Below are 57671 nucleotides of genomic sequence, written 5' to 3'. Positions count from 1 at the left end.
AAAAAGCAGCACAGAAATGATAATAATTGAAGTTACCGGCTTTATATTAGGTAAAAACTGAAGGTATATGCGGGAAGTAATATTCAATGCCGCTAAAATACCAATGAGCGCTATTTCCTTGGCTGGTGGAAACTTAATTGTAGTTGACATAACGCCACTCCAAGTGATCTTTAGCTTTAAGCTTATAAACAGCAGAACTTACATTTGGCAGTTTGCCATTTACACGATAAGTCCACCCTGAAGCAGGACCATGCTGTTTTTCTCTTAATCCATTGATTGTTGTGACATAAACAAACTTACCAAAACCAGTCTTTTTTATTGAAAGATTTGACTTCTGAAGTAATGTATAGGCTGTATCTCCTTTTACAAACTTTACTTTCTTGTTTATAAATGTTTTTCTTACGCCTACTGCTTTAAAATAAACGAAGTCATTAATTTTTAAACGACATTTATATGTCTTCTTTTTAAGCTTTAAAGAAATAGTTGTTTTACCAGCTTTCTTTCCAGTAACCCTGAACGATGTCTTAGATAGACGTCTAACGCTCGCATACCCTTTTGCATAGGCAATAGAGACTTTCTTTTTAGTATTCTTTAACGATAATGTAAATGATGATCCAATAAAAATTGTTTTTGATTGACTAGAAATACCCGCACTTTTTGCATGAACAGGTGTTATTAATGTGAGTACTATTCCAATGACAACAATTAATTTTTTCATGCTTTAAGCTTCACGCTCTTTTCTTTTGACCATTTACCATAGATGGTCTTTTTCTTTACTGTTTTATATGCTCTAACTTTTACCTGATATTTAGAACCAAGATCAAGTTTTTTTACTTTTTGAGATAAAGCTTTTGTTTTCTTATATCTCCATTTCTTAGAAGATGCTTTCTTATAAGCAATCTGGTATTTTACATTCCCTTTAGCTTTCTTTAGTTTTACTTTAAATAGTGTTCTATATACTTTAATAGATTTCACTTTCACTTTGCTTGGATGAATTGTGTAGTTTACCTTTACAGTTCCACTGTAGTCTCCTAATCCTTTGATGGTAGCTTTATAGATCCCGATAGCTTTACTCTTTTTAAGTGTTAATTTGTAATCTTTATTGTTAATTAAAGTCTTTCCATTGTAAGTCACTTTTACAGTTGGCTTTTTCACCTTGCCATTATAAACAAAACTTTTCTTAGATAAAGTCACATTGCTTTTTGAAAGTTTACGAGCAGCTTTTGTTGCAAAATATTCTTTTCTTGCATCATTAATGACAGAACCAAATTTATATGTACCTAAGGCTCTAGCCCCACTTACTGTTGTATAAGGATCAGTTTCTCCATTAGAATAGTTGGATTTAAATGATCCATCTTTTAACTGATAGTTTAACAAGTAAGAAACAGACTTATTGTTTGTTGATAAGACTTCATTTTTATTATGAATAAACAACGCTTCTAATACAGCTGCAGATGTATCTGGGCTTCCACCCCATCCTGTATGATCAAAAGAACCATCTTCTTTTAATCCTGATTTTAAATATGTTACAGCTTTAATCAACTGTGTACGATAAGCTGAAGCATCAGCTAATGATAATGCTTCATAAGCCCATCCTGTTGTAGAATCATCTTCCACAATTCCATTATAGACATAATAGAAAGCACCATTTTGTCTCTGTTTTGAAGCTAAATCATTTGAAACAATTTTCACCTTAGGTGAATTAACTGCTTCTAATGCCATTAATACATATATTTCATAATTAGGAGCAATTTCTTTTCCATCAAAGTAACCGTTGCTTGAAATTAATCCTTCTAATTTCTTCACGTAATTTTTTCCATAATAATTAGCAGGATCTTCCCCTAATAATGTTAAGGCGATAATACCCTTTGTTAAATTACCACTCTTTTTGTCTTCATCATAGGTAGTATCCAAAGACTTTAAGCTTTCTTCATAATCCTTATCTAAAGTAAAAGGTGCATTTTCTGCTTCTAATCCAATTGATTCTACCGCAATGATTTCATCACTGCTTGATAAGACTTTCTGCTTCTTATAGAACGATTGCACTTTAGCAACCGCGTTTAAGATCGTATTAACATTTTCTGCTGCCGCTACTTGTCTAAAAGATAACGACAAAGTCAAGATAAGTGCTAATGCACATATAATTCCCTTTTTCATTTATTTCTCCCCCTCATTTTTTATAAAAACAGAATCCGCATAATGAACTGTTTCCATCGCATCCTTGCAATAGGCATCAGCACCAATCTGATCAGCGTAGTCCTGAGTCATAACCGCACCACCTACGCATACGAGCGTATCTGGTTTCTTTTCTCTAAGCTGTCTTATTGTCTCTTCCATATTAACGACTGTCGTCGTCATAAGCGCACTTAAGCCTACTAGTCTGACATCATTCTTGATTGCTGTATCTACAATAACTTCTGGTGCGACATCTTTTCCTAAATCAATGATGTCATAGCCGTAGTTTTCTAGCATGACTTTAACGATGTTCTTTCCGATATCATGAACATCCCCTTTAACTGTCGCAAGAATAATTTTTCCTTTTGATTCTGTCTCCACACCTTTCATTGATTCTTTAATGACCGCAAATGCTGCTTTAGCAGCTTCTGCACTCATCAGTAATTGAGGCAAGAAGATTGAACCATTTTCAAATCCTTTGCCTACTTCATCAAGAGCAGGAATTAATTCTTCATTGATTAAAGTTAATCCATCTCTTTCCTTTAATCCCTCTTTAGTTGCTGCTGCCGCATTTTTTTCAAGTCCTCTTTTAACACTGTCAAATAGACTCATTTCGCTGACAGCTTTCTTCACTGTTTCAGTCTTTACATCCGCATAAGCTGAAATGTATTCATTAAAGTTTTCATCCTGATTAGTCAAAGCATTATAAGCACGGTAGCTGTTCATCATATCTTGAGCATTAGGATTGATGATTGCACATGATAAACCATCATGCATTGCCATTGTCAAGAAATGACTATTGATAATCTTTCTTTGGGGCAATCCAAATGAAATATTGGATACACCTAGAATAGAATGACCCTGGAGCTCATCTCTAATACGACGTAATGTTTCTAATGTAACTAATGCAGAAGATGAATCTGATGAAACGGTCATCGCTAATCCATCGATGACGATATCATCTTTAGAGATGCCATATTTTTCTGCTTCTTTATAGATCTTCTTGGCAATCTCAATACGTTTTTCAGATATTTCCGGTATTCCTGATTCATCAAGTGGTAAAGCAACCACAACTGCACCATATTTAGCAACTATTGGGAAAACATGATCCATGATTTCCTGCTTCCCGTTAACTGAGTTAAGCATTGCTTTCCCATTATATAATCTTAAGCTTCTTTCCATTGCTTCAAAGTCACCAGTATCAATCTGTAATGGCAAGGCTGTTACTGATTGAAGCTGACTCATCACTTCTACCAATGTATCTGCTTCATTGATTTCAGGTAAGCCAACATTGACATCTAGAATGTGAGCTCCTGCATCTTCCTGCTGAAGACCTTGAGATAAAATATAATTGATATCATGATTCTTTAAGGCTTCCTTGAATTTCTTTTTCCCCGTTGGGTTAATACGTTCACCAATGATTACTGGTTTCTTGCCAATCTCTACTGATTGAGAAAAAGAAGTCACAACACTATGATGCTTTTTCACCGGAGGATGGAAAGGCTTAGTCTTGCACATGTCTACAAGTCCCTTGATATATTCAGGCGTTGTACCACAACAACCACCTAATACTGCTACTTCAAGATCCGCAATTTCTGACATGTAGCCAACAAACTCTTCACTTGTCATATCATAATAATTATGTCCATCCTTGCTTTTTGGAAGTCCTGCATTGGGATTGACAATAATTGGTAATGATGAGCTGTTGATCATTCTTTTAATAAAAGGAATCATCTGCTTAGGTCCAAGTGAGCAGTTCACTCCAATCGCATCTACTTTTAATCCTTCTAATAAAGCAACAACCGATTCTGGTGTTCCTCCTGTCAACAGTTTTCCTTTTTCATCAAATGTTACAGTGACACAAACTGGCAGATCACATGATTCCTTAGCAGCTAAAACAGCAGCTTTGGCTTCATAGGCATCGGTCATTGTTTCAATGAGGATGAGATCTACTCCTATTTCAAGAGCATAGCCAATGACTTCTTTGTAAAGGTTAACTGCCTTTTCAAAAGGAAGATCTCCCAATGGTTCTAATAGTTTTCCCGTTGGACCAAGATCCAATGCGATGTAGCCATCTTCTTCACGATGTGCTTCTTTTCTTGCCTTTTTTGCAAGACGAACTGCACTTTGTACAATTTCTTTTAAATTATCAGGAAAACGTAGAGCGTTAGCACCAAAAGTATTCGCGTTAACGACATCACTGCCTGCTTCAAAATATTCTCTATTGATTCTTAGAATCTTTTCAGGATGCTGAAGATTCCAATACTCAGGTTTTTCTCCAGCTTTTAATCCCCATTCTTGTAAGATGGAACCAAAACCGCCATCCCAGAATAGCCACTCTTTTCCTAATCGTTCTTTAAAACTCATGATTACTCCTTCCTTGATGGACAATCCAGCTTATCACATGCTTTACAGCCAGACACTGATTTTTGTGGATAATCAGTTATCCCAATAAAAGCTGTAACGCTCTTTGATGGCACCATCAATAGTGATTCTGTTAAATGAATGCCTATTTCACTCATCTTTAATAGACGTTCAAAATCTTTTTGTAACTCAAGTGATGTATCTCCATATCCAGGTGAGAAACGAGGCTTTAGATACAAGTGTTCTTCTTTTGCTTGTTCTTTTAATTTATCATTCAAATCATCGCATACACATTCAACCATCTCTGCTCCTGTTGCCTGATAAATAGCCGCTTTGGCCATATTGGTGATTTCTACACGTCTGATCATTTGATCTACACCAATACCAACAGTAGCAGCGAAGAGATAGACTTCATTGCAGCCTTCTAAGTTTTTAGATAGAGCTTTACTATTGATGGACATTCCTTCGATAAGAATCGTATCATCTACTCTTTTAACAGGAAATCTCTTATAAACAAACTGGGGATTAATGACTTTCTTGAGCTCATCTATACATTGATCAATAAGTTCATCCGTATGCTCATTGATCTCCATATCTTTTCTATAGCCGAGATATCTTAAAATCTCCGACTTGCGTATTGGTTTCATTATTTTAAGATCTCCGATACATTGTTCATGATACCTTCAGCGACATCTGGGTTATTCATAGTATAAACGTGAATATGTTTTACCCCATTGGCAATAAGATCAATAATCTGTTCTGAGGCATAAATGATCCCTGCCTGTTTCATTGCTTTTTCATTATCTCCAAAAGTATCTACCATTGAGAAGAAACGTGAAGGCACTGAACTTCCTGATAACTGAATAGCACGTTTTACTTGTTCTTTTCTTGTAATAGGCATAATACCAGCTACAATTGGCACTTCAATTCCTGCTTCTCTTGCACGATAAAGGAAATTATAGAAGATGCTATTGTCAAAGAACATCTGAGTAGTCAAGAAATCACAGCCTGCTTCTACTTTCTTTTTTAAATAGTAGATATCTTCATCCTTGTTCTTTGCTTCAGGATGACCTTCTGGATAACAGGCTCCCCCAATACAGAATTCAGGATTATATTCCTTGATTTCCTTAATCAATTCAGAAGCATGTTCATAATCATGAGGGACTTCTGTTTCAGGAAGATCCCCTCTTAATGCCATGATATTCTTAATGCCATTGGCTTCAAAAGATTCAAGCATTTCATGAACTTTCTCTTTTGTAGAAGAAACACAAGTCAAGTGGGCCAATACATCCACTCCTTCTTTTTCCTGTATTTCCTTGGCAATATTTACTGTATACTGGCTTGTTCCCCCTCCCGCTCCATAAGTGACTGACATAAACTCTGGGTGTAATCTTGCGATTTCTTTTGCCTTATTGGCAACTGCTTCAAAGTTTTTTGAGTATTTATTAGGAAAAACTTCAAATGATAAAGTAACTTTTCCCTGATTTAAGCAATCTATTATTTTCATACCTCTTACCTTCCTAACGAATCTTATTATAAAGCATGATTATCAAAATGATGTTATATTAATTATAACACATTAACCATAGTTATAGACTATAACTGAAAAAGCCACATAGCTGTGGCTTTTCTTTATTATTTTACTTGTATATCTAGATTTAATAAATGCAGAGGATTAAAGAGGCATATCCATTTATGTGATACAAGTTTTTACCTGTATATAATGACATACATATTATAAATACAAGTACACCAGCAATAAGATTAGAGACTATTTCTTCCATATAGAATTCATAGATCTTATTTATTAGAATCTCCATTCTTAGCTTCTTTTAAAATCTTATTTGTATGTCTTGATTTAAAGAAGACATAGACAAGAAGTATTGGAGATATATATCCATTTAATGTGGTCCATGGTTTCTTTTCTGTATACAATGCCATACATATAATAATTAAAAATGTAAACGAAATAATATTGAAGATTATTTCTGACATAAAAAATTCATAGATTTTTTTCATAAATATCCTCTTTTTCTTTCTTTTAACTATTAATATTATACCCCATATACTCAATAAGTTTAAAAAATTGAAGCTTTTAAAAAAATTTACTTATTAAATACAAAACAAACAAGAAAAAAATCCTATAGAAGTCATTCTGGTGGTTAATCTATGAGTTGTTTATACGTTTTATTACTTCTCTTAATTTTTTCTTAAACATATATATTACATTTTATATAGTCATGAATTTAAAAAGAAGTTCATTAAGAACTTCTATTTATGATATGTTTCATTTTTCATGATTTTAAATGCTCTATAGATTTGTTCACAAAGTAATAATCTTGCTAACTGATGAGGGAAAGTCATTTCTGACATACTGATCTTAAAATCAGCTCTTTCATAGATTTCTTCACTATGTCCAAGTGAACCACCTAATACAAATACAATTGTTGAACATCCACTGATCATTTTCTGTTCAATATGTTTAGAAAAAGCAACAGAGTCCATTTGTTGGCTTGCAACATCCAATAGGATCATATAGTCATTCTGTTTTACTTTATCTAAGATCTTTCTTCCTTCTTTAGCCTTCACCATAATTTCTTGAGCAAGTGATGCATTTTTAGGAATAGGTTCATCATCTACTTCAATCATTTCTACTTTCGTATAGGCTCCTAATCTTTTGACATATTCCTTAATGCCTTCTTTAAGATACTTTTCTTTCAATTTCCCTACACTGATAATCTTAATGTTCATATTTACCTCCTGAGACAACATCAACTTGGCTTGCAACCTTGATATTGTTCCTATCAAATGACATATGCTTTTCATCAAAGACCTCATAATATGTCTTTAATGCCAACTCTTTGGTATTGGCTTCCTGTGAAAGATGGGCAAGCACAATCTCTTTTGTATCTTCCCCGATGACTTCACACATAAGTCTAGCACTATATTCATTACACAAATGTCCTTCATCGCCAAGAATTCTATTCTTGAGATATAGTGGTCTTCTTGTATTCATCAGCATTTCGATATCATGATTTGCTTCGATAATATAGTAATTAAGATTACCAATCAGTTCTCTATTTTTCACTGATACAAAGCCTGTATCTGTCATATAAAGAAGAGATTCATCACCTCTTATTACAAATCCCACAGTATTGGTTGCATCATGGGATAACGGGAGAACTTCTACACTTAACTGATTGAAATGATAAGTCTGAAATGGTTCTAGAATATGTTCTTCATCCATCTTCTCAATATTTCCTCTTGCACTGTAGATCATTTTATCTTCAAAGATGTGGATATTCTTTGAGTGATCATAGTGATCATGTGTCAAGAATACATAAGTAATATCTGATTCATTAAATCCTACTTCATTTAATCTGTATAATAACTGCTTTCTTGAAATGCCACAGTCAATAAGTATTCCTGTACCATTTTCATATACAAAAGTGGCATTTCCTTTTGAGCCACTTGCTAAAACGTGAAATTCCATACATTACTCCTTTTTGCCATTATACCACACAAAAATCTTTTATTAAGTGTGAAAAAAGTGAAAGCGCTTTTTTAATTTGTGATAAAATAAGAGAAAGAAGGAGGAGATTTTATGGCTAAGATTATTACTATCGCAAGACAATATGGATCTGGAGGTCGTATTATCGCACAAAAAGTAGCAGATAAGTTAGGTCTCGTCTACTATGATAATCAGATTATAGATTTAGCTGCGGAAGAACTTGGCTTTGATATCCGTACTATTCGCAAGGCTGCCCAGGAAAAGAGTTCTGGTTTCCTTTATACAATGGCTGGTGGTACATTCCAGATGCCCCTAAATGATCAGGTCTTTGCCACTCAATCGAAGATTATTAGACATCTGGCAACTAATGATTCATGCATTATTGTCAATGGCTGTGCCGATTATATTCTTGAAGACTTTGATCATGTATTAAAAGTATTTATCCATGCCCCTATTACTTCTCGTGCTAAACGTGTAGAAGAGGAATATGGTGAAAAACATGAGAATTATATCAAGTATGTAAAGTCTAGAGATAAGAAGAGAGAAAACTATTATAATTACTACACGACTAATAAATGGGGTCAGCTGACTAATTTTGATTTAACAATCAACAGTGATTTTGGATTGGATGAAGTTGCTGATGTTATTGTAGAAATGTATAGAAAACTATAAAAAAAGAGGAGCTCATTGAGCTCCTTTTCCTATAGATTATTTTAAACCATACTTCTTGTTGAACTTTTCTACACGTCCATCAGCACTAGCAAATCTCTGTTTACCAGTATAGAATGGATGACAGTTTGAACAAGTGTCAACACGAATTTCATCTAATACTGAACCAGTTTCGAATTCAGCACCACATGATGTACAGATTACTTTAACCTTTTTATAATCTGGATGAATACCTTTTCTCATTTTATAATCTCCTTCCGCCTTGAAATATATGCTACTTCAAAGTAAGTTGCTAACACATAATACCATTATCAAATGGGAATTACAATAGTTTTTTAAAAATTTTCTTCATCAATTTTTTTCGATATTTAGGTCATTATTCACTTGTATTTCAAAGGCTAATCTTCGACCATATATCTAGAGACATGAGCACCTAAAGCAATCAGTTTACGATCGATATTGTCATATCCTCTATCAATATGATAGACATTAGTAATTTCAGTTACGCCTTCAGCCATAAGACCTGCTACAACTAGAGCAGCACCGCATCTTAAGTCAGTTGCTTCTACTCTTGCGCCATGAAGTGGTGTTGGACCATTGACATAGCAGCAAGCATCTCCTGTTTCAATATTAGCGCCCATCTTATTAAGCTGTGCACAGTGACCAAAACGTTCCTTGTAGATTGTTTCAATGACATGTGATTGACCATGAGCCTGAGTCATCAATGTTGTAAGTGGCTGCTGAAGGTCAGTTGCATATCCTGGATAGATCTGTGTAGTGACTTCAACTGGGTTGAAATCTGTAAATCCACCATAGACAAGAATACTGTCGCCTACAATTTCCATTCTTACACCCATTTCTCTTAACTTTAATAATAAAGCATCAAGATGCTGAGTGATAACATTTTGAACAAGGACACGTTCCCCGATTGCTGCTGCAATAATAAGGAATGTACCAGCTTCAATACGGTCAGGAATAATCTCATGCATTGTTCCATGCATTTCTGATACACCTTCTACAATAATAGTATCCGTACCTACACCTCTGATATGTGCTCCCATCTTAGTAAGAAGGTTAGCCACATCAATGATTTCAGGTTCACGGGCCGCATTATTGATTATTGTCTTTCCATCAGCTCTAACAGCCGCTAGAAGAATATTGATAGTTGCTCCTACTGAAGCAAAATCAAGATAGATTTCTGCGCCCTTTAAATGATCAGCCTTTAAATGATAAGTGCCTTCTTCTTCATTATAAGTAATTGTTGCACCAAGTGCTTCAAACCCCTTAAGATGAAGATCAATAGGACGTGGTCCTAAATAGCACCCACCTGGCATGCGTATTGTAACTTCTCCATATTTACCAAGTAAAGCACCCATAAAATAATATGATGCTCTTAATTTATCTACAGCCTCACTAGTAAGTGGGGTATTATTCATATGACTAGGATCTACCTTTAAAGTATCTCCTTCTTTCTTAACTTCACAGTCAAGCTCTTTTAAAAGAACTGCCAAAGCATCTACATCTGAAATGTTTGGTACTCCATATATCTCAACAGGTGAATCCGCTAATACAATAGCAGGAATAAGTGCAACTGTCGCATTCTTAGCGCCAGAAATTCTCACAGTTCCTCTTAAAGGATGTCCACCTTCAATTGCAATGACTTCTTGTGCCATATTTATATCCTCTCTTATTTCTCATCTTTTTACACACCATGATTATACATAATCTTATCTTAAATGTGAAGTATCAGACTTTGAAAGTGAAGTCACAGCTAAAAAATAGAAAAATTACCTTTCAGTTGTTTACTTCACAACAAATTGTGTTATACTAATACCGCAATGTGATGGTCCGTTGGTGAAGTGGTCAACACACTTGGTTCTCATCCAAGCATTCAGGGGTTCGAACCCCCTACGGACTACCATATTTTTTTTTGCCAATCTAAAGGCAATAAAAAAAGTAAGCTTCGCTTACTTCGTATTAAATATGGCTGGGGTAGCTGGATTCGAACCAGCGGAATGACGGATTCAGAGTCCGTTGCCTTACCACTTGGCTATACCCCAATCGCATGTACGATTATATCATAATAATGGGAGATGTAAAGAGGAAAATGAAAAAAATTAGAACGAGATTTGCGCCTAGTCCCACTGGCTACATGCATATCGGAAACCTAAGAACAGCTTTATACTGTTATCTGATTGCCAAACATAACAACGGTGATTTCATCCTACGTATTGAAGATACTGATCAGAATCGTGAAGTCGAAGGAGCAACTGATATCATCTATAATGTATTGGAAGAAACTGGTCTTCATTATGATGAAGGTCCTGATAAACCAGGTGAAGTAGGACCATACATTCAGTCAAAGAGATTACCAATCTATGAAAAATATGCAAAACAGCTTATCGAAAGCGGTCATGCACATTATTGTTTCTGTACTAAGGAAGACAGAGAAGAAAATGAAATTGATCCATGTCGTTACCTTGATCCAGAACAGATTCAGGAACATTTGGATAATGGTGATCCTTATACAATCAGACAGACAATCCCTGAAACTGGAACTGCTGATTTCGATGATGAAATCTACGGTCATATTGAAGTGCCATGCAACACTTTAGATGATTCAGTCTTAATCAAGACTGACAAGTTCCCAACTTACAACTTTGCCAACGTTGTCGATGATCATCTTATGAACATCAATGTGGTAGTAAGAGGAAATGAATATTTAGCGTCTACTCCTAAATACAATCTATTATATGATGCATTTAATTGGGAAAGACCAACTTATATCCATCTTCCACCGGTTATGAAAGATGAAAAACATAAGTTATCTAAGAGAAACGGTGATGCATCATTCCAGGATTTAAGAGCTCAGGGATATTTAACTGAAGCTATCCTTAACTACATTGCATTACTTGGATGGTCTCCTAAGGATGAAGAAGTTCTTTCATTAGAACAGTTAAAAGAAGAATTTGATATCAAGCATATTTCTAAAGCACCAGCAATCTTTGATATCAACAAGTTAAAATGGATGAATGGTGTCTACATCAGAAATATGTCAGTAGAAGAATTCCATGAACTTGCTAAACCATACTATAAAGATATCAAGCTTGATGTTGATCTATTAGAAATCACAAAAGCTTTACAGCCACGTGTTGAACGTTTAGCTGATATTCCTGAAATGGTTGATTTCATCAATGGAGAATTACCATTCGATGCTGATATCTACACACATAAGAAGATGAAAACTAATCCAGAAAACTCATTAGAAGCGCTTGAATTATCTTTACCTGCTATGGAAGCTTGGGAAGATTACACTGATGATGATGGATTAATGCATATGATGATGGACTTAGCTAAAGAACATGAATTAAAGAACGGTCGTATCATGTGGCCAATCCGTGTCGCTTTATCTAACAAGTCATTCACTCCTGGTGGAGCTGTAGAAATTGCTCATATTATCGGTAAAGAGGAATCTTTAAAGAGAATGAGACAGGCTATTGCTGATTTAAAAGAATATCTTGGTAAATAATAAAAGCTGATCTAGCAAAGTGAGTAATCACTTTGTCAGATCAGCTTCTTCTTTTATTTATCAAATAATGGTGTAGAAAGATAACGATCTCCTGTATCAGGGAACAAGACAACGATGTTCTTTCCTTCATATTCTTCTCTTTTAGCAAGTTCAATTGCAGCTTTTAATGCAGCACCAGAAGAGATTCCTACAAGGACACCTTCTTTTTGTCCAACAAGTTTACCGTATGTGAAGGCATCATCGTTCTCAACAGTGATTACTTCATCATAGATATCCTGATTTAATACATCAGGTACAAATCCTGCACCGATTCCCTGAATCTTATGAGGACCACCTTTTCCAGTTGTCAATACTGGAGAAGTAGCTGGTTCAACACCAATAATCTTGATATCCTTATTCTTTTCTTTTAAATAAGTACCTGTACCAGTTAAAGTTCCTCCTGTACCTACTCCTGCAACAAATACGTCAACTGCTCCATCAGTATCTTCCCAGATTTCAGGTCCAGTTGTTTCATAATGAGCTTTTGGGTTAGATGGATTGCTGAACTGTGATGGAATAAAGCTATTTGGATTTTCTTTTGCTAATTCATTTGCTTTCTGAATAGCACCAGTCATTCCAGTTGCTCCTGGTGACAATACTAATTCAGCACCGTATGCTTTCATTAAAGCACGACGTTCTACTGACATTGTTTCAGGCATTACAATAACGACATGATATCCTCTTGCTGCTGCAACTGAAGCTAATCCAATACCTGTATTTCCTGAAGTTGGTTCAATGATAACTGTATCTTTATTGATTTTTCCTTCTTTTTCAGCATCATCCAGCATCTTTTTAGCAATACGATCCTTTACGCTTCCAGCGGGATTAAAGTATTCAAGCTTTGCTAAAAGTTTTGCTTTAAGATTTAATGATTTTTCAATTCTTGTTAATTCTAATAATGGTGTATGTCCAATCAACTGATCAGCACTAGTGTAAATATGGGCCATAATAATCTCCTTTTAATTAAATAATATATTGATCTGCACTTTCTCCAGTATTTGCCAAATCTGCTATTGTTATGCTTGAAAGGCACTCCTCTACAACTTTATAAAGTCCTTCCCACATTGGCAATGTCTGACAAGACACCGCTCTATTGCACTGATTGCTTTCATCCTGCAAGCAAGAGATTGGTGCGAGTGAACCTTCTGTAATCTTAAGAACGTCGGCAACGGTATAACAGGATGCATCCTGTGTTAAACGATATCCTCCACCTTTACCACGTAATCCTTCGATAAAGTGTTCTCTGGTTAACGACTTAACGATGCTTTCCAGATACTTTTCTGAAATATTCTGTCTATTGGCAATCTCTTTTAAAGGAATATACTTTGCTTGATCATGTTCTGCTAGATCAATCATTACACGTAAAGCATATCTTCCTTTTGTAGATACCATCATATGTGCCACCTCCTTTATAAACCTATAATAAACCAAGGTTTATAGGAATTCAAATATTATGATAAAATTTTTAAAAAAAGAGCAAGCCCTTAAGCCTGCTCTTTAGTATACACGATAAATTATTATGCTTTACCGATTGAACCGAAGCATTCAAGTCTGTCTTTAACACCAGCTCTGATAGCTTCGAAACCTGGGTTAAGTAATTTACGAGGATCGTAACCTTTACCCTGCTGATCTTTACCTTCTTCGATGTATTTTCTAGTAGCTGCAGCAAATACTAACTGTAATTCAGTATTTACGTTAACTTTAGATACACCTAAAGAAATTGCTTTCTTAACCTGTTCATCAGGGATACCAGAACCACCATGTAATACCATAGGCATCTTAGGTCCGATAGCTTCTTTGATGTTACCTAATACATCAAACTGTAAACCTTCCCAATTTGAAGGATATTTACCATGGATGTTACCGATACCACATGCTAAGAAGTCTACACCTAATGCAGCAACTGAAGCACATTCTTTTGGATCTGCACATTCACCAGTTGAAACGACACCGTCTTCTTCTCCACCGATGCCACCAACTTCTGCTTCAAGAGAAACACCTTTTGAATGACATAATTCAACCATTTCTTTTGTTTTAGCGATGTTTTCATCGATATCATAATGAGAACCATCGAACATGATTGAAGAGAAACCAGCTTCTAATGCAGCTTTTGCTCCTTCATATGATCCATGATCCAAGTGTAAAGCTACTGGTACAGTGATGTTTAAAGCTTCAACCATTGCATTTACCATAGCAGCAACTGTTTTGAAACCAGTCATGTACTTAGCTGCACCTTCAGATACACCTAAGATTACAGGAGCTTTTAACTCTTCACATTCTAATAAGATTGCTTTAGTCCATTCTAAGTTATTGATGTTGAACTGAGCAATTGCATAATGACCTTCTAAGGCCTTATCGATCATTTCTTTTGCGGATACTAATCCCATTTTCTAATCTCTCCTTTTTCTTTTTCTAGAATCATCATACACTTTTTTATTTAAATTTGAAAGTGATATCACTAAATTTTATTATTTGGAAACGCTAACAGTTATACGATTCAATGCTTTTTCTAATATTGCTCTAGGACAAGCCAAATTAAATCGTTCAAAGCCTTCTCCTTCTTCACCAAAAATATAGCCTTCATCAAGCCAGAGCTTAGCTTCTTTTAACATAAAACGTTCTAGTTCCTTGCCGCTCATATGCCAATTTCTAAAGTCCACCCATACTAGATATAAACCTTCAGGTCTGATCATCTTTACTTCAGGTAGATTCTTCTTTAAAAATGATTCCATATAGTTGATATTACCTTCTACATAAGAAAGCATCTCATCAACCCAATTATCACCTTTTTCATAGGCTGTCATCGTAGCAATCAAGCCTAAGACATTAGGCGTAAACATTCCTGTTGCAAGCTGTTCTTTCTTGAATAGCTCTCTTAACTGCTTGTTGGCAATAAAAATCGTACTTGTCTGAAGTCCTGCAAGATTAAAAGTCTTAGAGGCAGCAGTGGCCACAATGCTGATATCTTTAAAACGTGGATCTGCTTCATAGAAAGGAATATGCTTTCTTTCTCCATAGACAAAGTCCATATGTATTTCATCACTAACAACAATGACATGATGTTTAAGACAGATTTCTCCAATCTTTAACAGCTCTTCCTTTGTCCAGACTTTCCCTACTGGATTATGAGGATTACAGAATATCAGCATCTTTACATTTTCTTCTATAATCTTCTTTTCAAATAAATCAAAATCTAATTCATAGTGATCTTCTTTAAAATCAAGAGAAAGGCTTACTGCCTTTCTTTTATTGTTTACAATAGCATTCTTAAATGGATAATAGACCGGTGTTAAGATCATGATATGATCATCAATATCTGAATAGGCTCTTACTGCCAAGTTGATTGCATTAACAACTCCGCTTGTTAAAACCATCCACTCTTTTTCTACATGAAAATCATGTCTTCTTTTCATCCAGTTACCAACTGCTTCATAGTAAGATTCAGGAACCATACTATATCCGTAGATTCCTTCTTCAATCTTTTCATGAAGTACTTTTGTGATATCTGGCAACACCTTAAAGTCCATATCAGCGACCCACATCTTGATCATATCTTCATCTTTATTGTGACCGCCATCCCATTTCATGCTGTCGGTATGTCTTCGTGAAATGACTGTATCAAAATCGTACATATTATCTTAGTACCTCTTTATTTTCAAATTGTGCTGACGTGAAATGATATAACCCTATTCCTAATGACTGTGATAGATTCAATGAATCAATTAATTCAGTATGAGGAATAAATACACTTTGTCCATAGTTTAAGAAGCTGTCATCAAGTCCACTGCTTTCATTGCCAAAGATCAATGAATAATTTCCAGTTGGCTTAACTTTATGAATATTCTTTGCACCCTTTAACATAAATGGATAGATTTCATGATGACCATATTCATTATGATAATCCTCAAAAGACTCATAATACTTCACTCTTAAAGAGAAAATAGCTCCCATTGAGGCTCTTACAACCTTAGGATCATAAATATCAACCGCCGGTCTGACGATTGCTAAATCCTTAATACCAAAACCTAGCATTGTTCTCATGATTGTCCCCATATTTCCCATATCCATTGGATTGACAAGGACCACATGATTGCCTTCTTCTAGATTCTTTTCATAGACATGAAATACCCCAATAGCATAGCAGTTCCCTTTAGGAGAAAGCTTCTTGATTGTTGCATCATGTACATCAATAGCAATATGATGCTTTTCACATAATTCCTTAATTAAAGGATATCCTTTATTCTTTTCAATAGAAGAATGTACAACCACTCTTTTAACGAGATCAGGCTGATTCTTCAATAGTTCTATAGTTGGAAATACTCCCAATGTATAAGATGCATCTGCACCTTTTTTATAAATCTTCATCTTGTTTCCCTCTTAATTTTTCTAGTAGTTCACTTGCACCATCATGTCCCCATTCTTCAGCCTGACGAAGAAAACGTACGCCCTTCGTAATATTTCTTTCCACAAAATCACCTTCCATGAAAAGCATTCCTAAAGAATAGGCTGCCTCTTTATCAAATAAGTAGTAGGCATAAGATAAATATCTGATACCATCATCTACTTTCTCTTCAGCTAAACAAAGTTCTCCTAGCATATAAAGACACTTTGCATCATACATCAAGGACCCTTTCTTAAAACTTGCAAAAGCTTCCTTGAAATTTCCTTTTTGATAATCCTGCATTCCTACTTCATAAAGTGCACGTGGATCTTCACTTTCATGAAGATCAATATCTTTTGTCATATGTGCATAAACATACTGACAATCAGAAAGACCAAGCTTAGCGCCTTCTTTATAGAAAGCAAGAGCCTGTTCTCTATTTGTTTCTACACCAAGTCCATTGGCGTTCATATATCCTAAATAATAGTAGGCCTTATCATCACCATACTCACTTGCCTTAAGGAATAGATTATAAGCCTTCTCATAATCCTGCTGTGTTCCTAGCCCATCATAATAAGCTAGTGCTATCACATGAAGATCTCTTGCTCGACATTCTTCCAAGGCTTTTTTAGTTGCTTCTTCAATATTGACAACCTGAATAAACCACTCGTTTTCTTTGATGACACGATCCATGATAGAAATCATGAATAATGCTTCTTCTTCCTTAAGATCTTCAGTGATCTTTAACATCTCAATATGTTCTTCATAAGGAATATGTCTATTTAGCAATAGTACCTCAAATAGTCCTATCTCAATTGCTTTATTTATTAGATAGCATTCTTCACAATAATGAACAGAATATTCATTAATCACTTCTTCAAAACGCTCTTTTTCCCAAAGAATCAACTGTGTATGCTGCTCAATAATGTTAAGAATAATATCTTTTATTTTTGTATTATATATTTTCATTATTTAGCCCTTTCAATTCTTTTAAAATATTTTTACGATGCAGAAGTATCTCTTCTCGATCTTCTTCTGCCCCCTTATCAATACATGCAATAAGTTCATCACATTTTACCAATAACAGCTTCAGCAATGACTTCTTGACAAACACATCCTTCTCTTCAAGATATTGACCATAGATCACCTGAAAAGAACGATACTGCTGAGTGAAAAGCAATTCATAATCGATACGATAATCTCTAATAATCTTCATTTTCCACCCTCCGTCTCGTTCACTATTATACTTCATTTGAAAACAAATTAAAACATGATATAATGCGGATGAAAAGAGGTGTATTATGAACCAGTTAGCATGTCCAAAATGCCATAAGCCACTTATGCTTGATGGCAAGACTTATAAATGTGAAGATCATCATAGCTATGATATCTCCAAAAGAGGATATATCAATTTATTGTTAAATCCTGATAAATCAAAAAACAACCCCGGTGATTCAAAAGAATCACTTATTGCTAGAAAGGCCTACCTCAACACTGGACACTATGATCCAATTCTTAATGAAGTTGTCAATTACATCAAGGCACATCAGAAAGAACATATGGAAATACTTGATCTAGGATGTGGAGAAGGCTACTACACATATCGTATGAAACAGCTTCTCGGTAATGACCATACTTACTATGGATTAGATATTTCTAAAGAAGCTATCAATATGGCAACACGTTATGATAAGGATATTCATTGGATTGTCGGTAATTCTAAGAACATTCCTATCAATGATCATTCATTGGATGTCATCACCGCCTTATTTACTGTTGTAAACAAGGATGAAATTGTTAGAACATTAAAAGAAGATGGCTACATGATCCATGTAACAGCCAACCGTGGTCATCTTATTGAAATCAAACATTTGATTTATGATGAAGTTAAAGTCAAATCAGATAAGTTTATCCGTCTTCCTTTTGAAGTACTAGAAAGCTACGACTTCAAGAAAACAATTTCTATTCCTAAAAGAGAAGATGCATTAAACCTATTAAAGATGACACCGCACTACTACCATATTAAGAAAGAGAAAAGATCCGTATTGGATACACTCCAAGGACTGGATGTAACCATTGATTTACGTATCACTGTCTATAGACCATGAAATTTAGAAAAATAAAGAACAATCTTCGTATTGTCATTGATGAAAACTATAATGGAAAACTATTAAGCGATTTCTTTAAGGACTTTTGTTTTTCAAAGAAAGCTGTTCATCTTCTTCATCAGGATAAAGCCTATACATTAAATAAAGAATATGTCAGAGATGCCACATTGCATACTGGAGATGTTCTTTTAATCAGAGCCTATGAAGATGATGATGGCATGTATCCTCCAGTTAAAGGAGATCTAGATGTCCTTTATGAAGATGATCTCGTTCTTGTAGTAGATAAACCAGCAGGACTTCCTGTTTATCCATCATCTAAAGAGGATACACATTCTCTTTCTCATTATGTCAGCCGCTACTATAAGGAACATAAATTAAATGTTCCAGTACGCTACATTCATCGTCTAGATGATGATACAAGTGGGCTTGTCATCTATGTCAAAAGCGCATTATTTCAGCCATACTTTGATCATCAGCTCGCTGAAAAGAAGATTGAAAGACAGTATATGGCCTTTGTTAAAGGGAGATTTCCTAATAAGAAGACTTATACCATCACTCAAAAAATTGCGCGTAACCGTCATAGCAACAAGATGCGTGTCTCTTCTTCAGGTGTAAAAGCAGTTACTCAATATAAATGCATTCATAACTACGATGATTATGCATTAGTACAATGTCATCTTTTAACTGGAAGACGTCATCAGATTCGTGTTCACTTAGCTAACATTGGACATCCTCTTATTGGAGATCCACTTTACAGCAAGGAACTCAACGAACTTGATCACCTTGTTCCACGTCAGGCACTGCATGCCTTCAAGATCAGTTTCACTCATCCACTTACTCGTGAACAAGTAGAAATTGAATCACGTATTCCTAATGATTTAAGAGTATTATTTAAAAAATAAGAGGATTGATTAACTCAATCCTCTTATTTTTAATAAAATACACCTTAAAATCAAAAGAAAAATTAATCTTTTTTACGACTTTATACAATCTTTTTTTAAGACCCTGTGTTATTATATATTAAGATATTATGAAACATCTTATGAAGGAGTTTTTTGATGAACCAGAAAAGAAGAAAAATGACGCGTAGAGAACGTGAACGTATTATGCGCAAGCGTGCTCGTGCAAAACGTAGACATAGAAGGATGAGAAAGCTCGCATTCTATGCCAAACGACTTAACTATAAACATCTTACAATCTTTTTAGCAGCAATATTTGTATTCCTGTTTAGTATTAATAGCTTTATTGTAAAACCAATTGTTTCAGTACTTCAGGATAAACCTAGTGTAACAACTACAGTTAAGAAGAAGACTGTTAAAAAGAAAACCCCAGCTGCACCATCGTTTGAAGTTAACTTTAAGGCTGTGGGTGACAATGTCGTTCATGAGAGTGCCTATAAATATGCCAATAAGATGGCCGGTTCTCCAAATGAATATGACTTTTCTAGCATCTATTCCCCTATTCAGTCTGATTTAAAGAATGCGGATCTATCATTTATTAATCAGGAAACAATCATGGGTGGCGGTACTCCGTCAGGATATCCAAAATTCAATACCCCTGATACGATGATGAACTCTTTATCTAGCTTAGGAGTAGATGTAGTCAATGCCAATACCAACCATACATTAGATCAAGGTGCATCTGGTGTTGCTCATATGATTTCCTTATTTAAGGCACAAAAGAAAATGATGTTATTAGGTATTGCAACTAATAAGAGCGACTATGACACAATCAACTATATTGAAAAGAACGGATTGAAATTTGCCTTCCTTTCTTACACATTTGGTACAAACAGATCAAGTACTAACCGTTATAATGTTAAATTGTTCGATACCGCATTAATCAAAAAAGAAATTGCGACAGCTAAAGCTAATGCGGACTTCGTCATTGTAAGTGCCCATTGGGGTATTGAATATACTTCAACAACCAATGTACTTCAAGATACTTATGCAAAAATATTTAATCAGGCAGGAGCTGATGTGGTAATAGGAACACATCCTCATGTCATTCAGAAGATGCAGTGGCTTACAAGTGCTGCTGGTCATAAGACATTAGTTGCTTATTCACTAGGTAACTTTATGTCAGCCCAGACAACTGAAGCTCGTCTTCTTGGTGGAATGCTGTCTTGCAAGTTTACTAAGAAGAATAATGTAAAGAGCATCAGCAATGTTGAATGGATACCACTCTTTACTCATATTGAAGCAAGCGGTATTTCTTCTGGGGTAATCAATGATATTTCAAATATGAAAATCTACAAAGTAAAAGATTACAATGATGAACTTGCGAAAAAGCATATCTTGAATAAATCTTCTACTAAAGTTACAAAAGCTTCTCTAACAGCATCAACTAAGCGTGTTATTAAACAATTCACAATTGATGTTTAAATGACTTCGATATATAATTATATATAGCGGAAAGGAGTCAACCAATGAGAACTTTTTATCCAGTTTTAGCAACATTAATGGTTATTGTAACGGCATATTTTACATACATGATTATCAATGTTCTCGTAACAATGATTAAAGCAAAAAGGAAAGATCATTCACTTAAAATATGTCTTACAACTGCTGGTAAAGCATTCTATATCATTATTACAATCTTATATATTCTTCTCGTAATCGGCGGCGCAGCTTTCGGTATTCATAGTGCCTTAAATGGCTCAAACTTGTATCTTAATGGTATTAGTACCGTAGCTCTAGCATCACTTCTATACGCCTTCCAGATTGCCAATATTGTATTAGTTGGAAAGAAGAATATATTGATTGGACGTCTTCTTGTAGATTATCGTAAGATGAAGAAAGTTGACTTAAACAATCGTAGAGAAATGACATTTGTCTACGCACAAAAGTCATTTAGTTTCTCAACAAGATGGGTAGATATTGCTTTACTTAGACGCTCCATTTCAAGAAGAAGCTAAACAAAAAAACTGTGACATTTCGTCACAGTTTTTTTATTTAATTGGCTTATGACAATGAGGACAGTGCGAGATCTTGCCGGCATGTTTTAATGGAAGATATTGCTGGCAATGAGGACAACGCCAATAGAATAATGATAATATAATATAAGTTACAACCATTAATGCTATTGCACAAATGATAATATATGCACTGAACTTATTGCCAGTTACAAAGAAGAATATCGCAATGATAGCTAGCGCCAGCCAAGTCTGTGGAAGAATATCCATCAAAGTCTGTACTGTCTTTATATTTTTCATAAAGCACTCCGTTTATAAAAGAGTCAACAAATGTTGACTCTTTATTATTCACCAATAATTTCCATCATTGCCTTCTGGAACTTCTCAGTCTTTAGAGAGGCATCATTTGCATCTGTTCCCTTAATAGAGAAGTAGAATTTACATTTTGGTTCAGTACCAGATGGTCTAGCAGCAATCCAGCTTCCATCTTCTAGATAATATTTTAATACATTAGACTTTGGAAGATCAATTGTAGTTCCATCACTGCGTGTGCTGTTAGCATAATCTTCAGCTAAAGTAACTTTTACTCCAGCAATATCAGTTGGGGCATCTTTACGAAGATTATCCATAATTTCAGCAATTCTCTTGGCACCTTCAACACCAGCTTTAGCAAGTGCGATCTGTGATTCTTTAAATGTACCATGTTTAGCATATAAATCATTTAATACATCAATAAGATCCTTGCCCTGCTTCTTATAGTAGTTTCCACATTCTGCAGCCAATAATACAGCCTGTACAGCATCTTTATCTCTAACAAAATCTTTAACTACACAACCATATGATTCTTCATAACCAAAGATAAACTGTTTTTCACCAGTCTTTTCATATTTTCTGATCTTATCACCGATAAACTTAAATCCAGTTAATGTCTTTTCAACATCTACACCATAGCTTCTAGCAACAAGTTCACCTAAATCAGAAGTAACGATTGTATTGTACATAACTGCATTATCAGGAAGTTTTCCTTTTTCTTTTAACTGAGAAAGAATATATTCAAGATAAACAGCTGCACTCTGGTTACCAGACATAAGTACATATTCACCATTATGTTTAGCAACAACACCAAGTCTATCGCCATCTGGATCAGTAATTGCGATTACATCAGCATCTACCTTTTTAGCAAGTTTAATTGATTCATCATAAGATGATTCAACTTCAGGGTTAGGTGATTTTGTATTAGAATAATCAGGATCAGGAGCACACTGTGATAATACAGGTACAATATCATATCCTAAATCTTTTAATACAGTTCTAACTGGCCAGTTATCAGCACCATGCTGAGGAGAATAAACAATCTTGAAATCAGACTTATCTAAGCCAGGATTAATTTCACAACCCTTAACTGCTTCATAATAAGCTTCATCAATTTCTTCTCCAACCCAGTTAATATAATCATAAGCTTCATCACTGCTAGGTACCTTGACAGCTAATTCATCTTCAACTTCTTCAACGTACTTAGTTACCTGATCAGCCCATTCAGGAATCAACTGACATCCAGTATCATCATATACTTTATATCCATTATATTCTGCAGGGTTATGAGAAGCAGTAATCATGATACCACCAGCACATCCTAAATGTCTTACCGCAAACGATAATTCAGGAGTTGGTCTCAATGATTCCATAATATAAGTTTTAATACCAAATCCAGCTAAAACCTTAGCAGATTCATTAGCAAAGATATAAGACATATGTCTATTATCATAAGAAATTGCTACACCTCTTTCAGCACCATTTGGCTGTTCAAGGATCCATTTTGCATAACCTACATTTGCTTTTCTGATCATGTAGATATTCATTCTGTTAGTACCAGCACCTAATAGACCACGCATTCCGGCAGTACCGAATTCAATATTCTTATAGAATGCATCTTCTTTAGTTGCTTCATCCATACCTTTAAGTTCTGTTCTTAAAGATTCATCAAGTCCATCAAAGCTTAACCATTTTTCATAATTTTCTCTATAATCCATTTGTGTCACCTCTAGAGATATTATAACAAACTTCCTTTACCAAATAAATAGAAATCGGTTTCATTGTGTTTTCATAACGTTATTATATAGAAAAATACTATGAAAACATCATACTATTTCTTTTTCAAAATAATTTTTATTTATTAAATTTTAAAAAAATAGTGATGAATATTCACCACTATTTCTTGTATCCATTAGGATTATTCTTTTGCCAATTCCAAGAGTCTCTACACATATCTTCAAGATTTCTCTTGGCAGTCCATCCAAGAATTTCAGCAGCCTTATCAGCATTAGAGTAACATACTGCTAAATCCCCTGCACGACGTGGACCAATTTCATATTTTAAAGTTAAATCATTTGCTTTTTCAAATGCATGAACAATATCCAATACTGAATATGGTGTACCTGTACCTAAGTTAATAATATCTGTACCTTTTCTTGTTAACGCATATTCAACAGCCTTTACATGACCTTCAGCTAAATCCATAACATGAATATAATCTCTTAGACATGTACCATCTGGTGTATCATAATCATCACCGAAGATAGTTAAATGATCTCTCTTTCCAACAGCTGTCTGTGAAACATAAGGCATAAGGTTATTAGGAATACCCTGAGGATCTTCACCAATTCTGCCTGATGGATGTGCACCAATTGGGTTGAAATATCTCAAGATAACAACAGATAATTCATCATCAGCTTTAGCTGCATCTTCTAAAATCTGTTCCATCATCCATTTTGTCCATCCATATGGGTTAGTACATGTTCCCTTTTTCATAGTTTCATTAAGTGGTGAGGCATTTTCAGCACCGTATACAGTGGCGCTTGATGAGAAGACAATGTTCTTAACATTGTTTTCTTTCATAGTTTCAAGTAATGTCAATGTAGTATCAACATTATTTCTGTAATAAGCAACAGGTTTTTCTACAGATTCACCTACTGCCTTTAATCCTGCAAAATGAATGACACAATCGATATCATTTTCTTTAAAAATGCGATCTAATGCATCATGATCTTTTACATCAGCTTCATAATGCTTAATAGTGGAATGAGTAAGCTCTTCAACTCTTCTTACTGCTTCTTCACAACTGTTATCATAATTATCCACAATCACAACATTATGACCTGCTTCAATTAAAGTAACAGCTGTATGAGAACCGATATACCCGGCTCCTCCGGCTAATAATACGTTCATAGTTTTAATACCATCCTTTTTCCTATTGATTCAATTATAGTCTTAATTTTCTTATAGATTTCATTATAGAATCATATATTTATAATATCAAGTGTTGAAAAAACTAAAATTAGGAGCTACTTCAATACTGGTCCCACTTTTGCATTTGTATATTTTACGATATCATTCGCATTAACAATCATCTGATAGCCCCTCTTACCGGCGCTAAGCGCGATTTCTCGATCTCGTAAAATAGACTCATCAAAATATGTTGGATACTGTTTTTTCATACCAACAGGAGAACATCCACCACGAATATATCCAGTCACATTAAGAAGATCCTTCATATGAATCATTTCTACTTTCTTATGTCCTGAAAGTTTAGCAAGCTTCTTTAAATCAATATTTTCCAATACTGGAATGCAACAAACAAGATAAGAACGATCATCATCTGACTGCAATACCAACGTCTTATAGATATCTTCTCCATTTAAGCTTACTTGATCAATAATATGTTCACCTGAGAGATGTTCTTCATCATAATCATATTCTTCTACACGATAAGAAACATGATCACGATCAAGAAGTCTCAAGGCATTTGTTTTTACTGCTTTTTTCTTTGCCATAAATATCACCCGCTGATATTATACACGACTTCTATAAAAAATGTTATAATAAGCGCAAGGATGTGAACAATATGGATATAGAAGCGAATAAAAAACGTTTTATTGCACTTTATAAAAAATACATTACGCGCAATGGCGCAGATCGTTTTCTTTCTTACCTAGAAAATCACAGTGACTTTTTCACTGCACCTGCAAGCACTCGTTTTCACGGTAGCTATGAAGGTGGACTATGTGAACACAGTCTTCAGGTCTACGACTGTCTAAAAGACTATCTTGCAAGACCACGTGTCAATAACATCTATGAAGTTAAAGCAAGCGATGAAACAATTGCGATTGTAGCTCTTCTTCATGATGTCTGTAAAATTGACTTCTACAAGACAGAACAAAGAAACAAGAAAGTCGATGGTCAATGGGTACAAGTCCCTTACTACACAGTTGATGATCAGCTTCCTTATGGTCATGGAGAAAAGAGTGTCTATATGATCAGTGGCTATATGCGCTTATCAAGAGAAGAAGCCTTTGCGATCCGTTATCATATGGGCTTTTCAGGATCTGATCCCGTCAACAATGTAGGAAAAGCTTTTGAAATGTTTCCAATAGCTTTCGCCTTAAGCACTGCCGATATGGAAGCTACATACTTCTTAGAAGAAATAAAAAAGAACGAGGTTACACATGAAGATTACTGATACAATGCTAGAATCTATGATAGATGGAGTTGAAGAACAGATTCAGACAAGAAATCCAATCGAAACACAAGAAACTTATCAGCTCCTTTTAAACAATGGCTATTCTTCAAAAGATGCCAAAAAGAAAATCGCAGTTGCGATTGCGGTTGAATCTTTCGCAATTATCAAGACAGGAAAACCATTTAATCGCGAAAGATATATTCAGAATCTAAAAAGAATACAGAACGGAAAAGAACCAATCGAGTAGATTGGTTCTTTTATTCATACTGTGCCATCATCTTCTTAATCTCTTCTCTCATCTCTTCTACATATTCCTGAGGCTCAAGCACCTTCACCCATGATCCTTGAGACAGCAAGAACATATTAACCCCCTTGCCGTAGACATCCGCTTCAATAATATAAGATTTTCCCTTCTTCTCTACAATACAAGCAGTAGGAATCTTATCTAAGATAGCCTGAACACTATCTCCACAAAAAGAAAATTTAATATGTCTAGAAACACCAGGATACATATACTGAATTTTGCTTTTTAGTTCTCCTTCATCAAAGGATGCATTAAAACTTTTTCGATGTTCTACCATGTCGACAATACGATCTACACGATAATGGTGAGGCACATCATCATGATGAATATCATAGGCAATCAAATAGAAATAATATTCAGAAAAAACAATGGATAATGGACGAATACGTCTTTCGACTTCTTCTCCATTCTGTTTAAAGTAGCTGATCGTCATTTCATGTTTGTTTTCAATAATGTGAACAAGCTGCCAGATATTATCAATCACACTTTTTGAATGATGAACAACTTGCTTATAATGATACATTTCATTGGATATAAGATCATTCATTTTTCCTCTATCTTCATAGGATGTCATACCCTTCAGTTTACGAATAATCTCTTCTAGCTCATTCTTACTGAACGCTCTTGTCCCAATGAGCACTTTTACAATGGACATCAGTTCTTTTGATAAAAGAAAATGATCAAAAACCAATGAATAAGCTTTCTTTCGACGATTATATACAAGTTCTGCATTTCCTACCTGTTCCCTGTTTTCAGCCAAGAAATTTCGAATAAAGCTTATATCTCTTTTTATTGATTTTGTAGACATATTATACTTTAAAGAAAGCTGTTTTGCGGTAAACTCTTCCCCTTTAAATGCTCTATAGAATATATCTAATATACGATTATACTTATTCTCTCTTTTCATGCCTCCGCCCCTCTTTCTGTTTTTATTATATCATCATTAATGGGACATCATTATGTCCCACTTCTTCTATATGATAAGAATATAAGGAGTGTATACTATGATCGATAAAATCTATGGACAGGAGCTTAAAATTAAAAACATTCATTTTAAATTATTGACTGCATCGCTATTCTTATCAGATATCATTTTAGTTATTGGCTGCTTATTGCCACTGTTTATGACAAGCCAAACACCTTATATCCATACAAGACACGGCCAGTATTTCTTATTGATGACACTACTATCCAATCTGCTTTATCTATTCAAGAAGAGAGGCTTTGCGGTAATAGCGGTTCAACTGAATCATTTTTTCATATTGAGCTGATAGGCAATTGGATCAATCTGTTAAATATTGGCGGATGGCTGATTCCTAACATAAAAAGAACCGATTCAATCGGTTCTTATAAAATGACGATACTAGGATGAGGTGGAGCAATGAAAAATATTGCGAATGGAGCAAGAAATAGAAATAGAAAAATAGCAGCGATAATAAAACAAATATGAATGAGTTTTTTACTTGTCATTTCTTACGTCCTCCTATTTATTATATATATTTTAATGCCAATATTTTTTATAATCAATAAAAAGAGTCGATTGAATCGACTCTTTTAATCTTCTGCATAGTAATGTGCGCGTTCTCCGCCAATGTATTTCGCTCTCGTACGGGCTGCAAGAAGAATGGCTTTGCCAATATGATCTACGCCAAGTCTTACTGGTACTGCTACATCTTTGAGATGCATGCCAATAAGTGTTCCCCCAATGTCCAATCCAGCATGCGCCTTGATATGTTCTACAGCAACAGGATCACTCATACCTTCATAACAGTTGACTGCCCAGCTGCCACCAGCATGAGGCTGTGGAATCACATTCACTTCCTCATAGCCAAACTTTTCAGCTGCTTCACGTTCAATAATCAAAGCACGATTCAAATGTTCACAGCACTGCGCTGCAAGATAGATGCCCTTCTTTTCAAGAACTGGGGCAACACTCGAATAGAGCGCCTGTGCGGCGTCCATAGAGCTGTCCTTGCCGATGTGTCCTCCGACACACTCGCTGCTAGAGCAGCCGATTACGATAATCTGACCGGCTTTTACATGTCCTACTTCAATAAGTTCTTCAATTGCGATTTTTGCTTGTTCACTTATTTCTTCGTATATTCTTTCCATACCCTCACCTTCCTTCACCTTCACATTAACACACACATCCTGTTTTTACAAGGTGCACACTGACCATTATTATTTGATGTAAACTGGCTATTTTCTTATATCCAGTATCATGGTAATCTATTGCACAAGAAGGAGGGATTTTATGAAAAACACACACACAAGAATAAGATGGATGTTTATTGTTGCTTTATTTATGGCATTCACCTTAGTACTAAGCACCTTTAGTATTCCTGTCCCAGGAGGTCATTTCTATCTTAATGATATCGTCATTGTCATTGCAGCTGTACTGCTTGATCCACTTGGTGCCTTCCTTGCCTGCGGCGTAGGAAGTTTCCTAGGCGATGTATTCTTCTATCCTGCTCCAATGTTTGTCACTCTAGTCACTCATGGTCTTCAGGCTATCGTCATTTCGTTAGCGGTAAGAAAGATTGAAGGCAAAAAAGGATTGGCTATTGGCCTTCTTATTGGACAGATCATTATGATTACTGGCTATACTTTAGGAAGAAGCTATGTATATGCAACACCAGAATATGCAATGTTAAAACTTCCATTCGATTTTGCTCAGGCCATCATGGGCGCTGTTGTTGGTCTTATTGTCTTACGTAAAGCGCAATTACAAAAGAAATACGACAAACTTATGGCTTAATTTAAAAGAGCCGTAATGAAGGGTAAGTTCAAATGAACAACTCTTCGTTACGACTCTTTTTTCATTATAATATTAATTAAGCTTCTGCAACTTTCTGTTCGATTACAACTTTCTTGATTGAATCGATTGCATCTTTTTCGTCATCGCCTTCAGCCTGGATTTCAACTGTAGCTTTAGTTGGAACACCTAAAGACATAACACCCATGATTGATTTTAAGTTAACTTCTTTTCCGTTATATAATAACTTAACGTTAGAAGCAAATTTGCTTGCCTGGTTAACTAAGATAGTAGCTGGTCTAGCATGTAATCCAACTGGATCGATAACTGTAAAACTAAATTTTTCCATTGAAAATTCCTCCTTAAATATATTTCTATTATATCATATTTTCGATTCCTTTCAATGTATTTTTTAAACGCTTTCATTAATTTATAGTTTAGAAATTAATAATATAAGTAATCGAAAAATGACCATTGATTTAAGTCTTCCCTAAAATTGTCCCATTTATCACTATTTTTTACATAGTATAGCGGACAAAGTTTTCCTGTCACATCATAATGACGGATAACTTGAGAAGATGAGAGATTAAATTTTTTCATGAGTGCTCTTGTTAATAACACAAGAGAACGATAAGTCTTGCGGTTAAATTTACCAGAAGCATCTTTATGACAGCACTCAATAGAGATCGTATCCCTGTTACGGGAATTGGATGCATAACTCATTTCACGAGTAGGAATGCACTGAATAATTTCTCCATCTAATCCAATAATAAAATGACAAGATGCCTTGGTCTTATGGGTGGTCGCAAGAGAATTAAAATAATCTCTATTCTCCTTGGCAGTTGCACCTGGATTAGCAGTGTAATGAACAACAATCCCATTTACCTTCTTTAAGGCTCTTCCGGATCTTGTATAAGGGCTTAGCGAGATAAGATTGACTTCAATAGGAAGCTCATCAAGCGACTTTGTCGCCATCACTGTTTTCTTATACTGATAGAAAATAACACCTACCGCCAAGAATAAGACAAGTGCGATAATAGCAAACGTTCTGCTATTTTTTCGCACCTGTTTTTGATGTCTAGGATGATAACTATTTCTTGAATAATCCACCGAGAACATCTCCAATTTTGTCTGTACTTACATTAGCAAGTACTTTCTTGATTACTTCGTCAACTTGCTCATCTGGAAGATCCACACCGATCAGCTGTTCAATTGTCTTAGTTGGGTGAGCTGTCAACTGATCTAAAAGCTTAGGGTCTTTTTGAACTTTAGTGATGAGCTGCTGAACCATTTCATTCATGTTCATTGTCTTTCTCCTTCTTCGCTACAATCAAGAAGCGATATGTTGTCATTTCATAAAAACCATTTTCTTTAATATCCTGTAGCGCCTTCAAATAGAATGCCTTATACTTTTCAGGATTAGCTGCTACATCTTGCAATACTATCGTGAAATAAGTATGCAGCTGTGAAAGATTCTTAAATCTTACATAGCCATAATCTTCATAGGCTTCTTCTACTTTAAAGTTAATAGATTTCAATGTCATCTTGCAAGATTCAAGATCCCATACACCTTTTACACGAAGGTACATATAGACATTAAGGAACTCTCTTAGATTGTGAGAGCCATACTGATTGACGATGAAATAGCCATCATCTTTAAGAACTCTCTTGACTTCATCTTTATTGTAGTTGGAATACTGATTCATCACAACATCTAGTCTTTTATCCTTAAACGGCATCTGTCCATTTGGCGTAAGCGTTGTTGCACGAACTGGTGTTCCTTCAAGGTTTTTTTGTACATCTTCTACAGGAGAGAAAGAATCCACATTATAAGTAGCTTCTGGATAATCTCCAAAGTTCTTTGCGAACTCTCCTCTATCTACACCGATGAAAGAAAGATGATCTTCTTTCGTGATATATTTTTTAGCAATTTCTTTTTCATCGTATTTAGCAGAAGAAACTACATAGTCATAATCTTCAACAAAATTCATAGCTTCACTAAATTCATCTTCTAAAGATGTAGCCATACGAATCATCTTGCGACATCGGATCTGGGCATACTTCTGGATAATGAACTGTGTCATCGCATCTGCGATGACTCCACATGCGACAAAGAGAATCAAGTAGACTATCCATTCTAAACCTGAAAGGTCTCCATGGCCTGTTAACAGATAAGTTAACACACAGATGAAGATCATTGAACCTGTTCTAGTATAATTATAGGGTTTACTTAAAGTAGAGAACCACGCATAGTTCTTAACACTAAGAGCCTTCGCTCGACTCATTTCAAAAAAGACAAGATTGAATATCAGCAACATTCCAATAAATCCTGCCAAATATATAAATAACGCGATCATTGTGTCCTCCTTATTCATTATTATAAGTATACCACGGTGAATATGAATAGAAAGTGAATTTCCATAAAAAAAGTAGCCTAAGGCTACTTTCTAGATGTACAATGGTGCATCTTCTACGTTATATTCTTTTTTGTCTTTTGTAGCAGCTACATAATAAATTGAACCATCTTCTGGTTTATAGTAGACATCTAAGTTAGCAAGTGTGTTAAGTTTTACACCCTTAGCCTTTAAATCTTCTTTAACGGCTTTTTCGATGTCATTTACATTTACATCTTTATCCTGGAACTGCACTTCAATCTTTGTTTTCATGCTTTGCATCCCCCTATTATTATTTTAAGCATGTTAAAACCACACTTAATGAAAATAATATAACACTAAATAAGAACACTTTCAATAAAAAACAATGATTTATTCATACAAAAATGATTTATAGCTTTTCAATAACATTAAAATGATAACCTTTTCTTTTTTCTATAACGATAACTATTACATATGTAACAAGAAGAAAAACAAGGATATAAATCAAATAGACAAGACCTACTGCCAAGACTGATCCATTGATTAAACCTGGCATTACACCTAAAGCTTCAGAAAAGGAAACCTTGATTTTCCAGTTGGCCTGAAAAGCATCAACAACATCGTAGACATAACGAACTGATTGACCTAAAAACATTGTCACTACAGCAGTCAGAAAACTTGCACATATACCCTTCTTGTCCATGTAATAGCCTAATTTCTTATAGCCATAATAAGCAAGTAAACCATAAAGAATACCCACTGGAGCAATCAGGTAACCGATATGTCTTGAAATAATAAATAGGAATGTAGGAATGATGCATCCAATAAGAGCACCGAGAATGCCTCTTAATAGATGACTAGAATGTTCTTTGTACTCTACCTCTTGAAGACATTCTTCACATGATATTTCAATGTTGACATCATTGTAGAAGAATGCAAGATCTTTTCTTTGATGACAATGAAGACAGATATTTTCAATATGATTGTCTTTAAAGAATGCGATGATTTCATCAAGAAGAAGTTCTAATGCATTAATGTCTATTCTATTTAAGACAACACCAAATTCATTATTGATAATATATGAACGTTCTACATATTGATTATGGATCACAAGTCGATCAATAAATTCATTAAGGGGACCTTTTTCTTCAATGACACTTAATAGGCCATATTTAAATAGTCCTAATGATTCAAGTACAAATAAATAGCCATCTTTTTCTAATGTATAAAAGCCCTTTTTGGGTGTCTTCTTAAATAAAGTCTCAATTTCTTTTTTCTTCATATTGAGTGCTCCTTTGAAAAAAGGGTAATGGATCCCATTACCCTTCATTATTAACCATTTTTCGCTCTGTAAGCTCTCTTACGTTCGATTTCAGTTAAGTATTTCTTTCTTAATCTTACGTTTAATGGAGTTACTTCTACTAATTCATCTTCGTTGATGTAATCAAGACATCCTTCAAGGTTGAACTGTCTTGGACGTTTTAATACAACAGTTGAATCTTTAGTAGATGAACGTGTATTTGTCATCTGTTTACCTTTAGTAACATTGACAACTAAGTCGTTATCTTTTGCATGTTCACCAACGATCATACCTTCGTATACATCTACACCTGGGCCAACGAACATAACACCACGTGATTCAACACCACCTAATGCATAAGCAGTTGTCTGTCCAGAATCGATTGATACTAATACACCTAACTGTCTTTCTCCAACAGCTTCTCCATCTAATGGACGGTATTCTTTGAATGTATGGTTGATGATACCATAACCTCTTGTCATTGTTAAGAAGTTAGTCATGAAACCAATTAATCCTCTTGATGGAACAACATATTCAATCTTAGTCATACCATTGTCAGATTCCATGTTACCCATGATACCTCTTCTTAATCCTAATGATTCAATGACACTACCGATACAGTCATCTGGTGCTTCAATATAAACATCTTCGAATGGTTCACATTTCACACCATCGATTTCTCTGATGATAGCATGTGGTCTAGCTACCTGTAATTCGAAACCTTCACGTCTTAATGTTTCAATCAAGATAGATAAATGTAATTCACCACGTCCTGATACGATCCATTCTTCGGCATTGTTGATTCTTTCTACTTTTAAAGAAACGTCTCTATTCGTTTCTCTTAATAATCTCTGTTCAAGTTTTGAAGCAGTAACAAATTTACCTTCTTTACCAGCAAAAGGAGAAGTATTTGTACCAAAGATCATCTGAATTGTAGGTTCATCTACATGTAATAAAGGCAATGCTTCTTCAGTTGCAGGATCACATACAGTTTCACCTACTCCAATATCAGCTAAACCTGCGATAGCTCCGATATCACCAGCAGATAATTCTTCAGTTTCAATTCTATGAAGACCTAAGAATGTAAATAACTTCTGTACTCTAAATGTTGTTTTAGAACCATCGGCTCTTAAGCAGACAACATTATCATTAACGTGTACTGTTCCTCTCTGTACTCTACCGATACCAATTCTTCCAACATAATCATTGTAGTCTAATAATGCTGGCTGGAACTGTAATCCACCTTCTACATCTACAAGTGGTTCAGGGATTTCATTGATGATCATATCAAATAGACAATCCATATTTGGAACCTGTGTAGATAAGTCTGGATCTAATGATGAAGTACCATTTAATGCTGAAACAAATACAGTTGGGAATTCTAACTGATCATCATCAGCACCTAATTCCATGAATAATTCAAGGACTTCGTCCATAACTTCATCAATTCTAACAACTGGTCTATCGACCTTGTTGATAACTACGATTGGTTTTACATGCGCTTCTAACGCTTTCTTTAATACGAAACGAGTCTGTGGCATTGTTCCTTCATATGCATCTACAACAAGAAGAACACCATCCACCATGTTCATGATACGTTCTACTTCCCCACCGAAATCGGCATGGCCTGGTGTATCCATGATGTTGATTTTATAATCTTTATAGTGAATCGCCGTAGTCTTAGAAAGAATGGTAATACCTCTTTCTCTTTCAAGATCATTGCTGTCCATTGCTCTTTCAGCAATTTCTTCATGTGCTTCTAATGTACCAGATAATTTTAATAGCTGATCCACTAAAGTTGTCTTACCATGATCGACATGGGCGATAATAGCGATATTTCTAATATCCATTAATATTTGCACCTCTCTTTTAACAAGGAGATTATATCACATCATCTTTCATTTACAATAAAAAGTTTCATGTAAAAAGCACTGAAAATCATGCCCTTTTTTCAAAATAAAAAAGAAAGCAGATCGTCTGCTTTCACTTATTCATTATCACAGTTCTCCACAATCTTTAAAAGTGCCTTTACCTTATGTTCATCAACGTACTCATAAGCATCATTTCTTGTGTAGGCAAATGACATCTGAGAAGAGCTGGTTGTCGGATCTCCCTTCCATGATTTACATGTAGAATGAATAGCCGGAACACCCGTCTTCTTTAATATCTCTTCAGCATTGCGCACATTTACTCCTGCCGCTGCAGTAATCTTGATTTTATCACCATATTGTTCCTGCATCTCTTTGATGATAGAAATCCCCTCTTGTGCAGTTGGAAAACATCCACTTGTAAGAATGCCATCTACACCATGAGAAATGAGCAGTTTCGCATTATGCAATGGATTTCTTAATACATCAAAAGCACGATGGAAAATAGCTTCTTTTCCATAGCTGTGAATAAGAATTGTCATCTGTTGGATTCTCGTATTATCCAATGAGAAATCTTCGTCAAGAAAACCAAATGAAATACCATCAGCTCCTGCTTCAAGAAGACATTGAGCAGCATGCATCATCTGTTCAAATTCGAGATCATCATAAATAAACCCCGCTCCACGCGGTCTGACTATGCAGATAACTTCTAAATCTGTTTTTTTCTTAATAAGCGTCAAAGCGCCAACACTTGGAGTAATGCCACCTAAAAATAAAGAGCTACAAAGTTCTATACGTTTTGCGCCAGCTTTCCATGCTCTGATTGCATCAGCATATCCACCGCAGCAAACCTCTAATTGTCTCATATTTATCACCACTTTTTATTATAATATAGAGACAAAAAAATAGAAACAAGTTTTCACTTGCTTCTATTTTCCAATCATCTGAATCGCAATACATCCTGGTCCACCATGAGTGATGAAAACAGGAGAAAGTTCAATAATTTCAATCTCTGTTCCTGGGAATGCTTCAGAAAGCTGTTCTTTATAACGATTAGCACGATCAAGAGCTCCCGCATGTGTAACATAAATCTTACAGTTTTCATTCACACCAAGACTCTGATATTCTTTAATAATTGCTTTTACAGCACCTTTTTCACTCTTCTTAATCGCAAACTTATCTAATGACTTACCATCTCTTGTAAGTTCAAGAACTGGCACAATCTTTAACATACCACCAAGCTTAGCAGCTAAAGGAGAAAGACGCCCTCCTCTTTTTAAGAAAGAAAAATCTACTGGAATAAGGAACGATTTACTAAATGACATACATTTATGAATCTCATTAATAATCTCCTGTGTTGATTTTCCTTCATCTCTTAACTTAACTGCCAATTCTACTAGATATCTATGAGGACCACATAATGTCATTGTATTAATAACATGAATATTGTCTCTTTCCAATGTATCCTTTGCAGAACAAGTAGTCGCATAAGTTCCAGAAAGACCATCTGCCATGTTTAATACGATAATATCTTCATCATACTTTTCTAAAGTTTCTAGTGTTCTTCCTAAACTTGGCTGTGAAGATGTAGGTACACCACCCTCCTTGATCATTTCAAGAAGTTCATCAGGCATAATATCTTCAAATTCTGTATATGTCTTATTATTTATTGTAATTAAAAGCGGCAATACATCAATACCAATTGCATCAGCTTCACGTTTTGAATAAAGTGCACTTGTATCAGTAATAATTTTCATCATTATTCCTCCCTGCTAATTCAAAGATACTAAATCTCATTCTCAATGTCAACATAAATAGTTTTTAATACTAGATTAATTGACTTTGAATATAAAATTATGTTATTGTTTAACTGGTGAAGATTATATGAACGATTACAAGACTATCCACATGCTTAGATGGGAAGAAATTCCAGACTTCCCTCTTTATATTGATCAAGTCATATCTTTAATTGAAAAGAGTCTGGATTTTCTTAAGATGGATGAAGAAGACAAGATCATTACAAGTACCATGATTAACAACTATGTAAAAAGTGGGATTGTGAAAAGTCCAATTAAAAAGAAATATGTACGTGAACATGTCGCTTATTTCACAGTGATCTGTCTTTTAAAGAGAGTCTATTCACTTGATGAGATTTCCAAGCTGATTCGTATTCAGTTTGACAACTCACCAGTAGAAAAAGCATACAATGCTTTTTGTGATGTATTTGAACGTCAGCTAAACGATGTTGCTAGCGGGGAAGACCTCATTCTTGAAGATGATCAGATTTTAACATTGTTCTATAAGACAATTATGTCCGTTGTCTACACAGTCTATGTACAAAAGACCATCTACCATGAAAAGACACTTTCTGAAATCAAAAAAGAACAAAAAAAAGCAAAAAAGGATAAGAAAAAAGAAGTGGACTCATAGTTCCACTTCTTTTTAGTTTGTAATAAATTTATGATGATTGATATAAGAAGTATCAGTGATGGCCTTGAATGTATAGCCATGGTCCTTATAGAATTTAATGATCTGAGGAAGTGCCTCAACTGTAGTCTTCTTTGCACCTGTATCATGCATAAGAATACACATATCATTAGAATAAGTTCCACAAGCATTTTTTACAAGCTGAGCAACTGGTACATTGTTTCCAGAAGCATCTGTACTATCTACATTCCAATCGACATACTGATATCCTTTAAGCTGAACTTCACGAGTCAATCTCTTCATGATACCTTTATTAAAATGTCTACTAATAGCATTACTGCTTCCTCCAGGGAAACGAATAATCTTATTATTCTGCCCTGTGTACTTTTTAATAACAGCGTTGATCTTATCTAAATCTTCAAAATATGTCTTTTCATCTTTATAAATGCTGAACTGATGAGTATAAGTATGAGCACAGATCGCATTGCCATTTTCATGAGCATATTTCATCATGTTGAAATATCCAGGATATTGTGCAGTAACAAAGAATGTTGCGACAACACCATTCTGTTTCAAGATATCCACAATTGGCTTTGTATTCTGTGATGGTCCATCATCAAAAGTCAAGTAAACAATCTTTTCCTTATGTGGAGGATTGACCTGCTTTTGAGGATCAAGTTCAACAGTGACCTTCGCATTCTTCTTAGCAACATTGCCAGATGCATCTTTAGCGATATAAGTAATCTCATAAGCACCTAACTTATTTTTATTGATCTTAGAAGTATCCACACTTAACTTAACTTTACCGTTAGCATTATCAGTTACCTGAACACCTTCAGTAAAATCACGTTTTTCATGAACCTGAACAACCCAGTCCTTAGTATTAGTAATCACTGGTGCGCTGTGGTCTACAACTTCAACTGTTGTTGTATAATCCTTGCCACCTACTGTAACGACAACCTGATGTTTACCAACAGTCTTTGCTTCTTCTTCAGTTAATCCTTTTTTAAGAACACCTTTTTTATTCTTAAGAAGCTGTTCAACCTTAAGCGTCTTACCAGCTTCAATCTTAACTCCTGATTCAAGTGGTGTATATGTTACACTCTGAAATACAAAAACACTCACTAAAACAAGAGCAATAGCAACCAATGCGATAATAAAACCTTTTACTACCTTTAACTTTCTAATGTCCCCTTCATTTTTTTCGGGGATTGATTCTTTTACTTGTTCATAAATTTCTTCTTTCGTAAGTTTTGCCATAATTTCATCTCCCAAAAACACATTCATTATATATTATTATTGATATAAACACAAGTTAACTGCTAAATAGACTATCTTTTCATATAAAGCGTTTTCCATTATAATATAAGGATAAAATGGAGGTATCACAATGCACATCATCAATGGTATGAACTTTTCAAAAAAAGTAAATTTGCTCGTCAACCTTATTGGCCAGCCAAAAAGAAAAACAATCATATTAACTGAACATAAAGAATATGTTGAAGATATCTTTCTCAATACCCACCCTATTCTCTTTAATATAGAAATAAAGACCCTTAAAGAATTTGAACATGAGCTCTTATTTTCACATCAATGCTACAACAGACAAATTGTATCTGAGTGTGAGCTTACTTATTTAGTAAGACACTATCTTAAGGAAGATTATCATTATCTACGTTATTCAGATAACCCTTATTCATTAATAGGAAAACTTATCACTACCCTAAAAGAAATACATGATTATGATGTCGATCTTCATACCTTCAGTAAAGATCAATTGATTATCAATAAATGTGAAGATATAGCTAAACTCAATGAGAAAATTACTGCGCATTTAGGAAAAGATTTCTTTTTTAACTTAGAAGAAGCCACAATTGATCTTATTGATGATCAATTAAAAGACACTGACTTCTATATCTTTGCGGATGAATATATTACTGCCATGCAAAGACGATTCATTCAATCACTTTCCCCTTATACCAAAGCCATCTTGCTTTCTTTTGAAGATGGTCTTCAAGAAGAAAATCTTCTTAAAGACTTTTATGAAGGAGAATATCTTACATTAAAAGATGAATCAGCACATATCAAGAATCTATCTCTACATCTTTTTGATAATGTGAAAGTAGAAAAACAAGAAAAAGCTAATCTTATCATCGGTGGTCATCCATTACAGGAATGTATGAAGGTAGCCTGTGATATCAAGAAGAAAATCCATGACGGTGCTCATTACAAGGACTTTCTGATTATTACTTTAAGTAAAGATTACGAAGACTATCTCTCATACATATTTGAAATGTGGAACATTCCTACCTCATTGCCTGAAGTCAATGATTTTCATTATAGCTATGACTACAAGGCTATCATGGAAGCACTAGATAAAAGTAAAGGTACAACCTTTAAGGAGCATGTTTCTTCTTTATTAAAATTACCACTTACTTCTTTAAAAGACTATATCTCTTCACTTTCATTTGATGATGAAATCTCTAATGAAGAAATGAAACTATTTATTGAAGCAACATTACCTGAAAGCAAGGAAACAGTTCCTTCTCATGACTGTATTCACTTTTCAACATTTAAGGATAGTCATACACAATGTCCTTACATCTATGTTATGGGAATCAATGAATCCCATGTTCCTGCTGAAATGAGTGATCAGGGGCTTTTATTAGATGAAGATTATCAGACTCTTCCTGTTCATCCTTTATCATTAAACAAACAGCTCTCTTATCATCATGTAGAAATCATCAAAACACTAACACAGCCTTCTCATTTTACTTTCTCATATGCCAAAATGGATATGAGCGGTAAAGAGATGATGCCTTCTACTTTAATGAAAAGACTTGATTCTCTTTATCATCTTCATTTAGTAAAACCTGATCTTAATCTTATCAAAACACATCTTTATTTAAATCATTCTTATATTCCTTCATCTCCTATTAATGAGATGATCAATGAGTATAAAGATAATCAGCCTGTTAAGATTGATAAAGAATATATCAATGCATTAGGAAAAGGCATGAGTATTTCTCGTCTTGAAACATATAATAAATGCCCTTTCCAGTACTTTATCAAGTATGGATTAAAGATCAATAAGAAATCTGATGATCAATTGTTGCCAACGGAATTAGGTTCTTTGTGTCACTATATTATGGAGAAAGCCATTGATGATCCTGATCAGCTTGTTTTCTATGCTCATGAGTACATTGATGAACATTTCAAGGAGAAATATGAAACAAGTGCGTTAAATCAATATTTTGTAGATCAGCTTATTGATAATATGCGTGTGAATGTACAGATTGTAAGAGAACAATTGGAACACAGTGAATTTAACAACACATCTAGAGAACAAGAAGTTAAAGGTTATCTTGGAGATATCCCTGTACAGGGATTTATTGATCGTGTGGATCAATATAAGGACTACGTCCGCATCATTGACTATAAATCAGGGAAAAAGGAATTGAACTTATCTTATGCAATGCAAGGATTTAATATTCAGATGCTTGCTTATCTTTATCTATTGATTAAAGAGAAGAATCTGAAAGCTGGTGCGGTGCTTTATTTCAATATGAAGAAACGTATGTTAAAGGATAAGATTAAGTTCAATAAGGATATTGATGAACATCTTCTCTATAAAGACTATCAGATGAAAGGCTATGTGATCGATGAAGGAAGCTTCGAAGTCATTCATGCCTCCGATGAAGATTCCATTCCTGCTAAGCTTAAAAAAGATGGAAAGTCTCCAACAAAATCAAGTAAACTGATCAGTCAGAAAGAATTAGATATTGTGATGGATCATATTATTGACTATATCAATACACTCTATAAACAGTTGCGTAGCGGTGATATCAGTATACGTCCTACTATTACAGATAATGGATCTGATCCATCCATCTACCCTTGTACATTCTGTGACTATAAATCAGTATGTCTTTATGATGTTTTTGTCAATAAGAACAAAGAAATATCTTCTCAATTAGAAAAAGAAGTATTGAAAGGAGAAGACAATGCCTAAGTACAACAAAGAGCAGCAAGCTGCTATCGATATACGTAATCGCTCCATTCTCGTCAGTGCGCCAGCGGGGTCCGGAAAGACCCGTATCCTCGTCGCTCGTATCGCTGATCTGATTGTGAAGGATCGCTATGATATTTCTGAATTTCTAGTGCTTACTTTTACTGATGCAGCAGGACAGGAGATGAAGCAGCGTCTTAATGATACGCTTCATGATCTTCTCGATGAAGCTGATGATCCTTCTCTCCAGCAACATATTGCTAAATCACTTTCACAATTGCCACATGCCTACATCACAACTTTTGATAGTTTCTGTAAGTCTCTTCTTGAAAAATACGGCTATCTTGTAGATGTCATGCCTGGTTTTGAAGTTAATGCCACACCAAGACTTATGCAATCAGAAGTCTTGGATGAATGCTTCAAGGAGTGGATCAAGGATCCACGCTTTAAAGATTATGCCTCACGTCATAATCTCAAGAACTCCTTTGATGATTTTAAAAGCACACTTTATTCCTTCTTAGATAAGACCAACGCATTCGTTGATTTTCATGAATTCCTTTCTGCTATTCATGATCGTTTCTATGATTTTGATGATTTTAGTGATTCAGAAATCTTCACTTTGATGGTAGATCTTTATAAAGAAGCCTATAAGAAAGCACTCAGTCATTTCAATGTTCTTTCCCTTTATGCACAGTCACATAACATCGATGATTTCTTTGTCGGCAGTGAAGATAAGCCTTCTCCTTCGGAGAGTCTTCTTGATTATATTGATGATCATCTTAAAACATTAAACATGCCTATTACATCAGATATGTTCTTTAAACTACTTAAAGATAAACCTGAAAAGAGTACTACAATCAAATGGAAAGATCTTGGTATTGAAGAAGATGTAAAGAAACAGTTCAACTCATTAAAAACGAAGGTACTTGAACCTATCAGCAAGCTTGAAAAATCTCTTCATATTGACAATATGGAAGACTTCAAGTGCATTCTTCATGATTCCTATAATGATCTCTTGTTTTTGCTTGGTAAAGATGGATTGCTTGATCAATTTCAAAGTGCTTATGATAGGAAGAAGAAAGCTGTTAATCAGCTAGATTTCCATGATCTTGAAGCTTACGCTACTTTATTATTGGATAATCAATATCCTGTAGTAGAAAAGTTAAATCATACATTAAAAGAAATCATGATTGATGAATATCAGGATACCAACCAGATTCAGGAGAACCTGGTTACAAAAATTGCCAATTATGATAAAGAGATTCCTCTCTTTATGGTTGGTGATATGAAACAGGCCATCTATCGTTTTAGACAGGCTGATCCTTCTATCTTCTCTAAGAAGTTTGAATCTTTTACAAAACTTGATGATATGACTGATGAAGATAAGAACATTCGTATTGATTTAAAATACAACTACCGTTCACAAAAATGTGTCCTCGACAGCATCAATTTTATTTTTGATTCCATCATGGATAAAGATGTTGGGGGATTAGATTATATTTATGGAGAAAATGCGATTCTTCGTTATGATTTTTCTGTAAAGAAAGATCCTCCTCTTAATAAATTGAAAGAGATGCATTGTTATGACAGTGAAATGCTGCTGGCAATGACTCATGATGATCATAGCTATTCTAAATCTGAATTTGAAGCACATATGGTTGCTCAGAAGATTATCAAGATGAAAGAAGAAGGCTATTCGTTCAAGGATTTTGCGGTATTGATGAGAAACGCAACTGACTTTATGACGTATAAGAAAATCTTTGAACAATATCATATTGCTTCTAATGTCACATTATCTAAGGGATTATTAACAAGCAATGAAGCAAAAAGTCTTGTCGCTATGATGAAGGCTCTCTATGATCCTTATGATGATATTGCATTGCTTTCTGTTCTTCGTAATCGCTTCTTGTTCTCTTACTTTGATGAAAATACACTTCTTTCCATTAAACAAGAAGGATCACTTTATGATTCATTAAAAGAAAGTGACAACGAGAAAGCCATCCACTTCCTTGAAGTGTTCCATAAGCTAAGAGAAGACGCATTAAAAGAGTCTCCTTATATGACCTTAAAGAACATACTTGCCGCAAGTGATTATCACTGCTTTGTCTCTTCACTTATCAATGGGGAGCAGCGTAGTGCCAACATTGATGCGTTGCTTGAACTTGCTAGAGGCAGTCAGTTTGTCTATCTTAAAGACTTTATTGATTTCATTGACGCCGGCAATGAAGCCTCTCCAGGGTGCATTGCCAGTGATGATATAGATGCTGTTTCATTTATGACAATTCATAAATCTAAGGGTCTGCAGTTCAAGGTTGTATTTGTTTCTGCTCTTCAGCATCAATTCAATATTAGTGATGAAACAGCTTTTATATTGTTAGATAAAGAGAAAGGTATTGCTTCATCATTGCGCAGTTATCAGGATACTCCATCCTATGGACCTGTTCTTTGTGATTTCAGCAATCCTTATCGTGATGTTATTAGTAAATATATTCATAAAGAAGCCTTAAATGAAGAAATGCGTATTCTCTATGTGGCTTTAACTCGTGCTGAAGATAAACTGATCTTAACGGGAGTACTAAAGGACACTTCTACACTTACTTCACTTGCCAGAGAGGTCAAGGCGAATGATAGTGACCCTAATCATAAACGTGGACACAGTGTTGTCTATAATCTTAATATGAGACAGAAGAACAATTATCTTGATTGGATTCTTATGGCCTTATTAAGACATCCTGATTTTGTAGAAGATCTTAAACGTTATAAACCTGATTTCTCATTGAAGCTTTCTCGTTCTTCTTTTAAAGAACTTGAAAATGAAGATACTCAGCTTGCTCGTTTCCACTTATCTATTCACAACAGTGAAGATATTGCCAAGGCAATACCTTCATATGTTAGAAAAGAAGTAGAAAACCAGTATGATCGTTATCAGGAATACTACGATTATACGTATCCCTATGAAGATCAGATGCGCAGTGTTGCTGTAACTACACTACAGAAACAAGAAGATCACGCTATTCTTGATCTAGATGAAACCAAAAGATCCAATGCGGCTTCTTTAGGTACATTGGTACATACTCTTCTTTCTTATCTTAACTTTAAAGATGATGATCTTGACCAATTGATATTGCATCTAAAAGAGAATCAATTCTTTATTGATAATGACTATCAGAGAATCATTGATTATAAGAGTCATCTTGAAGACTTTATCACTAGTGATCTCTATCGCATGATTGCCTCTTCTTCTAAGATTTATAAGGAAAAACCTTTCCGTTATAAGAAGGATCAGATTATTAATGGTATATTTGACCTTGTCTTTATTAAAGATGATCAAGTTTATGTTGTTGATTATAAGACAGATCATATTACAAAAAGAAACTCTATCACTTCTCTTGTAGAGAAGCATAAGGTACAGATTGAACTTTATAAAGAGGTGCTTTTCCATTATTTCAATATGCCAGTGAAGGGGTATGTCTATTATCTTGAAACCAATCAGGTTGTGGAGGTTTAATAATGGTTATTCTATATTATCCGAAGTGTTCTACTTGTAAGAAAGCATTGAAGTATCTTGATGATCTTCATCTTGAATATGAAAAAAGAGATATTATCATTGATCATCCTACCAAAGAAGAATTAATAAAATGGCAATCATTGAATGATAAGCCATTGAAGTCTTTCTTTAATGTTAATGGGAAGAAATATCGTGAACTTATGCTAAAGACTAAGCTTCCTTTTATGGAGGATGATGAAATCTATAATCTGCTTGCTAGTGATGGCATGCTTGTAAAAAGACCATTGCTTATTTTAGATGATAAGCTTCTTATTGGCTTTAAAGTAAAAGAATGGGATCAGGTATTTAAAAACGAGGATTAATCTCCTCGTTATTATTATTCTGTATCAAATTGTGAATAATACAATGTATGATAGAAGCCATTTTGTTTTAAGAGCTGTTCATGTGTGCCCTGTTCTACGATATGTCCTTCTTTCATCACAACGATCTGGTTTGCTTTTTGTATTGTAGAAAGACGATGTGCAACGATAAAGGTTGTTCGTCCTTTCATCATGGTATCAAAGGCATCCTGTATTTGTCGTTCTGTTCTTGTATCAATGGATGAAGTTGCTTCATCTAAAATAAGCATAGGAGGATTTGCCAACATAATTCTAGCGATACAAAGCAGCTGTCTTTGTCCATTAGAGAGATTGGCTCCTTCTTCACTTAACATGGCATTGTAGCCATCCTTGAGTTTTTCAATAAAACCATGTGCATGTGCTTTCTTTGAGGCTTCAATGATTTCTTCTAGAGTAGCATCTTCTTTACCAAAGGCAATATTGTCTTTAATTGTTCCTTTAAATAACCATGTATCCTGTAGAACCATACCATAAAGTGATCGCATATCTTTTCTTGTCATATCTTGGATATTGATTCCATCGATGGAAATTGATCCTAAACGTGGTTCATAGAATCTCATTAATAGATTAATAAGCGTTGTTTTCCCACATCCTGTTGGTCCAACAATAGCGATTGTCTGCCCAGGATGAACATGAAGATTAAAGTCTTTGATTAGTTCTTGATCTTCTTTATATGAGAATGTCACATCTTCAATATGAATGGATCCTCTTGGATTCTCTATTGTTTTTGGATGTGGACATTCTACTAATGGCTGTTCATCGAGAATATTGAAGACACGATCGGCACAGGCTAGTGCGGTTTCTAATTGTGTAAAGACATTAGAAATATCATTGAATGGCTTTGTATACTGGTTAGCATATGTCAAGAATGAAGATAAAGCACCTATTGTCAATCCTCCCCCAAGTACACTGAAGGCTCCAAATATACATACGGAACCATAGACAATCGAATTAACAACACGCGTTGTTGGATTGATAAGGGCCCCTAAGAACTGTGACTTGACGCCTGATATAAATAATCGATGATTGATTTCATTGAAGTTTTCTTTGTTTTCTTCTTCATGAGAGAAAGCTTTAACTACTTTCTGATTACCGATCATCTCTTCTACAAAACCGGAAAGTTCACCACGTATTTTTAATTGTTCCTGGAAGTATTTATATGTCTTAGTCGCAATGATACTTGATACTGCTAATGATAATGGTGTTAATATGATCACTATTAATGCGATTTTTACATTAATCATTAACATGAAAACAATTGTCCCAATAATAGTCATGATTCCTGCAAACAGATTTGTAAATCCTTGTAGTAATCCATCACTGATCAAATCAATATCCGCAATCATTCTGCTCATTAAATCCCCATGTGAAGAGGCATCAATGAATTTTAATGGCAACTGGTGATACTGCTTGAATAAGGCTTTTCTAAAGTCTCTAGTGATATTATATGTCATGGTGTTAGAGAGTCTCATGACAAGGTAGCTAAATAGTGATGTCATTATGACTGAAAAGATGATCATCGCTATTTTCTTATAAAGAATCATGAAGTGAACTTCATGTTTACCTATCATCTGATCAATAGCCTGCCCGATAAGGACCGGTGTCCACAATGTAAAGATGATATTGATAGCACTACATAATAATGCCATATAAAGAAGAATCTTATAGTCTTTTATGAAAGAAAGGAGTCTTTTTAATGTGTTCTTATTTTTCATGATGATCTCCTTCACTTTGTGATTGTACAATTTCCTGATAGACCTGACAGTCTTTTAATAACTGATCATGGGTACCAATGCCGACAATTTCTCCATGTCTTAATACGATAATCTTATCCGCATGGGCAATAGAAGAAACACGCTGAGATACGATCAATGTTGTCGTATCAAGTGTTTTCAATGCTTTTCTTAATTTAGCATCTGTCGCAAAGTCCAGAGCACTTGCACTATCATCTAGAATCAGTATTTCTGGATTTTTTACAATAGCACGAGCGATGGTTAGACGCTGTCTTTGTCCACCGGATACATTTTTCCCATAGGCTTCAATAGTGGCATCTAGTCCTATCTTGTCTACAAATTCTTTAGCTTGAGAGACTTCCAAAGCTTTCTCAATATCTTTATTGCTTGCTTTTTTATTCCCCCATAACAAGTTAGAGCGAATGCTGCCTTTAAAAAGCACAGCACTTTGTGGGACATAGCCTATTAATTGACGTAGAGATTTGAATTTATATGATGATATAGGTTTCCCTTTAATATAGATTTTACCTGTAGTTGCATCATAGAAACGAGGAATAAGTGAAACCAGTGAAGTCTTTCCTGCACCAGTTCCTCCAATAATACCGATTGTTTCATTCTTGTTTACTACGAAGCTTACATCTGATAAGGCCTGTCCTTCTTTATAAGAGAAAGACACGTGATCAAAGCGAATCATTTCTTCATTTTGAGTAGGACTTTCATGTCCTTCAATAATAGAAGAATGCATATCTAATACTTCCACAACTCTCTTATAGGAAGCACTTCCTTTTATGTATAAGAGAATTACATTAGAGAAGACATACATTGAGAGAAGAATCTGATTCATATAGTTGATCAATGCAATAACTTCTCCTTGTGTCAATGAACCCGCATTGATCTTTATTCCTCCTACATAAAGAATAAGAATAATTCCTAAATTTACAATCACCGTTGTAGCAGGATTTAATAATGCAGCTAGGTTCCCAGCATGTCTTTGTGTATAAGTCTGACGATCGATAGTCTCTTCAAAACGCTGATATTCTTCTTTTTGTTTATTGAATGCACGTATAACACGAACACCTGAAAGGTTTTCTCTTGTTAATGATGATACTTCATCTAATATCGACTGTATTTTTCTATATAGTGGCTGTGTATGTGACATGATCCAATAGATTGAAAAAGCGATCATTGGAGAAATGATCAAGAAGATTAACGCTATTTGTACATTAATCATAAAAGCTGCCACTAATGAACCAATAATCAAGAATGGAGAACGTGAAACCAGTCTTATGGTCATAGCGACTAGATCTTGTAATTGATTAACGTCATTGGTAATACGTGTAATCAATGTTGGTGTTCCCATTTCATCAAGGTTATCATAGTCATAATCATTAATCGCATTAAACATCTCTCTTCTCATGATTGTACCAAATCCCTGTGAAGATAATGATGCAAAATATTGGCATACTATTGCGCAACAATAGCCCCCTATTGCGAGTCCAAAAAGAACCCATGCCATTTTCATGATCATCTGTGGATCATTTTTTGCGACACCATAATCGATAACACGAGCAACTGCCATTGGAACACATAATTCAAAGAGTGCTTCTGTCATCTTGAAGAAAAAGCCGATGATGGCTTGCCATCGATATGGTTTAATACATTTTTTCCAATACATGTTTTCCCTCCATTTCTTGCACAATTATAACGCGTTTGATATTATATGTATAATATGAATTATATATTTAACATAGGAGAAAAGTATGGAACTTAAACAAATGAGATACTATAAAACCATTGTTGAAGAGGGGACCATCTCGCAAGCGGCGAAGAAGCTGCATATGGCTCAGCCACCTCTTTCTGTCCAGTTGAAATCCATTGAGCAGGAACTTGGATTAGAACTCATCATTCGTGGAAGACGTCAGGTTAGTTTGACCGATGCTGGAAAACTCTTTTATCGACGCTGTGTACAGGTGCTTTCTCTTGTAGATCTGTCTATGAAAGAGATGACCGATGTTATGAAACAGACATTGCGTATTGGTATTACTTCATCTAATTCCGCATTGATCCAACAAAAACACATTGTCAAGTTCATGAAGGAGCATCCTTCATTAAATGTCCGTATCAAGGAAGGTCCTACTTCTGAAATGAAAGACCTGATTCTTGCCCACGATATTGATGTAGGGATTGTAAGAACTCCTTTTGATGCCAACAATGTTCAGACGTTCTACATGAAAAAAGACCCCATGGTTGCAGTGGGGCCAGCCGATGTCGTCAATGATTCAATGGATCATATGGCAGATTATAAATCACTGCCACTCATTGTCCATCGTCGTTACCGTTCTCTCATTGCGGACTACTGTCTTAATTCTATGCAGTTCTATCCTAATATTCATATACAATCTGATGATTGTCGTACTTCACTTATCTGGGCGGAAACATTAGGTGGTGTAGCCATCATTCCACGTACAGCCCTTACCTTTGTTCATAAGGACTTAAAGACTGTCACATTAAAAGACAAGGAACTTTATACTTCAGTAGCCTTGATCACAAGAAAAGATGAAGTCCTTTCTCCTATTGCCCAGGAATTTTTGGATTTATTTAAAGAACGATATTAACAGCCTGCGGTACGATTTTTATACGAAGAACATTGCCTTCATATTGTTCACCATCAATATTCGTGCTGCCTTCTGTATAAATTGTACAGGCTTTGACCTTCTTCACGAAGGTCTTTTTATATTTATGAATAGATTTGCTTAAAATCTTTGCCAGATAATAAGGGGCTCTCCACTTATTGATCTTAGGCAAGATAACAATATCCATATAGCCATCATTAATATAGGCATCTGGCGCAATGCAGAAGCCTCCTCCATAATAACGTCCATTGGCAATAACACAAAGTGTTACCTGTCCTTCATAAAGAATACCTTCTTCATCTTCAAGCTTCACTTCATAGAAAGGATAGCCTACGACATTTCTTAATAATGACTTCACATAGCCACCCTTCTTATCATGAACAGTATTAGCAACAAGCGCATCAAGACCAAAACAAGCCGTATTGATCACATAGCGCTCATTCATCTTAATTACATCTGACTTGATTGTTTCTCTATTTAAAGACATTCTCAATATTTCTTCAGGATCTTTGGAAATATTGATGAGACGAGAAAAATCATTTCCTGTTCCATATGGTATTACAACCAATTCATGGGTCGTATAGATTAATGACTGAATAACCTGATTTAAAAAGCCATCTCCTCCTACACTGTAGAAACGTGCTTTTTCTTCATATTGAGCAATAATTTCACTTACATGTCCATCAAAACGACTAAAATGAATATCATAGTCTTTCCCTTTCATAATAGATTTTATTGTAGAGACAAAAGGATGGATATCTTTTTCAAGAGGCTTAATCAAAAATACATGTTTCATTTTTCTACCTCACATAAAGTTATATAACGCGCAAAGTTCCCTCGTTTATACATACACTGATTTCTAATCACAAATCCCAAAGAAGCGATACGCTCTTTATAATTCTCATGGGTGATAACCACAAGACGTTTACAAAATGATTTTGTAGCATTAATCAAAAGCAGCTGATCATCCACTGAACAATTGCTGTAGACGCCATAAGGAACATCAAGAATACAAAGATCATACTGTTCTTTAATATCATGAATATCCTTCTTTTCAATAAGCAATGGATCATAGCCAAAATGTTCTAGATTCAATCTGGCCTTATAGGAGACCCAACGATTAATATCACTGCCACGAATATTCAATCCCATCGCGAGACCTTCTAGAACAACAGTTCCCACCCCACAACAAGGATCAATAATAGACTGGGATATGTCATTGCCCACCCCTAGATTGAGTGCACATCTTGCGACTTTTAAAGGAAGAGAATGGGAATAGGAATGAGGTTTTACTTCATAGCGATGCCAATCTCTATTACGTTCAAGGAGTCCAAAGTAATAGATATTATTTAATTTAGTAATAGCCAATTCAACATCTGGTTCATGGAGCTTAGTTGTACCAGCAATAGGCTCACTTAATCGATGACATAATGAAAGACGTTCTTCATAAGGAACATGTACTTCATCATTCTTATAGAAGATCACTTTAAAGTTCTCATAATATAAATGAGCATCATTAAGATAAGCAATGATCTCTTTAGGATCATTGCTTTCTTTAAAAATAGTCAATCTTTCCTTAATAAAAACAGATCTCTTATAATCATAGTCATAATCTGTGAAAAAGTATTTTTCATAGGGTTCATGGAAAATATTTTCAAATTCACATAATGCCATTGATTCTTCATATTGAGGATAGTACTTATAGACATACATATATTTCTTACTCATAATCAAATCCTCTTTTCAATAATACAAGCTTTACAAGATAAGATGGTACATACTTTCCTGTTGCTTGAAGACATTCTTCTAATGTCTGTTTTCCTCTTGTTAAAAAGATAACCTTCTCTTCTATTTCTTTATCAACATGAAGAACAAATTCTTCTTTCTTATATTCTTCTATGATAATGTCAACTATCTCATCACAGCTTACACCAAAGAATAGTGAAATATCTGTGATAGATTTTTCTGCCTTATAACTGTAAATTATCGCTTTATTTCTATTATTCATGATCTCTTTTTCCTTCTTGATAACTAATGGATCATATACCAATGATTCTTTGGTTATTCCTCTATTAATAAGATGATTCTCTAATGCTCTTAGCATCTGTAATGTCATCAGACAATCATAAGTTGCACGATGCTTTTGGGGATCTGTAATATGAAATAATCGACAAAGATCTTCAAGCTTATAGCTTGATGTTTTAATATACTTCTTTGCGATTTCTTTGGAATCAATCATATTGTAGAACAGTCTTTTGACTTCACTTTCTTCTATACCATAACGCAGAGCTGTTGAGACAGTTATACGATAATCAAAAGCAACATTATGACCGATTATTCTTTTTTTACCAATGGCCTTCTTTATTTTTCTCCATTCATCCTTAAACAGTGGCTCATGAGCAAGCTGCTCATGATCAAGACCTGTCACCCTGATTGCAGCTTTTCCCATTTTCTTTTCTGGCTTAAAAAGAGAATGATAAAGTTCATGTCCTAACATATCCAATACGGATAGTTCGACAATTTCATCATCCTTATATAATCCTGTTGTTTCTGTATCTAGGATAACACAATCATGGATATTTAATATTGTAAAAGGCATCGGAATAAGCTCTGGTGCTTCATATTCATCAACAAGCTGATATTTCTTTCTTATTGGAGTATGTCTAATGACATACTGTTCTTCTTTAATATAATCTTCTAGCACCTGATCACATACAAGATCATAGATTTCTTCTGGAGCATCAATTTCTTTATTTATTAACCATTGTCTTAATCGCTCTTTTTCAAAATGATATTCTTGATTTATTTCTCTTAATGTCTTCATATTTCGTATTATAATATGTTTTCCTTTTTTATACCAGTTTGTCTTTCCCTATGAATTCATGTAAAATAGAGAACACAGGAGGCTTTTACATGTTTACATTCTTTAAACAGCTAACACGTGAAGAAAAGCTGATGACCATCATGATCATCGCCTTATTTCTCCCGATGATTCCTTGTGCCTTAGTATGGCTTATTCTCACTCTTTATTTATTAAAGACAGGTGATATAAAGAGCGCTTATCAACATATTAAAGGCAGTCGTTTTATCTTATTCTTCACAATACTACAGCTGCTTGTATCATTATTCTATCAGAACTGGATTGGCTTTGGTTTTACATTCTTGTTGGTCATGTTCTTTACTATTTCTCTTTTCTTTAGAGAACATCTGACACCACGTTTTTTTGAAACAATGACAACCCTGATTATTTATTTAAGTGCTGTAGTAGGTATAATCGGTTTTATTCAGTACATGTATATCCTACATACATTTAATATTGATCACTTTGAAATCATTATTTTTAATACACCACCTAATCGTGTTCATTCTGTGTATTTTAATTCTAATTACTATGCCATGATGATCAACTTCTTCGTAGGTATTACATTCTATAAAATACTAAATAAATCCTATTCTATCAAAAGATTAGTTTCTTACATACTCATTACTTTATTAAATCTATTTATACTTTATCTCACAGGATGTAGAACAGCCTGGCCAGCATTAATGGCAGGACTAGTCATCATGTTGCTATATAGTCATCATAAAAAACTATTTGCATTACTAGCTTCATTGTCAGGGGTTGCGGTTGTCTTTTTAGCAACACATCCTCGCTATATTCCACGTATGTCTAATTTCAAGCATTATCTTGGAGTACGATTGAATATCTGGCGTGTAGCCTTATTGAACATTAAGACTCATCCATTATTTGGAGAAGGTCCAATGACATACTGGCATATCTATAAAAACTATCCAAATGCTCATCCCACTCAGCATGCTCACAATGTTTTTATTGATCCCGTTCTTTCCTTTGGGATTGTCGGTATTGCGACAATTGCACCATACTTTGTTGCTTCTACAAAACGTCTTCATAAGCTACATAAATTAGGATGCAATGATAACCTTGTTGGTCTTATTGTAGGCTTCATTCTCATGACCCTTATTCATGGATGTCTTGACTACACAATCTTCTTTGTCCAGACATCAGTATTGTTCCTAATAATCATCGGTAGCTTTGATGCCTATAAGAAAGAAATAGACTCTGCAGATTAATGCAGAGTCTTTTTAAATGTATAATAAGCACCAATTAAATTAGAATCATTGTGGTACTGACATACCGTAATTGGTGGTTTTCTAAATATAAAAGCATGCTTTTCAATTTCAACTAAGGCCTTTTTAATTCCTTCTACAAATAATGGATCTTCACTGATTCCTCCACCAATACAGATAATATCTGGATTGATGATATTATCAATATTATAACAATATTTTGCGATCGCAAAAAACCAGTCTTCTACTATAGATACGACTTCTTCATCACCTTCACGATAGAGTCTCATCATATCTTCTCCTGTAAGAGATTCATCATTCTTTGTTTCTTTTACTTTCTTAACTACAGTCAAAGTAGAATAATCATCTGCCATTTCACGATAAGAATCTCTTCTCATATCTGAAAAGACAGGACTAAATTCACCGGCAATAAGCTGATGTCCACGAATGATATCATTCTTATAGACAATACCTCCACCAATGCCTGACCCAAAAATCATGACTACACTGTTCTCACAATCTTTTGAAGATCCTATCCATGATTCACATAAAGCAGCTGCTTTTGCATCATTTTCTATTGAAATAGGCTTATTATCACATAGCGGCTTAAGATTTTCAATAAGATGGAAACCATCTAAATAGCGTAAAGCACCCCCAGTGATCATAACACCATTTTCACTATCAATGCGTCCTGGTGCACTGATTGCGATTCCTTCTAAGTCTTCATCAAATTGATGATAAAGACCACTAAGAACTTCTAGAATATGTTCCTGTGTATCTTGAGGTGTCGGCACCTTTCCTTTTTGAGAAAGGTGACACTCTTCATCTATTAAACCGTACTTGATAAAAGTACCTCCAATATCAATCGCTAAAGTTTTCATCTTTATCCCCCTTTATACTCTATTTTTCATTATACTTTTCCTATCTCTTTTCACCTTTCCTATTTCACAAAATGAAAAAATAAATGAGTCTGTAGGGGAACAGACTCATTTATCCTTTTCTAAATTTTAAAGGGAAGGGAATTTTATGTTTGTATGAGTGTTGTCGATATCTCTATCGACAAGTACATAATAGTCGAGAAATGTGACGTGAATGTGAACTGTTATATAAATTTGAGGTTAACTTCAAAAAATATTGTACATCATTACAAGATTCTTTTTCATCTGCAGATATTAACTGTTTAATTATTTCTAATTGCTCCCACGGGCAAGCCTGTGGGTTTTACGCCGCAATTTATAACATATAATTATAGAAAGAACATCAAAATTAAAAAAGCCCTTAACAAAGGGCTTTTTTGGTATCTGGTGCCGGAGATGGGACTTGAACCCACAGCCTACTGGTTACGAGTCAGTTGCTCTACCAATTGGAGCTACTCCGGCATGAATATCATTATATCACTAAATGAAGTATTGTTCCAATTTGAATTTAGAACTAATTTGTATATAATAAGAATGAGGTGAGAGTCATGGCAATCAAAGTAAAGGCTAAAGATGAAGATACTTTAGAAGAAGAACTTGAAGAATGGTCTTTGGGTGTTAACTTATTTGACACTAAGCCAAAAGATACCGTAGTTAAATTTAATGCGAGTCACATTAAAGAAGACGACTCAAAACGTTCTACCTACGAAAATGAAGAATTAAAAAATAGTGATTTATAATGAATAGAAAAGCGGCCAAGTGCCGCTTTTCTTATTTTTTCATTAATTGTGAAATATTGTCATTGCTCATAAGACTGCTCATTAAGCAGGCACCATCAGCACCGGTATGGAGAACTTGGGATATATTGGTTTCATTGATTCCTCCAATTGCATAAACGGGTATGTTTACTGAGGAAATCACATTTTGAAGAAATTCCAGTCCTCTTCCTGGTAATCCTTTTTTGCAGTCTGTTTCAAATATATGACCCACAATAATATAGCTACATCCTAGTGCCTCTGCTTCTTTTGCTTCTTCTACACTATGACAGGAAGCACCAAGTACTAGAAATGATGATCTTTCTTTTTTAGACATACTTCGTAAAAGAGGAAGCGGAAGATGAATGGCATTCATCTTAAGAGAAGTGGCTACAGAAGAAAAGCTATGCAAAATACATTTCACATTATACTTTTTACAAATTGATATCACTTGTGATGCTAATTCTAGATAATCTTCTGGAGTCATATCTTTTTCACGAAGTATGATTGCTTTAGGATGATAAGATGCGATATGGATAATTCTTGTTAAGAAGTCTTCTTTACAAAGGTGACGATTGGTGATGCAAACAATATTAGACATCGATATAATCATTTAATACCGGCTGTAATCCTTCACCGGACATATCCTCATACATTTTTTTGAAGCTGCGATTATCATTGATTTCAAATTGTTCATCGCCTTTAGCTTCATTGTTATTTTTACCAGTATACTTCGCTTCATGATCACCAATACCTGTAGAAACACCAGCTGACACCTTTGTAGCTGCAATCTTTACAATCCCATTTCTAAATTCTGCACTTTCACGTGAAGAGACTGTTATTCCTGCAAATGGCAAGAAGATACGATAGGCGCAAAGCACTTGACATAACTGTTTTTCTCCTACATCCAATGGATTGATTTTGTCATTATTGATGATTGGTCTTAATCTTGGACATGATAAAGACATTTCCGCATGTGGATATTTACGTTGCAGATAATAGACATGAAGCGCAGTTGCGAGAGCATCTTTTCTAAAATCGGATAAGCCTAGAAGAGCGGAGAAAGCTACTCCTCGCATTCCTCCACGTAAGGCGCGTTCTTGTGCATCAAAGCGGTATGGCCATACACGTTTATGTCCAAGAAGATGCAATGTTTCATATTTATCGCTATCATATGTTTCTTGAAAGACTGTTACATAATCTACGCCACATTCATGTAGATACTTATATTCATCAGTATTGACAGGATAAATTTCAAGTCCGACCATGCGAAAATACTTTCTCGCTAGTTTGCACGCTTCTCCGATATAGTGAACATCGCTTTGTCCTCTGCTTTCACCAGTAAGAATGAGGATTTCTTCCATGCCAGAGTTGGCTATAACTTCCATTTCATTTTCAATCTGTTCCCTGTTAAGCTTCATACGATGGATGTGATTGTAGCAGTTAAAACCGCAATACACACAGTAGTTCTCACAGTAATTTGCGATATATAAAGGGGTAAACAAGTAAACTGTATTTCCGAAATGTTTACTTGTTTCAAGTCTTGCTTTCTGAGCCATTTGTTCCAAATAGGGCTCTGCCGCAGGCGAAAGCAAGGCCTTGAAATCCTCAATTGAACATGTGTCATGATGTAATGCTCTAAGTACATCTTGTTTTGTATATTGCGTATAATCATAGCTATTCATTGCTTCAATTACTTTTGAACAGACATCTGATTCAATGATTTCCATTCCCGGAAGATATTCCATGTGATTCTTGCGATAAGATGGATCAGTTTCTAGTCTATGTTTTTTCTTGAGCGCTGCGGATGAAAGGTGCTTGGAGTCTACGTAAAATTGATTTTCCATTTTGTCTTCTCCTTAGTCTCGCAAGAATCCTGTCAATGGATCAGAAGCAGAAGCGCCACGATTGATGACACGTCCAAGACCTGACAGATACGCCTTTCGTCCTGCTTCTATGGCCTGATTGAACGCTGAAGCCATCATTGGCAGATCTCCCGCTGTCGCAATTGCAGTATTCGCCATAATTGCAGAAGCCCCCATCTCCATAGCTGCACACGCCTCTGATGGCTTACCGATTCCTGCATCTACGATAATAGGAAGATCAATTTCATCAATAAGAATCTGAATAAAATCCTTAGTCGATAAACCCTTATTTGATCCAATCGGCGATGCCAAAGGCATAATCGCAGCGGCTCCCGCCGCAGCTAAATCACGAGCGACATTAAGATCAGGATACATATAGGGCAACACTACAAATCCTTCTTTCGCAAGGATTTGTGTTGCCTTGATTGTCTCTTGATTATCTGGCAAAAGATATTTTGTATCTCGCATAATTTCTACTTTAATGAAATCACCACATCCTAGTTCTCTTGCGAGTCGGGCAATGCGCACA

At 34.9% G+C, this 57671-nt stretch carries 60 protein-coding genes and 3 tRNA genes (2 of these 63 only partly in view); 18 read left to right on the top strand and 45 right to left on the bottom strand.

What is annotated here, in order from left to right; translation table 11 throughout:
• The 9 genes from T513_RS0110600 to T513_RS0110560 form a co-directional block, all read right to left on the bottom strand.
• Positions 1-150, bottom strand: partial view of a hypothetical protein gene (locus tag T513_RS0110600; protein WP_029071561.1) — the beginning only. Its footprint begins 390 nt before the window's first position; the window shows 150 of its 540 coding nt (coding positions 1-150); the start codon lies at positions 148-150; its stop codon lies beyond the left edge, outside the window.
• Positions 134-718: a DUF4430 domain-containing protein gene (locus T513_RS0110595; RefSeq protein WP_031590080.1), complete on the bottom strand. Its 585-nt coding sequence runs from the start codon at positions 716-718 to the stop codon at positions 134-136. Before T513_RS0110595 ends, T513_RS0110600 begins: the two co-directional genes overlap by 17 nt.
• Positions 715-2157, bottom strand: coding sequence for a prenyltransferase/squalene oxidase repeat-containing protein (locus T513_RS0110590; protein ID WP_031590079.1), 1443 nt, complete (start codon positions 2155-2157; stop codon positions 715-717). The genes T513_RS0110595 and T513_RS0110590 overlap by 4 nt, the downstream gene beginning before the upstream one ends.
• Positions 2158-4542 carry a homocysteine S-methyltransferase family protein gene (locus T513_RS0110585; RefSeq protein ID WP_031590078.1) on the bottom strand — a complete coding sequence of 795 codons (2385 nt, stop codon included), beginning with the start codon at positions 4540-4542 and terminating at the stop codon, positions 2158-2160.
• Positions 4543-4544: 2 nt separating this feature from the next.
• On the bottom strand, positions 4545-5186 hold the full coding sequence (locus tag T513_RS0110580; RefSeq protein ID WP_031590077.1) for a vitamin B12 dependent-methionine synthase activation domain-containing protein: 642 nt from the start codon (positions 5184-5186) through the stop codon (positions 4545-4547).
• Entirely contained in the window at positions 5186-6046 is an 861-nt protein-coding gene (metF, locus tag T513_RS0110575) for a methylenetetrahydrofolate reductase [NAD(P)H] (RefSeq protein WP_031590076.1), read from the bottom strand. Before metF ends, T513_RS0110580 begins: the two co-directional genes overlap by 1 nt.
• Before the next feature lie 293 nt (positions 6047-6339).
• Positions 6340-6558: a hypothetical protein gene (locus tag T513_RS0110570; protein ID WP_031590075.1), complete on the bottom strand. Its 219-nt coding sequence runs from the start codon at positions 6556-6558 to the stop codon at positions 6340-6342.
• A 252-nt stretch (positions 6559-6810) separates the two neighbouring features.
• Positions 6811-7290 carry a 23S rRNA (pseudouridine(1915)-N(3))-methyltransferase RlmH gene (rlmH, locus tag T513_RS0110565; RefSeq protein WP_029071554.1) on the bottom strand — a complete coding sequence of 160 codons (480 nt, stop codon included), beginning with the start codon at positions 7288-7290 and terminating at the stop codon, positions 6811-6813.
• Positions 7280-8032 (bottom strand): MBL fold metallo-hydrolase, encoded by a 753-nt coding sequence (locus tag T513_RS0110560; RefSeq protein ID WP_029071553.1) that lies wholly within the window; start codon positions 8030-8032, stop codon positions 7280-7282. The genes rlmH and T513_RS0110560 overlap by 11 nt, the downstream gene beginning before the upstream one ends.
• A gap of 111 nt (positions 8033-8143) precedes the next feature.
• Here T513_RS0110560 and T513_RS0110555 point away from each other — a divergent pair, with 111 nt between their 5' ends.
• Positions 8144-8722: a cytidylate kinase-like family protein gene (locus tag T513_RS0110555; RefSeq protein WP_029071552.1), complete on the top strand. Its 579-nt coding sequence runs from the start codon at positions 8144-8146 to the stop codon at positions 8720-8722.
• A gap of 36 nt (positions 8723-8758) precedes the next feature.
• Here T513_RS0110555 and rpmE read toward each other — a convergent pair whose 3' ends face one another.
• Positions 8759-8962 (bottom strand): 50S ribosomal protein L31, encoded by a 204-nt coding sequence (gene rpmE / locus T513_RS0110550; protein WP_029071551.1) that lies wholly within the window; start codon positions 8960-8962, stop codon positions 8759-8761.
• 155 nt (positions 8963-9117) lie between these two features.
• A complete protein-coding gene (locus T513_RS0110545) occupies positions 9118-10392 on the bottom strand; it encodes a UDP-N-acetylglucosamine 1-carboxyvinyltransferase (protein WP_031590074.1) in 1275 nt (424 codons plus the stop codon).
• Positions 10393-10564: 172 nt separating this feature from the next.
• Between T513_RS0110545 and T513_RS0110540 the strand changes: the two genes are divergently transcribed.
• A tRNA-Glu gene (locus T513_RS0110540) sits at positions 10565-10640 on the top strand.
• 63 nt (positions 10641-10703) lie between these two features.
• On the opposite strand, the gene T513_RS0110535 is transcribed toward T513_RS0110540, so the two are convergent.
• A tRNA-Gln gene (locus T513_RS0110535) sits at positions 10704-10779 on the bottom strand.
• A gap of 47 nt (positions 10780-10826) precedes the next feature.
• Here T513_RS0110535 and gltX point away from each other — a divergent pair.
• On the top strand, positions 10827-12248 hold the full coding sequence (gene gltX / locus T513_RS0110530) for a glutamate--tRNA ligase (RefSeq protein WP_029071549.1): 1422 nt from the start codon (positions 10827-10829) through the stop codon (positions 12246-12248).
• A gap of 53 nt (positions 12249-12301) precedes the next feature.
• Here gltX and cysK read toward each other — a convergent pair whose 3' ends face one another.
• From cysK to T513_RS0110495, 7 genes are all read right to left on the bottom strand, one after another.
• Complete coding sequence (gene cysK, locus T513_RS0110525; RefSeq protein WP_029071548.1) at positions 12302-13234, bottom strand: cysteine synthase A; 933 nt, start codon at positions 13232-13234, stop codon at positions 12302-12304.
• Positions 13235-13250: 16 nt separating this feature from the next.
• Positions 13251-13682: an RrF2 family transcriptional regulator gene (locus tag T513_RS0110520; protein WP_031590073.1), complete on the bottom strand. Its 432-nt coding sequence runs from the start codon at positions 13680-13682 to the stop codon at positions 13251-13253.
• Between the two features lie 122 nt (positions 13683-13804).
• On the bottom strand, positions 13805-14674 hold the full coding sequence (gene fba, locus T513_RS0110515) for a class II fructose-1,6-bisphosphate aldolase (protein ID WP_029071546.1): 870 nt from the start codon (positions 14672-14674) through the stop codon (positions 13805-13807).
• A gap of 81 nt (positions 14675-14755) precedes the next feature.
• Complete coding sequence (locus T513_RS0110510; RefSeq protein WP_031590072.1) at positions 14756-15919, bottom strand: MalY/PatB family protein; 1164 nt, start codon at positions 15917-15919, stop codon at positions 14756-14758.
• Position 15920: 1 nt separating this feature from the next.
• On the bottom strand, positions 15921-16652 hold the full coding sequence (locus tag T513_RS0110505; protein ID WP_031590071.1) for a TrmH family RNA methyltransferase: 732 nt from the start codon (positions 16650-16652) through the stop codon (positions 15921-15923).
• Positions 16639-17637, bottom strand: a complete 999-nt coding sequence (locus T513_RS0110500) for a tetratricopeptide repeat protein (protein WP_031590070.1) — start codon at positions 17635-17637, stop codon at positions 16639-16641. Before T513_RS0110500 ends, T513_RS0110505 begins: the two co-directional genes overlap by 14 nt.
• The gene (locus tag T513_RS0110495; protein WP_029071542.1) at positions 17624-17884 is read right to left on the bottom strand and encodes a hypothetical protein; all 261 of its coding nucleotides are present in this window, start codon (positions 17882-17884) and stop codon (positions 17624-17626) included. The genes T513_RS0110500 and T513_RS0110495 overlap by 14 nt, the downstream gene beginning before the upstream one ends.
• 85 nt (positions 17885-17969) lie before the next feature.
• Here T513_RS0110495 and T513_RS0110490 point away from each other — a divergent pair, with 85 nt between their 5' ends.
• The 4 genes from T513_RS0110490 to T513_RS0110475 all read left to right on the top strand — a co-directional run bounded on the left by T513_RS0110490 (position 17970) and on the right by T513_RS0110475 (position 21693).
• Complete coding sequence (locus tag T513_RS0110490) at positions 17970-18776, top strand: methyltransferase domain-containing protein (protein ID WP_029071541.1); 807 nt, start codon at positions 17970-17972, stop codon at positions 18774-18776.
• Complete coding sequence (locus tag T513_RS0110485; RefSeq protein ID WP_051551218.1) at positions 18773-19678, top strand: RluA family pseudouridine synthase; 906 nt, start codon at positions 18773-18775, stop codon at positions 19676-19678. Before T513_RS0110490 ends, T513_RS0110485 begins: the two co-directional genes overlap by 4 nt.
• Positions 19679-19834: 156 nt before the next feature.
• Positions 19835-21160 carry a CapA family protein gene (locus T513_RS0110480; protein WP_051654445.1) on the top strand — a complete coding sequence of 442 codons (1326 nt, stop codon included), beginning with the start codon at positions 19835-19837 and terminating at the stop codon, positions 21158-21160.
• Between the two features lie 44 nt (positions 21161-21204).
• Complete coding sequence (locus tag T513_RS0110475; RefSeq protein WP_031590067.1) at positions 21205-21693, top strand: hypothetical protein; 489 nt, start codon at positions 21205-21207, stop codon at positions 21691-21693.
• A 33-nt stretch (positions 21694-21726) separates the two neighbouring features.
• Here the strand turns inward: T513_RS0110475 and T513_RS0110470 are convergent, their stop codons facing one another.
• The 4 genes from T513_RS0110470 to ybaK all read right to left on the bottom strand — a co-directional run bounded on the left by T513_RS0110470 (position 21727) and on the right by ybaK (position 25520).
• Positions 21727-21990: a hypothetical protein gene (locus T513_RS0110470; RefSeq protein ID WP_031590066.1), complete on the bottom strand. Its 264-nt coding sequence runs from the start codon at positions 21988-21990 to the stop codon at positions 21727-21729.
• Between the two features lie 44 nt (positions 21991-22034).
• Positions 22035-23720: a phospho-sugar mutase gene (locus T513_RS0110465; protein ID WP_029071537.1), complete on the bottom strand. Its 1686-nt coding sequence runs from the start codon at positions 23718-23720 to the stop codon at positions 22035-22037.
• 178 nt (positions 23721-23898) lie between these two features.
• Complete coding sequence (gene galE, locus T513_RS0110460) at positions 23899-24915, bottom strand: UDP-glucose 4-epimerase GalE (RefSeq protein WP_029071536.1); 1017 nt, start codon at positions 24913-24915, stop codon at positions 23899-23901.
• Positions 24916-25031: 116 nt separating this feature from the next.
• Positions 25032-25520 carry a Cys-tRNA(Pro) deacylase gene (ybaK, locus tag T513_RS0110455; RefSeq protein WP_029071535.1) on the bottom strand — a complete coding sequence of 163 codons (489 nt, stop codon included), beginning with the start codon at positions 25518-25520 and terminating at the stop codon, positions 25032-25034.
• 71 nt (positions 25521-25591) lie between these two features.
• Between ybaK and T513_RS0110450 the strand changes: the two genes are divergently transcribed.
• Complete coding sequence (locus T513_RS0110450) at positions 25592-26206, top strand: HD domain-containing protein (protein ID WP_029071534.1); 615 nt, start codon at positions 25592-25594, stop codon at positions 26204-26206.
• Positions 26193-26453 (top strand): hypothetical protein, encoded by a 261-nt coding sequence (locus T513_RS0110445; RefSeq protein WP_029071533.1) that lies wholly within the window; start codon positions 26193-26195, stop codon positions 26451-26453. Before T513_RS0110450 ends, T513_RS0110445 begins: the two co-directional genes overlap by 14 nt.
• 10 nt (positions 26454-26463) lie before the next feature.
• Here the strand turns inward: T513_RS0110445 and T513_RS0110440 are convergent, their stop codons facing one another.
• Complete coding sequence (locus T513_RS0110440) at positions 26464-27417, bottom strand: helix-turn-helix transcriptional regulator (RefSeq protein WP_031590064.1); 954 nt, start codon at positions 27415-27417, stop codon at positions 26464-26466.
• A 97-nt stretch (positions 27418-27514) separates the two neighbouring features.
• Here T513_RS0110440 and T513_RS0110435 point away from each other — a divergent pair, with 97 nt between their 5' ends.
• A complete protein-coding gene (locus tag T513_RS0110435) occupies positions 27515-27781 on the top strand; it encodes a hypothetical protein (RefSeq protein ID WP_031590063.1) in 267 nt (88 codons plus the stop codon).
• A gap of 283 nt (positions 27782-28064) precedes the next feature.
• Here the strand turns inward: T513_RS0110435 and T513_RS0110425 are convergent, their stop codons facing one another.
• A complete protein-coding gene (locus T513_RS0110425) occupies positions 28065-28622 on the bottom strand; it encodes a TIGR01440 family protein (RefSeq protein WP_031590061.1) in 558 nt (185 codons plus the stop codon).
• A 142-nt stretch (positions 28623-28764) separates the two neighbouring features.
• Here T513_RS0110425 and T513_RS0110420 point away from each other — a divergent pair, with 142 nt between their 5' ends.
• Entirely contained in the window at positions 28765-29268 is a 504-nt protein-coding gene (locus T513_RS0110420; protein ID WP_031590060.1) for an ECF transporter S component, read from the top strand.
• Between the two features lie 76 nt (positions 29269-29344).
• Here the strand turns inward: T513_RS0110420 and T513_RS0110415 are convergent, their stop codons facing one another.
• The 9 genes from T513_RS0110415 to T513_RS0110375 all read right to left on the bottom strand — a co-directional run bounded on the left by T513_RS0110415 (position 29345) and on the right by T513_RS0110375 (position 36568).
• Positions 29345-29614 carry a phosphocarrier protein HPr gene (locus T513_RS0110415; protein WP_029071528.1) on the bottom strand — a complete coding sequence of 90 codons (270 nt, stop codon included), beginning with the start codon at positions 29612-29614 and terminating at the stop codon, positions 29345-29347.
• Positions 29615-29709: 95 nt separating this feature from the next.
• Complete coding sequence (locus T513_RS0110410) at positions 29710-30375, bottom strand: peptidoglycan recognition protein family protein (RefSeq protein ID WP_031590059.1); 666 nt, start codon at positions 30373-30375, stop codon at positions 29710-29712.
• A complete protein-coding gene (locus T513_RS0110405) occupies positions 30356-30571 on the bottom strand; it encodes a hypothetical protein (RefSeq protein WP_029071526.1) in 216 nt (71 codons plus the stop codon). Before T513_RS0110405 ends, T513_RS0110410 begins: the two co-directional genes overlap by 20 nt.
• Positions 30558-31622: a class I SAM-dependent methyltransferase gene (locus T513_RS0110400; protein WP_035877142.1), complete on the bottom strand. Its 1065-nt coding sequence runs from the start codon at positions 31620-31622 to the stop codon at positions 30558-30560. Before T513_RS0110400 ends, T513_RS0110405 begins: the two co-directional genes overlap by 14 nt.
• Before the next feature lie 90 nt (positions 31623-31712).
• A complete protein-coding gene (locus T513_RS0110395) occupies positions 31713-31931 on the bottom strand; it encodes a DUF6465 family protein (protein WP_029071524.1) in 219 nt (72 codons plus the stop codon).
• Between the two features lie 118 nt (positions 31932-32049).
• Complete coding sequence (locus T513_RS0110390) at positions 32050-32922, bottom strand: hypothetical protein (protein WP_031590055.1); 873 nt, start codon at positions 32920-32922, stop codon at positions 32050-32052.
• Between the two features lie 50 nt (positions 32923-32972).
• Complete coding sequence (gene typA / locus T513_RS0110385; RefSeq protein ID WP_031590053.1) at positions 32973-34790, bottom strand: translational GTPase TypA; 1818 nt, start codon at positions 34788-34790, stop codon at positions 32973-32975.
• Positions 34791-34927: 137 nt separating this feature from the next.
• Positions 34928-35674 carry a copper homeostasis protein CutC gene (locus tag T513_RS0110380; RefSeq protein ID WP_029071521.1) on the bottom strand — a complete coding sequence of 249 codons (747 nt, stop codon included), beginning with the start codon at positions 35672-35674 and terminating at the stop codon, positions 34928-34930.
• Between the two features lie 63 nt (positions 35675-35737).
• Positions 35738-36568: a DegV family protein gene (locus T513_RS0110375; RefSeq protein WP_029071520.1), complete on the bottom strand. Its 831-nt coding sequence runs from the start codon at positions 36566-36568 to the stop codon at positions 35738-35740.
• A gap of 124 nt (positions 36569-36692) precedes the next feature.
• Here T513_RS0110375 and T513_RS0110370 point away from each other — a divergent pair, with 124 nt between their 5' ends.
• The gene (locus T513_RS0110370) at positions 36693-37238 is read left to right on the top strand and encodes a DUF1836 domain-containing protein (RefSeq protein WP_031590051.1); all 546 of its coding nucleotides are present in this window, start codon (positions 36693-36695) and stop codon (positions 37236-37238) included.
• Between the two features lie 12 nt (positions 37239-37250).
• On the opposite strand, the gene T513_RS0110365 is transcribed toward T513_RS0110370, so the two are convergent.
• Entirely contained in the window at positions 37251-38495 is a 1245-nt protein-coding gene (locus tag T513_RS0110365; protein ID WP_051654443.1) for a polysaccharide deacetylase family protein, read from the bottom strand.
• Between the two features lie 130 nt (positions 38496-38625).
• Between T513_RS0110365 and T513_RS0110360 the strand changes: the two genes are divergently transcribed.
• Genes T513_RS0110360 through T513_RS0110350 form a run of 3 tightly spaced genes read left to right on the top strand, consistent with a single transcriptional unit; the run spans position 38626 to position 45114 of the window.
• Positions 38626-41247 carry a PD-(D/E)XK nuclease family protein gene (locus T513_RS0110360; RefSeq protein ID WP_031590046.1) on the top strand — a complete coding sequence of 874 codons (2622 nt, stop codon included), beginning with the start codon at positions 38626-38628 and terminating at the stop codon, positions 41245-41247.
• Positions 41240-44752, top strand: a complete 3513-nt coding sequence (locus T513_RS0110355; protein WP_031590045.1) for a UvrD-helicase domain-containing protein — start codon at positions 41240-41242, stop codon at positions 44750-44752. The genes T513_RS0110360 and T513_RS0110355 overlap by 8 nt, the downstream gene beginning before the upstream one ends.
• A gap of 2 nt (positions 44753-44754) precedes the next feature.
• The gene (locus T513_RS0110350; RefSeq protein WP_031590044.1) at positions 44755-45114 is read left to right on the top strand and encodes a Spx/MgsR family RNA polymerase-binding regulatory protein; all 360 of its coding nucleotides are present in this window, start codon (positions 44755-44757) and stop codon (positions 45112-45114) included.
• A gap of 14 nt (positions 45115-45128) precedes the next feature.
• Here T513_RS0110350 and T513_RS0110345 read toward each other — a convergent pair whose 3' ends face one another.
• Both T513_RS0110345 and T513_RS0110340 read right to left on the bottom strand, forming a co-directional pair.
• The gene (locus tag T513_RS0110345) at positions 45129-46865 is read right to left on the bottom strand and encodes an ABC transporter ATP-binding protein (RefSeq protein WP_031590043.1); all 1737 of its coding nucleotides are present in this window, start codon (positions 46863-46865) and stop codon (positions 45129-45131) included.
• The gene (locus T513_RS0110340) at positions 46855-48558 is read right to left on the bottom strand and encodes an ABC transporter ATP-binding protein (protein WP_031590042.1); all 1704 of its coding nucleotides are present in this window, start codon (positions 48556-48558) and stop codon (positions 46855-46857) included. Before T513_RS0110340 ends, T513_RS0110345 begins: the two co-directional genes overlap by 11 nt.
• A gap of 85 nt (positions 48559-48643) precedes the next feature.
• Between T513_RS0110340 and T513_RS0110335 the strand changes: the two genes are divergently transcribed.
• Entirely contained in the window at positions 48644-49498 is an 855-nt protein-coding gene (locus T513_RS0110335) for a LysR family transcriptional regulator (RefSeq protein ID WP_029071513.1), read from the top strand.
• Here the strand turns inward: T513_RS0110335 and T513_RS0110330 are convergent.
• The 3 genes from T513_RS0110330 to T513_RS0110320 are packed head-to-tail and all read right to left on the bottom strand — an operon-like array spanning position 49482 to position 52340.
• Entirely contained in the window at positions 49482-50312 is an 831-nt protein-coding gene (locus T513_RS0110330; protein ID WP_029071512.1) for a diacylglycerol/lipid kinase family protein, read from the bottom strand. The two genes, T513_RS0110335 and T513_RS0110330, sit on opposite strands and share 17 nt — an antisense overlap.
• A complete protein-coding gene (locus tag T513_RS0110325; RefSeq protein ID WP_035877138.1) occupies positions 50309-51244 on the bottom strand; it encodes a TRM11 family SAM-dependent methyltransferase in 936 nt (311 codons plus the stop codon). The genes T513_RS0110330 and T513_RS0110325 overlap by 4 nt, the downstream gene beginning before the upstream one ends.
• Positions 51237-52340 carry a 3'-5' exonuclease gene (locus tag T513_RS0110320; RefSeq protein ID WP_031590037.1) on the bottom strand — a complete coding sequence of 368 codons (1104 nt, stop codon included), beginning with the start codon at positions 52338-52340 and terminating at the stop codon, positions 51237-51239. The genes T513_RS0110325 and T513_RS0110320 overlap by 8 nt, the downstream gene beginning before the upstream one ends.
• Positions 52341-52429: 89 nt before the next feature.
• On the opposite strand from T513_RS0110320, the gene T513_RS0110315 reads away from it, so the two are divergent.
• Positions 52430-53608, top strand: coding sequence for an O-antigen ligase family protein (locus T513_RS0110315; protein ID WP_031590036.1), 1179 nt, complete (start codon positions 52430-52432; stop codon positions 53606-53608).
• Here T513_RS0110315 and T513_RS0110310 read toward each other — a convergent pair.
• Both T513_RS0110310 and T513_RS0110305 read right to left on the bottom strand, forming a co-directional pair.
• Entirely contained in the window at positions 53605-54486 is an 882-nt protein-coding gene (locus tag T513_RS0110310; protein ID WP_236700929.1) for an ROK family protein, read from the bottom strand. The genes T513_RS0110315 and T513_RS0110310 overlap by 4 nt on opposite strands.
• Positions 54487-54907: 421 nt before the next feature.
• A tRNA-Thr gene (locus T513_RS0110305) sits at positions 54908-54984 on the bottom strand.
• 86 nt (positions 54985-55070) lie between these two features.
• Between T513_RS0110305 and T513_RS0110300 the strand changes: the two genes are divergently transcribed.
• Positions 55071-55262 carry a hypothetical protein gene (locus T513_RS0110300; protein WP_029071505.1) on the top strand — a complete coding sequence of 64 codons (192 nt, stop codon included), beginning with the start codon at positions 55071-55073 and terminating at the stop codon, positions 55260-55262.
• A 31-nt stretch (positions 55263-55293) separates the two neighbouring features.
• Here the strand turns inward: T513_RS0110300 and T513_RS0110295 are convergent, their stop codons facing one another.
• The 3 genes in view from T513_RS0110295 to T513_RS0110285 are tightly spaced (at most 12 nt apart) and all read right to left on the bottom strand, a layout consistent with a single transcriptional unit that may run on beyond the window.
• The gene (locus T513_RS0110295) at positions 55294-55878 is read right to left on the bottom strand and encodes a thiamine phosphate synthase (protein WP_035877185.1); all 585 of its coding nucleotides are present in this window, start codon (positions 55876-55878) and stop codon (positions 55294-55296) included.
• The gene (gene thiH, locus T513_RS0110290) at positions 55871-57124 is read right to left on the bottom strand and encodes a 2-iminoacetate synthase ThiH (protein WP_031590032.1); all 1254 of its coding nucleotides are present in this window, start codon (positions 57122-57124) and stop codon (positions 55871-55873) included. Before thiH ends, T513_RS0110295 begins: the two co-directional genes overlap by 8 nt.
• Positions 57125-57136: 12 nt before the next feature.
• On the bottom strand, positions 57137-57671 hold the 3' portion of the coding sequence (locus tag T513_RS0110285; protein WP_031590031.1) for a thiazole synthase. Its footprint extends 239 nt past the window's final position; the window shows 535 of its 774 coding nt (coding positions 240-774); its start codon lies beyond the right edge, outside the window; the stop codon is at positions 57137-57139.

It is taken from the genome of Kandleria vitulina DSM 20405 (assembly GCF_000702065.1).
Taxonomy (GTDB): domain Bacteria; phylum Bacillota_I; class Bacilli_A; order Erysipelotrichales; family Coprobacillaceae; genus Kandleria; species Kandleria vitulina.
Note: the sequence above shows the minus strand (reverse complement) of the source record. Positions and strands in the feature narration are given on the sequence as shown.

Excerpts from the sequence above, each read along its gene's own strand:
- T513_RS0110595 (WP_031590080.1), bottom strand. The coding sequence starts at position 718 with ATGAAAAAATTAATTGTTGTCATTGGAATAGTACTCACATTAATAACA.
- T513_RS0110590 (WP_031590079.1), bottom strand. The coding sequence starts at position 2,157 with ATGAAAAAGGGAATTATATGTGCATTAGCACTTATCTTGACTTTGTCG.
- T513_RS0110585 (WP_031590078.1), bottom strand. The coding sequence starts at position 4,542 with ATGAGTTTTAAAGAACGATTAGGAAAAGAGTGGCTATTCTGGGATGGC.
- T513_RS0110580 (WP_031590077.1), bottom strand. The coding sequence starts at position 5,186 with ATGAAACCAATACGCAAGTCGGAGATTTTAAGATATCTCGGCTATAGA.
- metF (WP_031590076.1), bottom strand. The coding sequence starts at position 6,046 with ATGAAAATAATAGATTGCTTAAATCAGGGAAAAGTTACTTTATCATTT.
- T513_RS0110570 (WP_031590075.1), bottom strand. The coding sequence starts at position 6,558 with ATGAAAAAAATCTATGAATTTTTTATGTCAGAAATAATCTTCAATATT.
- rlmH (WP_029071554.1), bottom strand. The coding sequence starts at position 7,290 with ATGAACATTAAGATTATCAGTGTAGGGAAATTGAAAGAAAAGTATCTT.
- T513_RS0110560 (WP_029071553.1), bottom strand. The coding sequence starts at position 8,032 with ATGGAATTTCACGTTTTAGCAAGTGGCTCAAAAGGAAATGCCACTTTT.
- T513_RS0110555 (WP_029071552.1), top strand. The coding sequence starts at position 8,144 with ATGGCTAAGATTATTACTATCGCAAGACAATATGGATCTGGAGGTCGT.
- rpmE (WP_029071551.1), bottom strand. The coding sequence starts at position 8,962 with ATGAGAAAAGGTATTCATCCAGATTATAAAAAGGTTAAAGTAATCTGT.
- T513_RS0110545 (WP_031590074.1), bottom strand. The coding sequence starts at position 10,392 with ATGGCACAAGAAGTCATTGCAATTGAAGGTGGACATCCTTTAAGAGGA.
- gltX (WP_029071549.1), top strand. The coding sequence starts at position 10,827 with ATGAAAAAAATTAGAACGAGATTTGCGCCTAGTCCCACTGGCTACATG.
- cysK (WP_029071548.1), bottom strand. The coding sequence starts at position 13,234 with ATGGCCCATATTTACACTAGTGCTGATCAGTTGATTGGACATACACCA.
- T513_RS0110520 (WP_031590073.1), bottom strand. The coding sequence starts at position 13,682 with ATGATGGTATCTACAAAAGGAAGATATGCTTTACGTGTAATGATTGAT.
- fba (WP_029071546.1), bottom strand. The coding sequence starts at position 14,674 with ATGGGATTAGTATCCGCAAAAGAAATGATCGATAAGGCCTTAGAAGGT.
- T513_RS0110510 (WP_031590072.1), bottom strand. The coding sequence starts at position 15,919 with ATGTACGATTTTGATACAGTCATTTCACGAAGACATACCGACAGCATG.
- T513_RS0110505 (WP_031590071.1), bottom strand. The coding sequence starts at position 16,652 with ATGAAGATTTATAAAAAAGGTGCAGATGCATCTTATACATTGGGAGTA.
- T513_RS0110500 (WP_031590070.1), bottom strand. The coding sequence starts at position 17,637 with ATGAAAATATATAATACAAAAATAAAAGATATTATTCTTAACATTATT.
- T513_RS0110495 (WP_029071542.1), bottom strand. The coding sequence starts at position 17,884 with ATGAAGATTATTAGAGATTATCGTATCGATTATGAATTGCTTTTCACT.
- T513_RS0110490 (WP_029071541.1), top strand. The coding sequence starts at position 17,970 with ATGAACCAGTTAGCATGTCCAAAATGCCATAAGCCACTTATGCTTGAT.
- T513_RS0110485 (WP_051551218.1), top strand. The coding sequence starts at position 18,773 with ATGAAATTTAGAAAAATAAAGAACAATCTTCGTATTGTCATTGATGAA.
- T513_RS0110480 (WP_051654445.1), top strand. The coding sequence starts at position 19,835 with ATGAACCAGAAAAGAAGAAAAATGACGCGTAGAGAACGTGAACGTATT.
- T513_RS0110475 (WP_031590067.1), top strand. The coding sequence starts at position 21,205 with ATGAGAACTTTTTATCCAGTTTTAGCAACATTAATGGTTATTGTAACG.
- T513_RS0110470 (WP_031590066.1), bottom strand. The coding sequence starts at position 21,990 with ATGAAAAATATAAAGACAGTACAGACTTTGATGGATATTCTTCCACAG.
- T513_RS0110465 (WP_029071537.1), bottom strand. The coding sequence starts at position 23,720 with ATGGATTATAGAGAAAATTATGAAAAATGGTTAAGCTTTGATGGACTT.
- galE (WP_029071536.1), bottom strand. The coding sequence starts at position 24,915 with ATGAACGTATTATTAGCCGGAGGAGCCGGGTATATCGGTTCTCATACA.
- ybaK (WP_029071535.1), bottom strand. The coding sequence starts at position 25,520 with ATGGCAAAGAAAAAAGCAGTAAAAACAAATGCCTTGAGACTTCTTGAT.
- T513_RS0110450 (WP_029071534.1), top strand. The coding sequence starts at position 25,592 with ATGGATATAGAAGCGAATAAAAAACGTTTTATTGCACTTTATAAAAAA.
- T513_RS0110445 (WP_029071533.1), top strand. The coding sequence starts at position 26,193 with ATGAAGATTACTGATACAATGCTAGAATCTATGATAGATGGAGTTGAA.
- T513_RS0110440 (WP_031590064.1), bottom strand. The coding sequence starts at position 27,417 with ATGAAAAGAGAGAATAAGTATAATCGTATATTAGATATATTCTATAGA.
- T513_RS0110435 (WP_031590063.1), top strand. The coding sequence starts at position 27,515 with ATGATCGATAAAATCTATGGACAGGAGCTTAAAATTAAAAACATTCAT.
- T513_RS0110425 (WP_031590061.1), bottom strand. The coding sequence starts at position 28,622 with ATGGAAAGAATATACGAAGAAATAAGTGAACAAGCAAAAATCGCAATT.
- T513_RS0110420 (WP_031590060.1), top strand. The coding sequence starts at position 28,765 with ATGAAAAACACACACACAAGAATAAGATGGATGTTTATTGTTGCTTTA.
- T513_RS0110415 (WP_029071528.1), bottom strand. The coding sequence starts at position 29,614 with ATGGAAAAATTTAGTTTTACAGTTATCGATCCAGTTGGATTACATGCT.
- T513_RS0110405 (WP_029071526.1), bottom strand. The coding sequence starts at position 30,571 with ATGAACATGAATGAAATGGTTCAGCAGCTCATCACTAAAGTTCAAAAA.
- T513_RS0110400 (WP_035877142.1), bottom strand. The coding sequence starts at position 31,622 with ATGATCGCGTTATTTATATATTTGGCAGGATTTATTGGAATGTTGCTG.
- T513_RS0110395 (WP_029071524.1), bottom strand. The coding sequence starts at position 31,931 with ATGAAAACAAAGATTGAAGTGCAGTTCCAGGATAAAGATGTAAATGTA.
- T513_RS0110390 (WP_031590055.1), bottom strand. The coding sequence starts at position 32,922 with ATGAAGAAAAAAGAAATTGAGACTTTATTTAAGAAGACACCCAAAAAG.
- typA (WP_031590053.1), bottom strand. The coding sequence starts at position 34,790 with ATGGATATTAGAAATATCGCTATTATCGCCCATGTCGATCATGGTAAG.
- T513_RS0110380 (WP_029071521.1), bottom strand. The coding sequence starts at position 35,674 with ATGAGACAATTAGAGGTTTGCTGCGGTGGATATGCTGATGCAATCAGA.
- T513_RS0110375 (WP_029071520.1), bottom strand. The coding sequence starts at position 36,568 with ATGATGAAAATTATTACTGATACAAGTGCACTTTATTCAAAACGTGAA.
- T513_RS0110370 (WP_031590051.1), top strand. The coding sequence starts at position 36,693 with ATGAACGATTACAAGACTATCCACATGCTTAGATGGGAAGAAATTCCA.
- T513_RS0110365 (WP_051654443.1), bottom strand. The coding sequence starts at position 38,495 with ATGGCAAAACTTACGAAAGAAGAAATTTATGAACAAGTAAAAGAATCA.
- T513_RS0110360 (WP_031590046.1), top strand. The coding sequence starts at position 38,626 with ATGCACATCATCAATGGTATGAACTTTTCAAAAAAAGTAAATTTGCTC.
- T513_RS0110355 (WP_031590045.1), top strand. The coding sequence starts at position 41,240 with ATGCCTAAGTACAACAAAGAGCAGCAAGCTGCTATCGATATACGTAAT.
- T513_RS0110350 (WP_031590044.1), top strand. The coding sequence starts at position 44,755 with ATGGTTATTCTATATTATCCGAAGTGTTCTACTTGTAAGAAAGCATTG.
- T513_RS0110345 (WP_031590043.1), bottom strand. The coding sequence starts at position 46,865 with ATGAAAAATAAGAACACATTAAAAAGACTCCTTTCTTTCATAAAAGAC.
- T513_RS0110340 (WP_031590042.1), bottom strand. The coding sequence starts at position 48,558 with ATGTATTGGAAAAAATGTATTAAACCATATCGATGGCAAGCCATCATC.
- T513_RS0110335 (WP_029071513.1), top strand. The coding sequence starts at position 48,644 with ATGGAACTTAAACAAATGAGATACTATAAAACCATTGTTGAAGAGGGG.
- T513_RS0110330 (WP_029071512.1), bottom strand. The coding sequence starts at position 50,312 with ATGAAACATGTATTTTTGATTAAGCCTCTTGAAAAAGATATCCATCCT.
- T513_RS0110325 (WP_035877138.1), bottom strand. The coding sequence starts at position 51,244 with ATGAGTAAGAAATATATGTATGTCTATAAGTACTATCCTCAATATGAA.
- T513_RS0110320 (WP_031590037.1), bottom strand. The coding sequence starts at position 52,340 with ATGAAGACATTAAGAGAAATAAATCAAGAATATCATTTTGAAAAAGAG.
- T513_RS0110315 (WP_031590036.1), top strand. The coding sequence starts at position 52,430 with ATGTTTACATTCTTTAAACAGCTAACACGTGAAGAAAAGCTGATGACC.
- T513_RS0110310 (WP_236700929.1), bottom strand. The coding sequence starts at position 54,486 with ATGAAAACTTTAGCGATTGATATTGGAGGTACTTTTATCAAGTACGGT.
- T513_RS0110300 (WP_029071505.1), top strand. The coding sequence starts at position 55,071 with ATGGCAATCAAAGTAAAGGCTAAAGATGAAGATACTTTAGAAGAAGAA.
- T513_RS0110295 (WP_035877185.1), bottom strand. The coding sequence starts at position 55,878 with ATGTCTAATATTGTTTGCATCACCAATCGTCACCTTTGTAAAGAAGAC.
- thiH (WP_031590032.1), bottom strand. The coding sequence starts at position 57,124 with ATGGAAAATCAATTTTACGTAGACTCCAAGCACCTTTCATCCGCAGCG.